Annotated in this window: 52 protein-coding genes and 1 pseudogene (2 of these 53 running past the window's edge); 26 read left to right on the top strand and 27 right to left on the bottom strand. The window is 73.0% G+C overall.

Translation table 11 applies throughout. The features are described 5' to 3' along the window. A protein-coding gene (locus tag ABZ915_RS26910; protein WP_361808231.1) for a peptide deformylase crosses the window boundary here: on the top strand, window positions 1-346 show its 3' portion. The gene continues 299 nt to the left of window position 1, outside the view; 346 of the gene's 645 nt are visible here — the last part of the coding sequence; its start codon lies off the left edge, out of view; the stop codon is at window positions 344-346. Between the two features lie 984 nt (window positions 347-1330). Here ABZ915_RS26910 and ABZ915_RS26905 read toward each other — a convergent pair. After that, window positions 1331-2761, bottom strand: coding sequence for an NAD(P)/FAD-dependent oxidoreductase (locus tag ABZ915_RS26905; RefSeq protein WP_361808228.1), 1431 nt, complete (start codon window positions 2759-2761; stop codon window positions 1331-1333). Between the two features lie 119 nt (window positions 2762-2880). Here ABZ915_RS26905 and trxA point away from each other — a divergent pair, with 119 nt between their 5' ends. Further along, window positions 2881-3261, top strand: a complete 381-nt coding sequence (trxA, locus tag ABZ915_RS26900; RefSeq protein ID WP_361808225.1) for a thioredoxin — start codon at window positions 2881-2883, stop codon at window positions 3259-3261. Window positions 3262-3283: 22 nt separating this feature from the next. On the opposite strand, the gene ABZ915_RS26895 is transcribed toward trxA, so the two are convergent. Together ABZ915_RS26895 and ABZ915_RS26890 are read right to left on the bottom strand one after the other, a co-directional pair. Beyond that, a complete protein-coding gene (locus ABZ915_RS26895) occupies window positions 3284-4729 on the bottom strand; it encodes a benzaldehyde dehydrogenase (protein WP_361808222.1) in 1446 nt (481 codons plus the stop codon). Window positions 4730-4811: 82 nt separating this feature from the next. Beyond that, the gene (locus ABZ915_RS26890) at window positions 4812-5858 is read right to left on the bottom strand and encodes a LacI family DNA-binding transcriptional regulator (RefSeq protein WP_361808334.1); all 1047 of its coding nucleotides are present in this window, start codon (window positions 5856-5858) and stop codon (window positions 4812-4814) included. Window positions 5859-6004: 146 nt separating this feature from the next. Between ABZ915_RS26890 and ABZ915_RS26885 the strand changes: the two genes are divergently transcribed. Together ABZ915_RS26885 and ABZ915_RS26880 are read left to right on the top strand one after the other, a co-directional pair. Beyond that, the gene (locus tag ABZ915_RS26885; protein WP_361808219.1) at window positions 6005-6688 is read left to right on the top strand and encodes a TetR/AcrR family transcriptional regulator; all 684 of its coding nucleotides are present in this window, start codon (window positions 6005-6007) and stop codon (window positions 6686-6688) included. Between the two features lie 19 nt (window positions 6689-6707). Next, the gene (locus ABZ915_RS26880) at window positions 6708-7847 is read left to right on the top strand and encodes an NAD(P)/FAD-dependent oxidoreductase (protein WP_361808216.1); all 1140 of its coding nucleotides are present in this window, start codon (window positions 6708-6710) and stop codon (window positions 7845-7847) included. Window positions 7848-7853: 6 nt separating this feature from the next. Here ABZ915_RS26880 and ABZ915_RS26875 read toward each other — a convergent pair whose 3' ends face one another. Then, window positions 7854-8534: a TetR/AcrR family transcriptional regulator gene (locus ABZ915_RS26875; RefSeq protein WP_361808213.1), complete on the bottom strand. Its 681-nt coding sequence runs from the start codon at window positions 8532-8534 to the stop codon at window positions 7854-7856. Window positions 8535-8636: 102 nt separating this feature from the next. Between ABZ915_RS26875 and ABZ915_RS26870 the strand changes: the two genes are divergently transcribed. Then, on the top strand, window positions 8637-9194 hold the full coding sequence (locus ABZ915_RS26870; protein WP_361808210.1) for an NAD(P)H-dependent oxidoreductase: 558 nt from the start codon (window positions 8637-8639) through the stop codon (window positions 9192-9194). A 79-nt stretch (window positions 9195-9273) separates the two neighbouring features. Here the strand turns inward: ABZ915_RS26870 and ABZ915_RS26865 are convergent, their stop codons facing one another. After that, window positions 9274-10155 (bottom strand): LLM class F420-dependent oxidoreductase, encoded by an 882-nt coding sequence (locus ABZ915_RS26865; protein ID WP_361808207.1) that lies wholly within the window; start codon window positions 10153-10155, stop codon window positions 9274-9276. 210 nt (window positions 10156-10365) lie between these two features. Here ABZ915_RS26865 and ABZ915_RS26860 point away from each other — a divergent pair, with 210 nt between their 5' ends. Continuing rightward, window positions 10366-11349 (top strand): alpha/beta hydrolase, encoded by a 984-nt coding sequence (locus ABZ915_RS26860; protein WP_361808204.1) that lies wholly within the window; start codon window positions 10366-10368, stop codon window positions 11347-11349. A gap of 32 nt (window positions 11350-11381) precedes the next feature. After that, a complete protein-coding gene (locus ABZ915_RS26855; protein ID WP_361808201.1) occupies window positions 11382-12386 on the top strand; it encodes a helix-turn-helix domain-containing protein in 1005 nt (334 codons plus the stop codon). Here the strand turns inward: ABZ915_RS26855 and ABZ915_RS26850 are convergent. The 3 genes from ABZ915_RS26850 to ABZ915_RS26840 form a co-directional block, all read right to left on the bottom strand. Further along, window positions 12380-16414 (bottom strand): bifunctional nitrate reductase/sulfite reductase flavoprotein subunit alpha, encoded by a 4035-nt coding sequence (locus tag ABZ915_RS26850; protein WP_361808331.1) that lies wholly within the window; start codon window positions 16412-16414, stop codon window positions 12380-12382. The genes ABZ915_RS26855 and ABZ915_RS26850 overlap by 7 nt on opposite strands. Before the next feature lie 423 nt (window positions 16415-16837). Further along, window positions 16838-17557 (bottom strand): alpha/beta hydrolase, encoded by a 720-nt coding sequence (locus ABZ915_RS26845; protein WP_361808198.1) that lies wholly within the window; start codon window positions 17555-17557, stop codon window positions 16838-16840. Between the two features lie 20 nt (window positions 17558-17577). Continuing rightward, the gene (locus tag ABZ915_RS26840) at window positions 17578-18549 is read right to left on the bottom strand and encodes an alpha/beta hydrolase (RefSeq protein ID WP_361808195.1); all 972 of its coding nucleotides are present in this window, start codon (window positions 18547-18549) and stop codon (window positions 17578-17580) included. 238 nt (window positions 18550-18787) lie between these two features. On the opposite strand from ABZ915_RS26840, the pseudogene ABZ915_RS26835 reads away from it, so the two are divergent. Next, window positions 18788-19999: pseudogene (locus ABZ915_RS26835) on the top strand (amidohydrolase); the annotation flags it as partial. Between the two features lie 25 nt (window positions 20000-20024). On the opposite strand, the gene glpK reads toward ABZ915_RS26835, so the two are convergent. Together glpK and ABZ915_RS26825 are read right to left on the bottom strand one after the other, a co-directional pair. Continuing rightward, window positions 20025-21539 (bottom strand): glycerol kinase GlpK, encoded by a 1515-nt coding sequence (gene glpK / locus ABZ915_RS26830; RefSeq protein ID WP_361808192.1) that lies wholly within the window; start codon window positions 21537-21539, stop codon window positions 20025-20027. A 47-nt stretch (window positions 21540-21586) separates the two neighbouring features. Further along, window positions 21587-22354 carry an IclR family transcriptional regulator gene (locus tag ABZ915_RS26825; RefSeq protein WP_361808189.1) on the bottom strand — a complete coding sequence of 256 codons (768 nt, stop codon included), beginning with the start codon at window positions 22352-22354 and terminating at the stop codon, window positions 21587-21589. Window positions 22355-22546: 192 nt separating this feature from the next. Here ABZ915_RS26825 and ABZ915_RS26820 point away from each other — a divergent pair, with 192 nt between their 5' ends. Then, entirely contained in the window at window positions 22547-23002 is a 456-nt protein-coding gene (locus ABZ915_RS26820; RefSeq protein ID WP_361808186.1) for an ATP-binding protein, read from the top strand. Here the strand turns inward: ABZ915_RS26820 and ABZ915_RS26815 are convergent. From ABZ915_RS26815 to ABZ915_RS26790, 6 genes are all read right to left on the bottom strand, one after another. Next, window positions 22993-24048: a PP2C family protein-serine/threonine phosphatase gene (locus ABZ915_RS26815; RefSeq protein WP_361808328.1), complete on the bottom strand. Its 1056-nt coding sequence runs from the start codon at window positions 24046-24048 to the stop codon at window positions 22993-22995. The genes ABZ915_RS26820 and ABZ915_RS26815 overlap by 10 nt on opposite strands. Window positions 24049-24312: 264 nt before the next feature. Continuing rightward, window positions 24313-25071: an IclR family transcriptional regulator gene (locus ABZ915_RS26810; protein WP_361808183.1), complete on the bottom strand. Its 759-nt coding sequence runs from the start codon at window positions 25069-25071 to the stop codon at window positions 24313-24315. Between the two features lie 38 nt (window positions 25072-25109). Further along, window positions 25110-25604, bottom strand: coding sequence for a GNAT family N-acetyltransferase (locus ABZ915_RS26805; RefSeq protein WP_361808180.1), 495 nt, complete (start codon window positions 25602-25604; stop codon window positions 25110-25112). Window positions 25605-25897: 293 nt separating this feature from the next. Beyond that, window positions 25898-27352 carry an FAD-dependent oxidoreductase gene (locus ABZ915_RS26800; RefSeq protein ID WP_361808177.1) on the bottom strand — a complete coding sequence of 485 codons (1455 nt, stop codon included), beginning with the start codon at window positions 27350-27352 and terminating at the stop codon, window positions 25898-25900. Between the two features lie 7 nt (window positions 27353-27359). Next, window positions 27360-28592, bottom strand: coding sequence for a polysaccharide pyruvyl transferase family protein (locus ABZ915_RS26795; protein WP_361808174.1), 1233 nt, complete (start codon window positions 28590-28592; stop codon window positions 27360-27362). A gap of 203 nt (window positions 28593-28795) precedes the next feature. Continuing rightward, the gene (locus ABZ915_RS26790; protein ID WP_361808171.1) at window positions 28796-29398 is read right to left on the bottom strand and encodes an HAD-IIIA family hydrolase; all 603 of its coding nucleotides are present in this window, start codon (window positions 29396-29398) and stop codon (window positions 28796-28798) included. A 322-nt stretch (window positions 29399-29720) separates the two neighbouring features. On the opposite strand from ABZ915_RS26790, the gene ABZ915_RS26785 reads away from it, so the two are divergent. Further along, window positions 29721-30284 (top strand): hemerythrin domain-containing protein, encoded by a 564-nt coding sequence (locus tag ABZ915_RS26785; RefSeq protein WP_361808168.1) that lies wholly within the window; start codon window positions 29721-29723, stop codon window positions 30282-30284. A 65-nt stretch (window positions 30285-30349) separates the two neighbouring features. On the opposite strand, the gene ABZ915_RS26780 is transcribed toward ABZ915_RS26785, so the two are convergent. From ABZ915_RS26780 to ABZ915_RS26765, 4 genes are all read right to left on the bottom strand, one after another. Next, window positions 30350-30877: a hypothetical protein gene (locus ABZ915_RS26780; protein WP_361808165.1), complete on the bottom strand. Its 528-nt coding sequence runs from the start codon at window positions 30875-30877 to the stop codon at window positions 30350-30352. 105 nt (window positions 30878-30982) lie between these two features. After that, the gene (locus ABZ915_RS26775) at window positions 30983-31753 is read right to left on the bottom strand and encodes a metallophosphoesterase (RefSeq protein ID WP_361808162.1); all 771 of its coding nucleotides are present in this window, start codon (window positions 31751-31753) and stop codon (window positions 30983-30985) included. Continuing rightward, window positions 31750-32037: a BON domain-containing protein gene (locus ABZ915_RS26770; RefSeq protein WP_361808159.1), complete on the bottom strand. Its 288-nt coding sequence runs from the start codon at window positions 32035-32037 to the stop codon at window positions 31750-31752. The genes ABZ915_RS26775 and ABZ915_RS26770 overlap by 4 nt, the downstream gene beginning before the upstream one ends. Next, window positions 32034-32753, bottom strand: coding sequence for a hypothetical protein (locus tag ABZ915_RS26765; RefSeq protein WP_361808156.1), 720 nt, complete (start codon window positions 32751-32753; stop codon window positions 32034-32036). The genes ABZ915_RS26770 and ABZ915_RS26765 overlap by 4 nt, the downstream gene beginning before the upstream one ends. A gap of 219 nt (window positions 32754-32972) precedes the next feature. On the opposite strand from ABZ915_RS26765, the gene ABZ915_RS26760 reads away from it, so the two are divergent. Next, window positions 32973-34424 (top strand): cytosine permease, encoded by a 1452-nt coding sequence (locus ABZ915_RS26760; protein WP_361808154.1) that lies wholly within the window; start codon window positions 32973-32975, stop codon window positions 34422-34424. Between the two features lie 10 nt (window positions 34425-34434). On the opposite strand, the gene ABZ915_RS26755 is transcribed toward ABZ915_RS26760, so the two are convergent. Both ABZ915_RS26755 and ABZ915_RS26750 read right to left on the bottom strand, forming a co-directional pair. Continuing rightward, window positions 34435-35436, bottom strand: a complete 1002-nt coding sequence (locus ABZ915_RS26755; RefSeq protein WP_361808151.1) for a YihY/virulence factor BrkB family protein — start codon at window positions 35434-35436, stop codon at window positions 34435-34437. Between the two features lie 38 nt (window positions 35437-35474). Further along, entirely contained in the window at window positions 35475-35909 is a 435-nt protein-coding gene (locus ABZ915_RS26750) for a hypothetical protein (protein ID WP_361808148.1), read from the bottom strand. A gap of 67 nt (window positions 35910-35976) precedes the next feature. On the opposite strand from ABZ915_RS26750, the gene ABZ915_RS26745 reads away from it, so the two are divergent. Then, window positions 35977-36384, top strand: a complete 408-nt coding sequence (locus tag ABZ915_RS26745) for a hypothetical protein (RefSeq protein WP_361808145.1) — start codon at window positions 35977-35979, stop codon at window positions 36382-36384. A gap of 26 nt (window positions 36385-36410) precedes the next feature. Here ABZ915_RS26745 and ABZ915_RS26740 read toward each other — a convergent pair whose 3' ends face one another. Next, complete coding sequence (locus tag ABZ915_RS26740) at window positions 36411-37805, bottom strand: glycoside hydrolase family 43 protein (protein ID WP_361808142.1); 1395 nt, start codon at window positions 37803-37805, stop codon at window positions 36411-36413. Window positions 37806-38003: 198 nt separating this feature from the next. Here ABZ915_RS26740 and ABZ915_RS26735 point away from each other — a divergent pair, with 198 nt between their 5' ends. The 3 genes from ABZ915_RS26735 to ABZ915_RS26725 all read left to right on the top strand — a co-directional run bounded on the left by ABZ915_RS26735 (window position 38004) and on the right by ABZ915_RS26725 (window position 41297). Beyond that, the gene (locus tag ABZ915_RS26735; protein ID WP_361808139.1) at window positions 38004-39428 is read left to right on the top strand and encodes an amidase; all 1425 of its coding nucleotides are present in this window, start codon (window positions 38004-38006) and stop codon (window positions 39426-39428) included. A 26-nt stretch (window positions 39429-39454) separates the two neighbouring features. Then, complete coding sequence (locus ABZ915_RS26730; RefSeq protein ID WP_361808136.1) at window positions 39455-39673, top strand: hypothetical protein; 219 nt, start codon at window positions 39455-39457, stop codon at window positions 39671-39673. Window positions 39674-39806: 133 nt separating this feature from the next. After that, window positions 39807-41297: an SPFH domain-containing protein gene (locus ABZ915_RS26725; protein ID WP_361808133.1), complete on the top strand. Its 1491-nt coding sequence runs from the start codon at window positions 39807-39809 to the stop codon at window positions 41295-41297. A gap of 33 nt (window positions 41298-41330) precedes the next feature. On the opposite strand, the gene ABZ915_RS26720 is transcribed toward ABZ915_RS26725, so the two are convergent. Next, window positions 41331-41753 (bottom strand): MarR family winged helix-turn-helix transcriptional regulator, encoded by a 423-nt coding sequence (locus ABZ915_RS26720; protein WP_361808130.1) that lies wholly within the window; start codon window positions 41751-41753, stop codon window positions 41331-41333. Between the two features lie 61 nt (window positions 41754-41814). On the opposite strand from ABZ915_RS26720, the gene ABZ915_RS26715 reads away from it, so the two are divergent. Together ABZ915_RS26715 and ABZ915_RS26710 are read left to right on the top strand one after the other, a co-directional pair. Next, on the top strand, window positions 41815-42618 hold the full coding sequence (locus ABZ915_RS26715) for an alpha/beta hydrolase (RefSeq protein WP_361808127.1): 804 nt from the start codon (window positions 41815-41817) through the stop codon (window positions 42616-42618). 10 nt (window positions 42619-42628) lie between these two features. Continuing rightward, window positions 42629-43126 (top strand): type II toxin-antitoxin system PemK/MazF family toxin, encoded by a 498-nt coding sequence (locus tag ABZ915_RS26710; protein ID WP_361808124.1) that lies wholly within the window; start codon window positions 42629-42631, stop codon window positions 43124-43126. Here the strand turns inward: ABZ915_RS26710 and ABZ915_RS26705 are convergent. Beyond that, window positions 43111-43935, bottom strand: a complete 825-nt coding sequence (locus tag ABZ915_RS26705) for a TIGR02452 family protein (protein ID WP_361808122.1) — start codon at window positions 43933-43935, stop codon at window positions 43111-43113. The genes ABZ915_RS26710 and ABZ915_RS26705 overlap by 16 nt on opposite strands. 253 nt (window positions 43936-44188) lie before the next feature. On the opposite strand from ABZ915_RS26705, the gene egtA reads away from it, so the two are divergent. Genes egtA through egtD form a run of 4 tightly spaced genes read left to right on the top strand, consistent with a single transcriptional unit; the run spans window position 44189 to window position 48559 of the window. Further along, window positions 44189-45496: an ergothioneine biosynthesis glutamate--cysteine ligase EgtA gene (egtA, locus tag ABZ915_RS26700; RefSeq protein ID WP_361808119.1), complete on the top strand. Its 1308-nt coding sequence runs from the start codon at window positions 44189-44191 to the stop codon at window positions 45494-45496. Continuing rightward, window positions 45493-46821 (top strand): ergothioneine biosynthesis protein EgtB, encoded by a 1329-nt coding sequence (gene egtB, locus ABZ915_RS26695; RefSeq protein ID WP_361808116.1) that lies wholly within the window; start codon window positions 45493-45495, stop codon window positions 46819-46821. The genes egtA and egtB overlap by 4 nt, the downstream gene beginning before the upstream one ends. After that, window positions 46821-47600: an ergothioneine biosynthesis protein EgtC gene (egtC, locus tag ABZ915_RS26690; protein WP_361808113.1), complete on the top strand. Its 780-nt coding sequence runs from the start codon at window positions 46821-46823 to the stop codon at window positions 47598-47600. Before egtB ends, egtC begins: the two co-directional genes overlap by 1 nt. Further along, window positions 47597-48559, top strand: coding sequence for an L-histidine N(alpha)-methyltransferase (gene egtD / locus ABZ915_RS26685; protein ID WP_361808110.1), 963 nt, complete (start codon window positions 47597-47599; stop codon window positions 48557-48559). The genes egtC and egtD overlap by 4 nt, the downstream gene beginning before the upstream one ends. Window positions 48560-48587: 28 nt before the next feature. Here egtD and ABZ915_RS26680 read toward each other — a convergent pair whose 3' ends face one another. Further along, window positions 48588-49844: an extracellular solute-binding protein gene (locus ABZ915_RS26680; protein ID WP_361808108.1), complete on the bottom strand. Its 1257-nt coding sequence runs from the start codon at window positions 49842-49844 to the stop codon at window positions 48588-48590. Between the two features lie 217 nt (window positions 49845-50061). Here ABZ915_RS26680 and ABZ915_RS26675 point away from each other — a divergent pair, with 217 nt between their 5' ends. Beyond that, on the top strand, window positions 50062-50277 hold the full coding sequence (locus ABZ915_RS26675; RefSeq protein WP_361808105.1) for a dodecin: 216 nt from the start codon (window positions 50062-50064) through the stop codon (window positions 50275-50277). Window positions 50278-50292: 15 nt separating this feature from the next. On the opposite strand, the gene ABZ915_RS26670 is transcribed toward ABZ915_RS26675, so the two are convergent. Beyond that, window positions 50293-50781, bottom strand: coding sequence for a hypothetical protein (locus ABZ915_RS26670; RefSeq protein ID WP_361808103.1), 489 nt, complete (start codon window positions 50779-50781; stop codon window positions 50293-50295). A 165-nt stretch (window positions 50782-50946) separates the two neighbouring features. Here ABZ915_RS26670 and ABZ915_RS26665 point away from each other — a divergent pair, with 165 nt between their 5' ends. The 4 genes from ABZ915_RS26665 to ABZ915_RS26650 form a co-directional block, all read left to right on the top strand. Continuing rightward, complete coding sequence (locus tag ABZ915_RS26665) at window positions 50947-52476, top strand: hypothetical protein (protein WP_361808100.1); 1530 nt, start codon at window positions 50947-50949, stop codon at window positions 52474-52476. After that, window positions 52463-53008, top strand: a complete 546-nt coding sequence (locus ABZ915_RS26660; protein ID WP_361808098.1) for a hemerythrin domain-containing protein — start codon at window positions 52463-52465, stop codon at window positions 53006-53008. Before ABZ915_RS26665 ends, ABZ915_RS26660 begins: the two co-directional genes overlap by 14 nt. Continuing rightward, window positions 53005-54093: a hydrogenase expression protein HypE gene (locus ABZ915_RS26655; RefSeq protein WP_361808095.1), complete on the top strand. Its 1089-nt coding sequence runs from the start codon at window positions 53005-53007 to the stop codon at window positions 54091-54093. The genes ABZ915_RS26660 and ABZ915_RS26655 overlap by 4 nt, the downstream gene beginning before the upstream one ends. A 72-nt stretch (window positions 54094-54165) precedes the next feature. Continuing rightward, window positions 54166-54199 carry the 5' portion of a nickel-dependent hydrogenase large subunit gene (locus tag ABZ915_RS26650; protein ID WP_361808092.1) on the top strand. The gene runs 1763 nt beyond the window's last position, so 34 of the gene's 1797 nt are visible here — the first part of the coding sequence; the start codon lies at window positions 54166-54168; its stop codon lies off the right edge, out of view.

Below are 54199 nucleotides of genomic sequence, written 5' to 3'. Positions count from 1 at the left end.
GCCGCAGCCGTTCCGGGTGCTGGTCAATCCGTCGTACGAGCCCGTGGGCGACGGCCGGGCGGCGTTCTTCGAGGGCTGTCTGAGCGTGCCCGGCTGGCAGGCGGTGGTGGCCCGGCACGCCGAGGTACGGCTGCGGGCCGAGGACGAGCACGGGCGTGCGGTCGACGAGCACTTCACCGGCTGGCCCGCCCGCATCGTCCAGCACGAGACGGACCACCTCGACGGCACCCTCTACCTCGACCGGGCCGAGCTGCGCTCCCTGTCCTCCAACGAGGCGATGGCGCTGCGCTGGCCTCAGCCGACGCCCGAGCGGGCCGCGCGGGACCTGGGGTTCGACCTGCCCTGAACCCACGGCGGGTCCGCCCCCGCGCGGTGCGGCTGGGAGGCGCGGCCTCCCGCTCAACGGGTCCGGCGTACGAGGCCGAGGCGGCCCACCGGCGCTGGGGGCTCCGCCCCCAGACCCCCGGCCCATGCCCACCCACCACCCGTGCGGCCCGAGCGAAAGTCTCGGCCCCCGCGCTCAGCCCGTCCGGCGTTCGAGGACGAAGCCGTTCAGGCGCGGGGCCGGGGCGGACCCCGTGGGGGGGGTGTGGGCGGCGGAGCGCCATGGTGGGGTGCGGGGGCGGGAGCCCCGGCGGGGTGCGGGGGCGGGAGCCCCGGCGGGGTGCGGGGGTGGGAGCCCCAGCGGAGTGCAGGGCGCAGCCCCGTGGCGGGGTACAGGGGCGGAAGCCCCTGCGGGGTGCAGGGGCGGAAGCCACAGCGGAGTGCAGGGGCGGAAGCCCCTGCGGGGTGCAGGGGCGGAAGCCCCAGCGGAGTGCAGGGGCGGAAGCCCCAGCGGGGTGCAGGGGCGGAAGCCACAGCGGAGTGCAGGGGCGGAAGCCACAGCGGAGTGCAGGGGCGGAAGCCACAGCGGAGTGCAGGGGCGGAAGCCCCATGGCGGGGTGCGAGGGTGGGAGCCCCTGCGGGGTACAGGAGCGGAGCCCCGCCGGGGTACAGGGCACAGCCCCGTGACGGGGTACAGGGGCGGAAGCCCCGGCGGGGTACAGGGGCGGAGCCCCGCCGGGGTACAGGAGCGGAGCCCCGCCGGGGTACAGGGCACAGCCCCGTGACGGGGTGCAGGGGCGGAAGCCCCGGCGGGGTGCAGGGCACAGCCCCGTGACGGGGTGCAGGGGCGGAAGCCCCGGCGGGGTGCAGGGGCGCAGCCCCGTGGCGGGGTGCAGGGGCGGAGCCCCGCCGGGGTCGAAGGGGCGGAGCCCCTGGGATGGGAATGGGTAGGGGCGGCGGGGGCGAGACACCTGTGGCCCGCACCCACCGCCCCGCGCGGAAGCACTCAGCCCCGATAAGCCTCCAGCAGCCGCAGCCACACCTCGCTCAGGGTCGGGTACGACGGGACGGCGTGCCAGAGCCGGCTGATGGGGACCTGGCCGGCGACGGCGATGGTGGCCGAGTGGATGAGTTCGCCGACACCGGGGCCGACGAAGGTGACGCCGCGCAGGATCTCCGACTCCAGGTCGACGACCATGCGGGCGCGGCCCCGGTAGCCGTCGCCGTACAGGCCCGCCCCGGCGACGGAGGAGAACTCGACGTCGACGGCACGGACCCGGTGGCCGGCCTGTTCCGCCTCGGCGAGGGAGAGGCCGACCGCGGCGGCCTCGGGGTCGGTGAAGACGACCTGCGGTACGGCGTGGTGGTCGGCGGTGGCGGCGTGGGCGCCCCAGGCTTCGGAGTCCGGGACGGTCCCGCCGGAGGCGCGCGCGGCGATGGCGGCGCCCGCGATGCGGGCCTGGTACTTGCCCTGGTGGGTGAGCAGAGCGCGGTGGTTGACGTCGCCGACGGCGTACAGCCAGTCGGTGCCCGTGACGCGCAGGCTGTCGTCGACGTCCAGCCAGGAGCCGGGTTCCAGACCGACGGTGTCGAGGCCGATGTCGTCGGTGTGCGGGTCGCGGCCGGTGGCGAACAGGATCTCGTCGGCCTCGATGCGGTCGCCCGAGCCGGTGACGGCCACGACGGTGCCGTTCTCCCGGGTCACCGACTCCACGGACGTGCCGGTGCGGACGTCGGCGCCGGCCTCCGTGAGCCCCTCGGCGACCAGTTCGCCGGCGAACGGCTCCATGCGGGACAGCAGGCCCTTGCCCCGGACCAGCACGGTGACCTGCGAGCCGAGGGCCTGCCAGGCGGTGGCCATCTCGGTGGCGACGACACCGCCGCCGACCACGATCAGCCGGCCCGGCGCGGACTTCCCGCTGGTGGCCTCCCGGCTGGTCCACGGCCGCACCTCGGCGAGCCCGGGCAGGTTCGGCAGCCCGGCGCGGGTTCCGGTGCACACGGCGACGGCGTGCCGGGCGGTGAGGGTGGTGATGCGGCCGTCGGGGCCGGTCACGGTGACCGTGCGCGGCCCGGCGAGCCTGCCGTGGCCCCGGTGGAGGTCGGCACCGATGCCGTCCAGCCAGCCGACCTGGCCGTCGTCCTTCCAGTGGGAGGTGTACTCGTCCCGCCGGGCGAGCACCGCGGACGCGTCGAGGGGCCCCTGGACGGCCTGGCTCAGGCCGGGCAGGCGGCGGGCGTCGGCGCGGGCGATGACCGGGCGCAGCAGCGCCTTGCTGGGCATGCACGCCCAGTAGGAGCACTCGCCGCCGACCAGCTCGCTCTCGACGACCGCGGTGGTCAGCCCCGCCGCACGGGTGCGGTCGGCGACGTTCTCCCCCACCGGGCCGGCCCCGAGCACGACGACGTCGTAAACGATGGATTCCGTTTCCGTCATGGGGCCAGTCTGGTGGGTGGTGTGCCCCGTGGCCACACGGGTAGGGGGCCGGAATATGTACTCAGCGGGCCGTGTTTTCCCCACGGTTCGCGCCCCCATGTCCAGGAAGAGGTAGACGCATGAGCAGCACCGTGGAGCTCACCAAGGAGAACTTCGACCAGACGGTCACGGACAACGAGTTCGTCCTGATCGACTTCTGGGCCTCCTGGTGCGGGCCGTGCCGTCAGTTCGCACCCGTGTACGAGCAGGCGGCCGAGGAGAACCCGGACCTGGTGTTCGGCAAGGTGGACACCGAGGCCCAGCCGGAGCTGGCCTCGGCCTTCGGTATCCAGTCGATCCCGACCCTGATGATCGTCCGTGACCAGGTCGCCGTGTTCGCCCAGCCCGGTGCGCTGCCCGAGTCCGCCCTCGCGGACGTCATCGGACAGGCCCGGAAGCTGGACATGGACGAGGTCCGCAAGAGCATCGCCGCGCAGCAGGGCGACGGGCAGGCGGAGTGACGCCCGGAACGGTTGCCCAGAACTAGAACGGATACGTCGCCACGTCCCCGCGCACCGTCGTCCAGCGCACCTCGGTGAAGGCCTCCAGGTTGGCCTCGCCGCCGAACCTGGCGCCGGTGCCGGACGCGGCGATCCCGCCGAAGGGGGCCACCGCCTCGTCGTTCACCGTCTGATCGTTGATGTGGACGATGCCGGTGGGAATGCGCTCGGCCAGGTCCAGGCCGCGTGCCGCGTCCCTGGTGACGATGCCCAGGGAGAGCCCGTACGGGCCGTCCGCCGCGAGGGCGGCCGCCTCGTCGGCGGTACGGAACGACCGCACGGGCGCGACGGGCCCGAACACCTCCTCGGCGTACGCGGGACTGTCGTCGTCGACGCCCGCGAGGACCGTCGGCCGGTAGAAGAGCCGGTCGTGCGTGCCGCCCGCGGCGAGCTTCGCGCCGCGCGCGGTGCTCGCCCCGACCAGGCCGTGGATCTTGGCGAGCTGGCCCTCGTCGATGACCGGGCCGAGGTGCACCTGGTCGCGGTGCGGGTCGCCGACCGCCAGGGAGTCGGCCTTGGCGGCGAGCCGTTCGACGTACTCCTCGTAGAGGGAGGCGTGCACCAGGTGGCGGCCGGTCGTCATGCAGATCTGACCCTGGTGGAAGAACGAGCCCCAGGCGGCGGTGGAGATCACCGCGTCGAGATCGGCGTCCTCCAGCACGAGGAGCGCGGAGTTGCCGCCGAGTTCGAGGTGCGCGCGCTTGAGGTGGCGGCCGGCCGCCTCGCCGACGGCGCGGCCCGCCGCGGTGGACCCGGTGAAGGAGATGACCGGCACCCGCGGGTCCTCGACCAGGGCGGCGCCGACGTCGGCCCCGCCGGGCAGCACATGCAGCAGGTCCTCCGGCAGCCCCGCCTCCGCGAGGACGGCGGCGAGGGCGAGCCCGCCGCAGACCGCGGTGCGCGGATCCGGCTTCAGCACGACCGCGTTGCCGAGGGCGAGGGCCGGGGCGACGGAGCGTATGGAGAGGATCAGCGGGGCGTTGAAGGGCGAGATCACGCCGACGACGCCGGCCGGGACCCGGCGGGTGTACGACAGCCGGGGGGCCTCGCTGGGCAGGACCTGTCCGGCGGGGCGGGAGGCGAGGGCGGCGGCCTCGTAGCACTCCTGGGCGGCGACGTGCAGTTCGAAGTCCGCCTTGCCGGGGATGGAGCCGGACTCGCGGACGATCCACTCGCGCAGTTCTTCGGCGTGGGCGGTGAACAAGTCACCGGCCCTGCGCAGCACTTGGGCGCGGACGAAGTGGGGGGCGCGGGCCCACTCCCGCTGCGCGGTACGGGCCGCCCGCGCGGCCGCCTCGACGTCCTCGGGGGCGGCGAGGGCAACCGTGCCGAGCGGATCGCCGGTCGCGGGCTCGGTGACGGTGTACTGGACTCCCCGCAGAGCACGGGAGTTGACGGACTGCCAGGTCTTGGGCTCGAGCAAGGGCATGGCGGCTCTCCGATCGCCGGGGGGCATTTGGTTGAGCGCGCAACATCGTAGTCGGCGATCAGCCGCGCGCTGAGCGGCACGATCAGCTGGAGTCCCGGTGCACCACCGACGCCCCCAGCACCTTGTGGGTCTCGGGCGCGGTGCCGGGTTCGCGCACCGCGCGGTCGACGAGTTCGGCCAGGTCACGGCCGGAGGGCAGCTCGATGTGGATCGTGCTGAGCCGGGGCCGCAGCAGACGGCCGAGCATCAGGTCGTCGGACCCGATCACCGCCGTCTCCTCGGGGATGCGCACGCCCTCGTCCTGGAGGGCGCGCATCAGCAGCATCGCGTACTCGTCGTTGTACGCGAACACCGCGTCGAGGTCCAACTCCCGCCACCGCGCGGCCAGTCGGGCGGCGGCTTGCTCGTCGTGGGCGAGCGGGAGCGCGGTGACCGTGGCGCCCGTGTCGCGTAAGGCCTCCCGCACGCCCTCCAGGCGGGGCCGGGAGAAGACCTCGAGTCCGGGCTCCTCGGGGACGATCACGCCGATACGGCGCCGGCCGCGGGCGTGGAGGTGGGCGCCGGCACAGTGGCCGACGCCGGCGTGGTCCATCAGCAGCGCGTGCGCGCCCTCGATGCGTTCGGGGCCGAGGGTGACGACGGCGCGGGCGCCGGCCCGCTTGAGTACGGCGACACCCGCGGGGCCGAGCCCGCCGCCGGGCACCAGGACGGCGACCGGCCGCAGTTCGGCCCAGGCCCGCGCGGCCTCGTCGCCGTGCAGGCCGACGGTGCCGAACTGCACGACGGTGTAGTCCAGTCGGCCGAGGGCCCACTGGAGTTCGCTGATGAACCGGCCGTAGAGCGGGCCGGCGGGGACGGTCGGGGCGGGCATCAGCACCATGCGGCTGTGTCCGGCGCGCAGACTGCGGGCCGCCGCGTGGGGCACGTACCCGAGCTCCTTCGCGGCCTGGTGGACGCGGCGGCGCGTGGGCTCGCTGATCCGTACCGCGCTGGTGTTGTTCAGGACGTAGGAGACGGTCGCGCGCGAGACGCCGGCCAGGCGGGCCACATCGGCGCTCGTGGGAACGGAGCGCGGTGCGGGCGACCCGGGCGAGGGCGAGTTCGGTATCTGCACCATGACGTACCGCATCTTGGCAGAAGGCCGGAGGCCGGGGACGCGCGGGGGAAGGTGGTTCACGGTTGCACGAACCGGGGCGGTCACGGCGTCCGCCGCGTAAGGACGAACATGTTCGTTACGAACTTGCTCGGAGCGAACATGTTCGTTAGCCTGAGGGCATGACAGAGCGCCCCGACTCCCCCCGCAGCCGCCGCGAACGTCCGGCCAAGCCCGCCCTGAGCCGGGAGGGCATCGTGGCCGCCGCCGTCGAGCTGCTGCGCGCCGAAGGCCTGCGCAAGGTGACCATGCGCCGCCTCGCACAGGAACTCGACACCGGCCCGGCGTCGCTGTACGTCTACGTCCGCAACACCGACGAACTCCACGCCGCCGTCCTGGACGAACTGCTCGGCACGGTCGGCCCGGCCCCTCGGGAGGGGTCCTGGCGCGACCGTCTGGAGCAGGTGCTCACGGCGTACACGATGATGCTCTTCGAGCACCCGACCCTCGCCAGGGCGGCGCTGACGGCCCGTCCGAGCGGCCCCAACTACCTGAACCTGATCGAGACGTTGCTCGCGCTGCTCGACGAGGGAGGCGTGCCGCCCGCACAGGCGGCGTGGGGCGTGGACATGCTGCTCCAGCTCGCCACCGCGCAGGCCGCCGAGCACTCCGAGCAGGATGCCTCGCCCACCCACCAGGACGACTGGGACGCCCTGGTCGGGGCCCTGCGCAACGCGTCCCCCCGTACCCATCCGCACATCGCGGCGACCGTCGGCGTGCTGTTGTCGGGGCCGCCCCGGGCCCGGATGTCGTGGGCCTTCCAGACGCTGATCAACGGCATCGAGCGGACCGCCGTACCCGAATGAACGAGCCCAGGAGGCCATCATGTCCGTCCCGCACCACCCCATAGCCGTCGTCGGCGCCGGTCTCGGCGGTCTGGCCCTCGCCCGGGTCCTGCACGTGCACGGCATCGAGGCCGCCGCCTTCGATCTCGATCCCTCCCCCGAGGCCCGCGTGCAGGGCGGCATGCTCGACATCCATGACGACTCCGGGCAGGAGGCGCTGCGCGCCGCCGGTCTGCACGAGGAGTTCCTGACCCTCGTCCACCAGGGCGGGGAGGCGATGCGGATCCTCGACCAGAACGCCGAGGTCCACCGGGAGGAGGCCGGCGACGGCGGCCGGGGGCGCCCCGAGGTCGACCGGGGCGCACTGCGCGATCTGCTGCTCGGTTCCCTCCCGCCCGGCACGGTCCGCTGGGGAGCCAAGGTCACCGGCGCACGGCCGCTGGGCGGTGGCCGGCACGAGGTGACGCTCGCGGACGGTGCCGTCTTCACCACGGACCTGCTGGTCGGCGCCGACGGCGCCTGGTCCCGTATCCGCCCGCTGCTCTCCGCCGCCCGACCGGCCTACACGGGCGTGTCGTTCGTCGAGGCGGACCTGCTCGAGGCCGATGTGCGCCACCCGGTGAGCGCGGCGGTGGTCGGCGGCGGCATGCTGTTCGCGCTCGGCGCGGGCCGGGGCTTCCTCGCCCACCGCGAGAGCGACGGCAGCCTCCATGTGTACACGGCCCTTCAGGCGCCCGAGGACTGGCTGGACGGCATCGACTTCGCGGACACCGCGGCGGCCAAAGCGGCCGTCCTCGAGCACTTCGCGGACTGGGACAAGAGCCTGCGGGCGCTGGTCGCGGACGCGGACGGCGTGCTGGTGCCGCGGCGGATCCACGCCCTGCCGGCCGGCCACCGCTGGGACCGCGTCCCCGGCGTCACCCTGCTCGGCGACGCCGCCCACCTGATGTCACCGTTCGCGGGCGAGGGCGCCAACCTGGCGCTGCTCGACGGCGCCGAACTGGGCCTGGCGATCGCCGCGCACCAGGGCGACACCGAGGCGGCCCTGGCCTCGTACGAGGAGAAGCTGTTCCCGCGCAGCGAGAAGTCCGCGGCCATGTCCGCGGAGGGCGGCGCGCTGCTGTTCCGCGCCGACGCCCCCCAGGGGCTGGTCGACATGTTCGCCGCCCACGACGGCTGACGGGTCTCAGGCGGGCCCCGCCGCACCCGTCACGCGGTCGACGAGGTCGGTCCAGCCGGCCTCCAGCCGCTCCATCGGCATCCCGCACTGCCTGGTCAGATGGCTGATGAGGGCGGGGTCGAGATAGGCCATCAGGGTCAGGGAGAGGAGTTCGCAGTCGGCGTCCGGCAGGATCTGCCGCAGCAGCACCATGACGTGCATGCGCAGCGCCCGGAACGCCGGGTGGGAGAACCGGCGCGTCGGCTCCGACTGCGCCGCCAGCAGCAGATCCAGTCGCTCGTCCGAGCGGTACAGCACCGCCACGCCGAACGCCCGCAGCCGCTCCAGGGGCGGCGCCCCGGGACCCAGCGGCGGCGGCCCGCCGAGGAAGTCGGCCTGCAACTCCTTGTCCGAGTGGTCGAGCAGCGCCATCAGCAGCCCGGTGCGGTCGCCGAACCGGCGGAAGACGGTCCCCTTGCCCACCTCGGCCGCCGCGGCCACCGCCTCCATCGTGACCCCGGCCACCCCGTGCTCCGCGATCAGCCGGGCCGCGGCCTGAAGCAGCTTGGCGCGGTTGCGGGCGGCGTCGGCGCGCAGGCACGGCTCCTCCGCGGCGGGGCCGACGTCCAGCAACTCGGGCGTGTCGAGGAGCTCCTCGGACTTCGGGAAGGGCGGCAGCGCGCTGGACATGAAGACAGCGTAAAGCATCGGGAACAAAACTGGACCGCGGTCCGCTTAGAGTGCTAGAAAAATAACCGGACCCCGGTCCGGATCGTAACAACGATGTTTCAGCCCCCTTGGAGAACCCCCATGTCTGTTCGCATCCTTGCGCTCGTCGGCAGCCTCCGCGCCGGTTCGCACAACCGTCAGCTCGCCGAGGCGGCCGTCAAGCTCGCTCCGGAGGGCGCCGAGGTCGACCTGTTCGAGGGCCTGGCCGACATCCCCTTCTACAACGAGGACATCGACGTCGCGGGCAACGTCCCGGCCGCCGCCGCCAAGCTGCGCGAGGCCGCCCAGGCCGCCGACGCGTTCCTGCTCTTCTCCCCCGAGTACAACGGCACCATCCCGGCCGTCCTGAAGAACGCCATCGACTGGCTGTCCCGCCCGTACGGCGCCGGCGCCTTCGCCGGCAAGCCCGTCGCCGTGGTCGGCACCGCCTTCGGCCAGTACGGCGGCGTGTGGGCCCAGGACGAGGCCCGCAAGGCCGTGGGCATCGCCGGCGGCAAGGTGATCGAGGACATCAAGCTCTCTATCCCGGGTTCCGTGACCCGCTTCGCCGAGACCCACCCGGCCGACGACGTCGAGGTCGCCGCCCAGCTGACCGAGGTCGTCGCGCGCCTGCACGGCAACGTGGGCGTGGCCGCCTGATCCCGGCCACCACACCCCGAAGGGGCCGGAGCCGCACGGGCTCCGGCCCCTTCGCCGTGCCGGAACCGCCCTCGCCGTGTCAGTCGAGCCCGGCCAGCCGCTCCACGGCAGGTGCGGCGAACCGCTCGATCCACCCGGCCGTCTCGCCGAGGCGCGGGGCCAGGATCACCGTGTCGACGCCCAGCTTCGTGTAGCCCTCGATGTCCCGGGTGAAGGCGTCGAGGTCGCCGGTGGCGGCCGGCTCACCGGTGTAGACGATGGTCCTGCGGATGGCGTCGTAGTCGCGGCCGGCGGTGTCGCAGTGCCCGCGCAGGACGTCGAGCTTGTGCCGGAGCTCCTCCGGTGACGCGGGGATCAGGTTGCAGGCGTCCGCGTAGCGCGCGACCAGGCGCAGCGTCTTCTTCTCTCCCCCGCCGCCGATCATGATCTCCGGGTGCGGGGAACTCACCGGCGCCGGCGCGCACAGCGTCTCGGCGAGCCGGTAGTACCGCCCCTCGAAGGGGCCGTCGACGGCCGGGTCCCACATCTGGAGACAGATCCGCAGGGTCTCCTCCAGCCGCTCGAACCGCTCCGCGACCGGCGGGTAGGGCACGCCGAGCCCGTGGTGCTCGCGGTCGTACCAGGCCGCGCCGATCCCCAGCGTGGCGCGGCCCCCGGAGAGCACGTCGAGCGTGGTGGCGATCTTGGCGAGGAGGCCGGGGTGCCGGTACGTCACTCCGGTGACCAGCGCGCCGAGCCGCACGGTCGAGGTGTGCCCGGCGAGGTAGCCGAGGGTCGTGTAGGCCTCCAGCATCGGGTCCTCGGCGCCGCCGTTGAACTCCATCTGGAAGTAGTGGTCCATCACCGACAGCCAGCTGACGCCCGCCGCCTCGGCCGCGGCTCCCACGGCGGCCAGTTCGGCGCCGAGCGCGGGCCCGCCCCCCGGGTGGTCGAACCGGTTGATGTGTACGCCCACCCGCATGTCCGTCTCCGTTCCGCCCGGGTCTGAGGTCTACGGACGCGACGCTAGGACTTCGAGCGCTCTTCAAGTCAAGCGTGACGGGCGGGGCGGGACGCCGATCGGGCCACCCGCCGTACGGCGGGCAGGTTCCGCCGTACGGCGGCCTCCTGGCGGGCGGAGGCCCGCCGATGATGACCGTACGAGCCGCAGCACCCCGTGTGAGGAGAAACCGTGCCTTCGACCCCGCCCCCGCCCCCGTTCGACCCGGAACTCGCCGCCGCGCTGGAGACGATCAAGGACGCGATCTCGCCGGGGCTCACCCCGGAGGAGATCGACACCGCCCGGCAGGGGCCGGGGATCGACCTGCTCGCGGATCTCGACCTCACCCTGGGCGGGGCGTTCGACGTGGCGGACCGCACGGTCCCGGGCCCCGAGGACGCACCCGACGTCTCCCTCCTCGTCTGCCGCCCCACCTCTTCGGCGGGCACCGGCCCGCTGCCGGTGATCTACCACGTCCACGGGGGCGGCATGATCCTCGGCAACAACCGGGTCGGTGTGGACGGCCCGCTCGAGTGGGCGCGGGAACTGGGCGCGGTCGTGGTCTCCGTCGAATACCGGCTCGCCCCGGAACACCCTCACCCGGCGCCCGTCGACGACGTCCTCGCGGGCCTGCTGTGGACGGCGGAGCACGCCGAGGAGATCGGCGGCGACCCCGAGCGGATCGTGCTCGCCGGGGCCAGCGCGGGCGGCGGCCTCACCGCGGCGCTCGCCCTGCTGCTCCGCGACCGCCGGGGCCCGAGGCCCCTCGGGCAGATGCTGCTCTGCCCGATGCTCGACGACCGCAACGACACCGTGTCCAGCCACCAGATGGCGGGCCTCGGCATATGGGACCGCACCGCCAACGAAACCGGCTGGGGTGCCCTCCTCGGCCCGAGCCGGGGCGGCCCCGACGTGTCCCCGTACGCCGCCCCCGCCCGCGCCACCGACCTCTCCGGCCTCCCCCCGGCCTTCCTCGACGTCGGCTCCGCGGAGACCTTCCGCGACGAGGTCGTCGCCTACGCCTCCCGGATCTGGCAGTGCGGCGGCACCGCCGAACTCCACGTCTGGCCCGGCGGCTTCCACGGCTTCGACGGCTTCGCCCCCCAGGCGCCCCTGTCCCAGGCGGCCCGGGCGGCACAGCTTCAGTGGCTGGGCAGACTCCTCGCCGGGGGCTGACCGACGCCGGTGGGATGGCGCACCATGTGGGGATGAAAGAACTGGCCGGGCGTCTGGCCGCGGTGGATCCGGATGCCGGGGCCGCCGTCCGGGTCATCGCCTATTTCGACCGGCTGGCCGAGAGCCGGGCCGGGCTGGAGGCGCTGGTGCGGGGGGTCGCCGTGCTGGCCGGGTGTGCCGCGCGGCTGGTGGACGAGGAGCGGCGCGTCGGGCTGCGGGTGGAGCCCGACGGGCGGCGCGCGGAGGTGCCGGGGGCGCCGGAGCCGGACTGGCCGTGCGTGCCGCTGGTGCCGGGCGGGCCGCCCGCGCTGTGGCTGGAGCGGGTGGCGGCCGAGCCGAGCGTCGTGGACGCGGTGGTGCTGGAACGGGCCGCGGCGGCCGTGCGGGCGGTGCTGGACCGTACCCGGGGGCGTGCCCCCGCCGCGCGGGTCGACGATCCCGCGCTGGTGGAGACGGTCCTGGACGCCGGCGCCACCGAGCAGGTACGGCTGCACGCGGCCCGCCGCCTGGGCCTGGCCGCGAGCGCCCGCGTCGTCGCACCGGCCGACGGGCAGCCGCGGATCGTGCCCGAGGAGGCGGTCGTCGAGCCGCCCGCCGGGCGGGTGGGCGTCGGTCCCGCCGTGCCCGTGCTGGAGCTCCCGCGTTCCTGGGCCGCCGCCCGTACCGCGCTGCGGTTCACGAGCGCGCGGGAGCCGGGGCGGCGTGTGGTGTGGGCCGAGGAGCTGGGCGATGTCGCGCTGCTCGCCGAGCTGGTCGGGCCGGGTGCCGAGCCGCCGCCCGATGTGCGGGCGGTCGAGGCCGCCGCGGCGGACGCGCCCTGGATGCTGCGCACGCTGCATGCCGTGGCCTCGACGGCGAGCCTGCGGGCGGCCGCCGCCGAGGCCGGCGTGCACCACTCCACGCTCCAGGACCGGCTCACCCACGCCGAGCACCTGCTGGGCTGGCCGGTGCGCACCCCACAGGGCCGGTTCCGGCTGCAACTCGCCCTCACCATGCGGCACTTGGCGCGGGACAGGGCCCACGGCGCAGGTCAGTAGACGTCGCGCGCGTACCGTTTGTCGGCGGTGAGCTGTTTGACGTACGCCGCCGCGTCGTCCTCGGTCAGCCCGCCGTGGACCACGGCGATGTCCTTCAGGGCGCGGTCGACGTCCTTGGCCATGCGGGAGGCGTCGCCGCAGACGTAGAAGTGGGCGCCGTCCTGGAGCCAGGACCACAGCAGGGGGCCGTGTGCGCGCATCCGGTCCTGGACGTAGACCTTGGCGCGCTGGTCGCGGGAGAAGGCGGTGTCCAGGCGGGTGAGGGTGCCCTCGGCGAGGAGGGCGGTGAGTTCCTCCTCGTAGTAGAAGTCGGTGGCCCGGTGCTGTTCGCCGAAGAACAGCCAGTTGGGGGCCTGGTGACCACGCGCCCTGCGCTCCTGGAGGAAGCCGAGGAAGGGGGCCACGCCGGTGCCCGGACCGACCATCACCATGGGGGTGGCGGGGTCGGCGGGCGGCCGGAAGTGCGGCGAGCGCTGGACGTGGACGGGCACCGGGGTGCCGGGTACGGCGTCGGCGAGGAAGGGCGAGCAGACGCCCTGCCGGGCCCGGCCGCGCAGGTTCTCGTACCGGACGACGGACACCGTCAGCGACACCAGGTGGGGGTCGGTCAGCGGGCTGGAGCAGATCGAGTACAGGCGGGGTTGCAGACGGCCCAGCGCGTCGGCCCAGGCCTGCGCGTCCGCGCGGACACCGTGCTCGGCGACCACGTCGACCGCCTGCCGGCCCCAGGACCACTTCGCCAGCTCGCCCTTGTTGTCCGGGCGCAGCAGTTTGCGCAGCTCGCGCGGGTCGCGGGCCCGGTCGGCGACGAAGCGCAGCAGGCCGGGGCCGAGGCGGGTGATGTCCAGGTGGCGCAGGAAGGCGTCGCCGAGGGACACCTCGCCCACGCCGTCGACCCGTACCGCCGCACAAGCGTCCAGGCCGGTGACGGCCAGCCATTCCGTCACCAGCTCCGGGGAGTTCAGGGGGCGTACGCCCAGCGCGTCGCCCGCCTCGTAGACGAGGGGCTGCTCGCTGTCGCGGGTGTCGAGGGTGAAGCGGCGGACCTCCTTGCCCGCGCCGGGCAGGCTGAGCAGCCGGTTGCCGGTCAGGCGGGCGGTGACCGGGGCGGGCTTCCCGGCGCGGCCGGCGGCCGGAGCGGGGGCCGGGGCCGGCTGGGCGTCCTGGAGGGCGGTGAGCACCTGGTCGAGCCAGGCGTGGGCGGCGGACGTGTAGTCGGGTTCGCAGTCGGTGCGCGGGGCCAGGCGGACCGCGCCCAGTTCGTCCAGGCGCCGGTCCAGGCGGCGGCCGTGCCCGCAGAAGTCCGCGTACGAGGAGTCGCCGAAGGCCAGTACGGCGTAGCGCCGGCCCTCCAGCCGGCCGGCGTCGGGCGCGGCCAGGGTGTCCCAGAAGCCGGACCCGTTGTCGGGGGCGTCGCCGTCGCCGAAGGTGCTGGTGATCAGCAGCAGGTCGGCGTCGGACGGCAGGGCGGTGAGGTCGGCCTCGTCCATGGCGACGAGGGAGGCGGCGTGCCCGCCGGAGGTCAGCCGGTCGGCGGTGGCGGCGGCGAACTCCTCGGCGTTGCCGGTCTGCGAGGCCCACAGGATCACGACCTGGCGGCCGGCGGCGGACACGACCCGCGGGACGCCGGCCGCCCTGGAGTACATCCCGGCCAGGGTGCCGTTGACCCACAGGGCGTGCTCGGGGCTGAACGGGGCGTCCGGCGGCAGCACCGGGACACCGGGGGCGCCGGCGGGGACGCCTGCCAGGAAGCCGACCAGGTACTGCCGTTCGCGCCCGGTGAGGACGGGCGGCGGGGCGGGGTCGAGCCCGAAGACGGCGGCGGCGGAGGGCCCGCCCGCGGATGGCACCACGACCGCCGGTGCCTCCTCGCGCGGGGGCCGCACGGTCACCGGCGCCGGCACCTTGGCCAGGGACACCGCGCACACCTTGAACTCGGGCTGGAAGGACAGCGGGTCCACGGCGTCGTTCGTGACGGCGTTGACGCTGAGGTACTCGCCGAACAGGTCGTTCCAGTGGAAGGGCGCGAAGCAGCAGCCCGGCCGTACCCGGTCGGTGACGACGGCGGGCAGCACGGCGCGCCCGCGCCGGGAGGCGACCTCCACCGAGTCGCCGTCGGCTATGCCCAGGGCGGCGGCGTCGCCGGGGTGCACCTCGACGAAGGGGCCGGGGTCGAGCTTGTTCAGCTTGGGCACCTTCGCCGTCTTGGTGAGGGTGTGCCACTGGTGCTGGAGCCGGCCGGTGTTGAGGACGTACGGATAGTCGTCGTCCGGCATCTCGGCGGGCGGCAGCTGCGGGCGGGCGTGGAAGGCGGCACGGCCGGAGGGGGTGGGGAAGGTGAGGGTGCCGTCCTCGTCGACGTAGCGGACGGGGTTGCGGTCGGGGCCGTCGGGGGTCGGCGCGGGCCACTGGACGGGGGTGTCGCGCAGCCGCTCGTACGTCACCCCGCGCAGGTCGTAGCCGGTCTGCGGGTTGTGGGCCCGCTTGATCTCCTCGAAGACCTGCTCGGCGCTGTCGTAGGAGAAGCCCTGTGCGTAGCCCATGGCGCGGGCGACGGCGGCGATGATCCGCCAGTCGGCGGTGGCCTCGCCGGGCGGGTCGGCGGCGGGCCTGGCGAGGGTGAGGTTGCGTTCGCTGTTGACGAGGACGCCCTCGGACTCGGTCCACAGGGCGCCGGGCAGGACCACGTCGGCGTACGCGCCCGTCTCCGTGTCGGTGAAGACGTCCTGGGTGACGACGAACTCGGCGGCCTCCAGGCCCTCGATGACCGTGCGGCGGTTGGCGACGGACGCGACCGGGTTGGTGCAGATGATCCAGCACGCCTTGATGTCCCCGTCGGCCATCTTCCGGAACATCTCCACGGTGCCCCGGCCGACGCCGTCCGCGCGGAGGGTGCCCGGGGGCAGCTCCCACAGCTCCTCCGTGAAGGCGCGGTCGGCGTCGACGAGGACGGACCGCTGACCGGGCAGGCCGGGGCCCATGTAGCCCATCTCCCGGCCGCCCATGGCGTTGGGCTGGCCGGTGAGGGAGAAGGGGCCGCTGCCGGGGCGGCAGATCTTCCCGGTGGCGAGGTGCAGGTTGACCAGGGCGTTGGTGTTCCAGGTGCCGTGCGTGGACTGGTTGAGGCCCATGGTCCAGCAGCTGGTCCACTCCCCCGCCTCCCCGATCAGCCGGGCCGCCTCGCGGATGTCGTCCTCGGCGAGGCCGGTGAGCTCGGCGACGGCGGCGGGCGGGTACTCGGCGAGGAGGGCGGGCATGGCCTCCCAGCCCTCGGTGTGGGCGGCGATGAAGTCGGGGTCGGTGTGCCCGTTCTCGTGCAGCAGGTGCAGCAGTCCGTTGAGCAGCGCGAGGTCGGTGCCCGGCCTGATCTGGAGGAACAGGCCGGCCTTCGCGGCGGTGGCGGTGCGGCGCGGGTCGACGACGATCAGCTTGGCGCCGGCCGACTTCACCCGGTCCATCATGCGCAGGAAGAGCACGGGGTGGCAGTCGGCCATGTTCGAGCCGATGACCAGGAACACGTCCGCCCGGTCGAGGTCCTGGTAGGAGCCGGGCGGGCCGTCCGCGCCGAGCGACAGCTTGTAGCCGGTGCCGGCACTGGCCATGCACAGCCGGGAGTTGGACTCGATCTGGTTGGTCCGGATGAATCCCTTGGCGAGCTTGTTGGCGAGGTACTGCGCCTCGAGGCTCATCTGTCCCGACACGTACAGGGCGACCGCGTCCGGCCCGTGCTCGTCGACGATCGCCCGCAGCCGCCCCGCCGTCTGAGCGACCGCCGCGTCCAGCGGGGCGGGCACCGGCTCGTCGCCGCGCTCCGGCCGGATCAGGGCCGTGGTCAGCCGTCCCGGGGCGGAGAGCATCTCGGCGGTGGTGGCGCCCTTGGTGCACAGCCGGCCGAAGTTCGCCGGGTGCTCCTTGTCGCCGGACGCCTTCAGCACCGTACGGCGTCCGTCCGGTCCCCGGCCGACGTCGAGGACCATGCCGCAGCCCACACCGCAGTACGAGCAGACCGTCCGCACCTTCTCCGGCATGCCGTCGGTCCCCGAGTCCGGCGCGGCCACGGGCGCCCCCCCTTGTCGTGTGCTGGGTCGTCCTGTCGTACGCGGTGACGGTACGAACGGCTCATTACACGAAGGTCGCTGCGCGGATCATCGGGGGTTAAGACCGCCGCACACAGCGGGCCGAGGCCATGTGAGTCCCCCCACCGCACAAGGCACCGCGCGGACGCTCCCCCGCGGAGGACCCGCCCGCGGGGCCGCCCCGGCACGGCTGGGCCCGGGCGCGGCCCCGGAAACCGCCCGCGCGAAGGCGCCCCCCGAGGACGACGCGCCCAGGCCCGCCTCCTCAGCCCACCGCCCCGGCACGGCTGGGCCCGGGCGCGGCCCCGGAAACCACGCCGCGCGGACGCTCCCCCGGGGGAGGGACGCGTCCGCGCGGCGGAACCCGTGCGCCGGTCAGCCCGTCGTGCGGACCGCCTCGCGGATGAGGTCGGCTACCTCCTTGGGCTGGGAGACCGCGACCGCGTGGGAGGCGCCGTCGAGTTCCACGACGGTGGCGCCGGCACGCTTGGCGCCGAAGCGCTCCACCTCGGGGTTGATCGCCTCGTCCGCCCCGGCGATCAGCGCCCAGGAGGGCTTGGTCCTCCAGGCCGCGGCGGTGGCGGTCTCCTCGAAGGCGGCGGCCGCGAGCGGACGCTGGGCCGCGGCGAGGATCTTGGTGACGCCCGCGGGCACGTCGGCGGCGAAGACCGACGGGAAGGCGTCCTCGGCGATGGTGACCTCGACGGCCCGCTCGCCGCCCGCCACCGGGTACGTCCACTCCTTGAGGTTGCTCACCAGCGGGGAGAGCGGGAAGCGGCCCTGGAGCTCGCCGAGGCTCTCGCCCTCCTGAGGGACGTAGGCGGCCACGTAGACCAGGCCGACGACGTTCTCGGTGGTGCCGGCCACGGTGATGAGGGCACCGCCGTAGGAGTGGCCGACCAGGATGACGGGGCCGTCGATCTGGGCGGCCACGGAGGCCACGTAGGCGGCGTCGGAGGCGAGGCCGCGCAGCGGGTTGGGCGGGGCGATCACGGGGATGCCGTGGCCCTGGAGTTCGGCGATGACCCCGGACCAGCTGCCGGCGTCGGCGAAGGCACCGTGGATCAGGACGACGGTGGGGGTGGAGGTGGTCATGTCGGTGTGTCTCCCGGGATTCAGGCGGTGTGCAGGGCGGCGCGCAGGGTGTCCGCGGCCAGCGTGATGGCGAACTGGGCCGCGTGGGTCTCGCGCAGGGCGTTGAGCATCACGAAGTCGTGGATGATCCCCTGGACACGGACGGCGGTGACCGGGACCCCGGCCTGGCGCAGCTTGTTCGCGTAGGCCTCGCCCTCGTCGCGCAGGACGTCGGCCTCGGCGGTGACGACCAGGGCCGGGGGCAGGCCGGTGAGCTGCTCGGTGGTGGCGCGCAGCGGGGAGGCGGTGATCTCAGCGCGCTGGTCCTCGTCGGTCGTGTACTGGTTCCAGAACCACTGCATGCCGTCGCGGCGCAGGAAGTAACCCTCGGCGAACTGGTGGTAGGAGCCGGTGTCGAAGGCCGCGTCGGTGACCGGGTAGAAGAGGACCTGCTGGACCAGCGGCAGGCCGCCGCGCTCCTTGGCCATCAGGGTCAGGGCAGCGGTCATGTTGCCGCCGACGGAGTCCCCGGCCACGGCGAGGCGCGAGCCGTCCAGGCCCTTGGTGCCGCCCTGCTCCACGACCCACCGGGCGACGGCGTAGTTCTGCTCGATGGCGACCGGGTAGCGGGCCTCGGGCGAGAGGTCGTACTCGGGGAAGACCACCGCCGCGCCTGCGCCGACGGCGAGTTCGCGGACCAGGCGGTCGTGGGTGTGGGCGTTGCCGAAGACCCAGCCCGCGCCGTGGATGTAAAGGATCACGGGGAGCTGTCCCGTCGCTCCCGCCGGGCGGACGACGCGGGCGCGGACCTCGCCGGTCGGGCCGCCGGAGACGGTGATCCACTCCTCGTCGACGGCCGGCTTGCCGATCTCGCCGGACTGCACCTCGTCGACCGCCTTGCGCCCTTCCGCGGGCGGCAGGTCGAAGAGGTAGGGCGGGTTGGCGGTCGCCTCCGCGAAGGCGGCCGCCGCGGGCTCCAGTACCGGCGTGACCGGACGGGGGGCGTCGGACATGGGTTTCTCCTGGTGTTCAAAGGGGTGCGGTGATGGGTCGAGACGCCGGTAACGGTAAATCCGCCCCAGGGCCGGTAATGGTCCGTGAGTGCACTCCCTGTGTTCTCACAGCGCACCGAATACCGGTGCACTGTGGGAACGGATTCGGTGCACGGACGGAACATCCGGGCCCGGCGGTCCGGCTTAGCGTGACACCGCAGCGATTCGATTTCGGGAGGGGTTTCCCACGGTGTCATCCATGCCGGTCGGCGGGCTGGTCCCGCGAGCCACCGACAATGCCGCGGAACTCGTCGTCCGCAATGCGCGGATCCATACGCAGGACCCGCGCCGCCCGCACGCGACGGCGCTCGCCGTGCGCGCCGGGGTCATCACGGCCGTCGGCGACGACGCCGACGTGGCGGGCCGCATCGGTCCGGACACGCGGGTCGTGGACGCGCTCGGACGGCGGGTGGTGCCGGGCCTCGACGACGCCCATCTGCACGTGATCCGCGGCGGGCTCAACTACGTACTGGAACTGCGCTGGGACGGCGTGCCGACCCTGCGCCAGGGCCTGGCGATGCTGCGCGAGCAGGCCGCGCGCACCCCGAAGGGGCAGTGGGTGCGGGTGGTCGGCGGCTGGTCGGCGGAGCAGTTCGCCGAGCGGCGGCTGCCGACGGTCGCGGAGCTGAACGCCGCGGCGCCGGACACCCCGGTGTTCGTGCTGCACCTGTACCAGGCGGCCGTGCTCAACCGGGCGGCGCTCAGGGCGGCCGGATTCGGCAGGGACACGCCCGACCCCAGGGGCGGGCAGATCGTCCGCGGCCGGGACGGGGAGCCGACGGGCCTGCTGCCGGCCGCCCCGAGCGTCCTGATCCTGTACTCCACGCCGGCCAAGGCGCCGGCGCTGGAAGGCGAGGACAAAAAGACCTCGACCCTGCATTTCCTGCGCGAACTCAACCGGTTCGGGCTGACGTCGGCGATCGACGCGGCCGGCGGTTTCCAGAATTTCCCCGACAATTACCGGACGGTCGTGGAACTGGCCGCGGAAGGCCGGCTGTCGCTGCGGATCGCCTATCACCTCTTTCCGCAGACACCGGGGCAGGAGATATCCGACCTCACCCGCTGGATGGAAATGACCCGCCCCGGCGACGGGGACGCCTGGCTGCGCCTCAACGGCGCGGGTGAGAACCTCACCTGGGCGGCGGCGGATTTCGAGAATTTCAGCCAGCCGCGTCCGGAACTCGCCGCCGATTACGATGCGGAGTTCGAGAAGGCGGTCCGGCTGCTCATGGAGCACGGCTGGGGCTTCCGGCTGCACGCCACCTACGACGAGACCATCCGCCGCGACCTCGCGGTGTTCGAGTCACTCGCCGCGGACGGGCTCTTCCCGGCCGGGAACCGCTGGCTGTTCGACCGCGCGGAGACCGTCTCCCCGGAGAGCCTCGACCGCGTCGCCGCGCTCGGCGGGGCGAGGGCGCAGACCTGACCGGTGCCCCTCACGCGTCCTTCGGCGGTCTGATCCAGCCCAGTGAACGCTCCACGGCCCGCTGCCAGTTGTCGTACTCCTGCTCCCGCCGCTCCGGGTCCATGTCCGGCAGCCACTGGGCGGCCCGGTGCCAGTTGCGGCGCAGGACCTCCAGGTCCGGCCAGTAGCCGGCGGCGAGGCCCGCGGCGTAGGCGGCGCCCAGGGAGACCGTCTCGGCGACCATCGGCCGCACCACGGGCACGTCGAGCACGTCGGCCACGAACTGCATGAGCAGGTTGTCGGCCGTCATGCCGCCGTCCACCTTCAGCTCCCTCAGGGCGAGCGAGGAGTCGGCGTTCATGGCGTCGACGACCTCGCGCGTCTGCCAGCCGGTGGCCTCCAGGACGGCGCGGGCCAGGTGGCCCTTGGTGATGTACGAGGTGAGGCCGACGATGACACCGCGGGCGTCACTGCGCCAGCGGGGTGCGAACAGCCCGGAGAAGGCGGGGACGATGTAGCAGCCGCCGTTGTCCTCGACCGTTCGCGCGAGGGTCTCGATCTCCGGCGCGCTGCTGATCAGTCCCAGACGGTCGCGGAACCACTGGACCAGGGAGCCGGTGACGGCTATCGAGCCCTCCAGGGCGTAGACCGGCGGCTGAGCGCCGATCTTGTAGGCGACGGTCGTGAGCAGTCCGTGCCGGGACCGTACGAGGTCGGCGCCGGTGTTGAGGAGCAGGAAGCTGCCCGTTCCGTAGGTGCACTTCGCCTCGCCCGGGGAGAAGCAGGTCTGCCCGAAGAGGGCGGCCTGCTGGTCCCCGAGGGCGGCCGTGACGCGGATGCCCGGCAGGACCGAGCGGGCTTCGCCGTAGGTCTCGGCGGAGGACCGGATCTCCGGCAGCATCGGCCGGGGCACGCCGAAGAACGCCAGCAGCTCCTCGTCCCAGGTGAGCGTGCGGATGTTCATCAGCATGGTGCGGCTGGCGTTGGTGGGGTCGGTGATGTGCAGGCCGCCGTCCACGCCCCCGGTGAGGTTCCAGATCAGCCAGCTCTCCATGGTGCCGAACAGCACCTCGCCGTCCCTGGCGCGCTGTTCCAGCCCGTCGACCTGGTCGAACAACCAGCGGATGCGCAGCGCGGAGAAGTAGGTCGAGGGGGGCAGGCCGCAGCGTTCGAGGAAGAACTCCTCGCCGGGTTCGCGCTTGAGGTCCTCGACGAGCGGTGCCGTGCGGGTGTCCTGCCAGACGATGGCCCTGCCCAGCGGGTCGCCCGTCCGCCGGTCCCAGAGCACTGTCGTCTCCCGCTGGTTGGTGATACCGATGGCGGCGACCTCCCGGACGTCGACATCGGCGCCGGACAGGGCCTCGGGCACGATCCGCAGCAGATTGCGCCAGATCTCGACGGCGTCGTGCTCGACCCATCCGGGCTTGGGGAAGTGCTGCCGGTGCTCACGCTGGGCCACGGACACCAGCCGGCCGTGGTGGTCGAACAGAATGCATCGGGTGGAGTTGGTGCCCTGATCAACGGACATCACATACCGTTCAACCATGATCGGGTCTGCCCTTCCGATGTGTCGCGGCGGGGGCTGGCGGCGCGTCACCAGCGGGCCGCTCCCAGGTCTCTGGAGATCGCCCGTGCGGCCTCGCGGAGCAGCGTGATCAGGTTCGGCCGGGGGCGGCCCTGACTGTCACAGATCCGCTCGACCGGGCCGGACAGTCCGATGGCACCCACGACGAGGCCGCCGTGCCCCCGGATCGGCGCGGCGACACCGGCTTCACCCATGCTCATCTCCTGGACCTCGGCGGCCCATCCGACCTCCCTGACCTCGGCGAGGGCCCGGTTGAGCTGCTCCGGGACGGCGAGGGTGTGGCGGGTGTACGCCTCCAGCCCGGGTTCCAGGGCGTCCTCCAGGGGCGCGGTCCCGAAGGCGAGGAGGACCTTGCCGAGCGAGGACGCGTGCAGCGGCAGCAGCGAGCCCACGTCCAGGGTCTGGAGGCTGTCGTCCGGCCGGAAGACGTGGTGGACGACGAGGACCTGGCCCTCCAGCGGGGTGCCCAGGCGGACCGCCTCACCGCTGCGGGCGGCCAGGGCGTCGGCCCAGTTGATGGAGCGCGACCGCAGCTCGTTGACGTCGAGGTAACTGGTGCCGAGGTGCAGCAGGGCGGCTCCGAGCTGGTATTTTCCGGTCGCCGCGTCCTGCTCCACGAAGTCCACGTGCTGGAGTGTGCGCAGGATGCCGTGGGTGGTGCCCTTCGCCAGCCCGAGCGAGGCCGCCACCTCGCCGAGTCCGAGTCGGCGAGGTCCACCGGCGAGCAGACGCAGGATCGCCGCCGCCCGTTCGATCGACTGGACCGGGCCGGTCATGGATCGAGCCTATTACCGCTCTGGCCTGTCCGCTTTTCGTGCAGGTCGAAGGCCCTGGCGCGGACTGCCTGCAAGCGTTCGGCAATGCCGACCGACGTTCATTGACCGGGTTCGTCCGGCTTCTTACTTTGCTACGAGGCCCGGCAAAGCGCCTGAGGCCAGGCGCACCGCCGGCTCGCGGGAGGAGATCTGATGTCGGTACAGCTGGAGCTCGATCCCATGCCTCGCGACACAGTGGAGCACGTCTTTGCGCTGCCGCCCGTCAGCGGTGCCGTTTCCGCCGTACGCCGACGGGCCGGGGCGGTCCTCACCGACTGGAACGTGTCCCCGGAGATCGTCGAGGATTCCCTGCTCGTGGTGTCGGAGTTGCTCACCAACGCGCTCGTGCACGCCCTGCCCCCCGCGGAGCTGCGGCTGTCCTGGGTCCGGGGCGAGGGGACCGGCACCCTGCGTGTCGAGGTCACCGACGCGGGACCGGCGCGCACGGCGGGACACTCGCCGACCGGTGCCGACCCGGACGAGCACGGCCGGGGCGAGCACATCGTCCACGCGCTGGCCGCCCGGCACGGCATCCGCATCCACTCCGGCGGCATCACCCGGTGGGCCGACCTCGTCACGGCGGCCCGCGGCCGGACGGCTCAGACCTGAGCGAATCCGGCGACGGCCGACTCGGCGACCGGCCCTTCCGTGGCGGCCGGCACGCGCAGCAGGAGCAGCGCGGCATCGTCGTGCAGACGGCCGCCCACATGGTTCAGCAGTTCGTCATGGAGCGCGGCGAGGGTGCGTGCCGGTTCGCCGGACACATGGCGGGCCAGTCCCTCGGCGAGCGGGTAGAACGTACGGCCGTGGTCGCGGGCCTCGGTGACCCCGTCCGTGTACAGCAGCATTTGATCCCCGTCGGCGAACGGCAGCACCTGGAGGCTGGGGACCTCGCCGGAGAGGGCGCGCAGCCCGAGGGGCGGGGCCGGGTGGGTCGGCTCCACCGCCTCGACACCTCCGGACTCGCGCACCAGCAGAGGCGGCGCGTGTCCGCAGTTGACCACTTCGAGACGCCCGGCCGACGGGTATCCCGCGACCACGGCGGTGACGAAGTCGTCGTCCCCGAGGTTGCGCGCCAGGCTCCGCTCGATCCTGCCGACCACGGCGAGGAGATCGGGCTCGTCGTAAGCGGCCTCCCGGAAGACACCGAGGACCAGTGCGGCGGTCCCCACGGCGGGCAGTCCCTTGCCGCGCACGTCACCGACGATCAGCCGCACCCCGTAGGGGGTGGGCACCAGGGCGTAGAGATCCCCGCCGATACGGGCCTCCGCGGCCGCGGCGCTGTAGCGGACGGCCACCTGGAACGGTCCCACCGTCGTGGGTACGGGCTTGAGCAGGGCGTGCTGGGCGGCCTCCGCGACCGACCGGACGGCCGCCAGCACCCTTTCCCGGCGGCCGCGCCGCGCGCTGGTCAGGCAGCTGGCCAGGGTGACCGCCAGCAGGGCGGACAGCACGGCCGCCAGTTCGCCGTGCGGAACCCCGTCGCGGGCGCCCAGCGTCGCGCTGAGCGCGGCGGCGAGCAGCCCGACGCACAGCACTCCGCGCGGCCCGTTGGTGGTGGCGGACAGCGCGGGTCCGGCCGCGAGCAGGGGCAGCCAGATCATCCCCGCTCCGCCGAGGAGGTCGACGACCACGACGAGGCAGACGAGCAGCACGGGGAGTACGGGGGTGCCGGCGGCCAGCTGCGCGGCGGCCCGCCTGCGGGCCGCCGCTCGCGGACGGGCCGCCCGGGGGCCGGCCGCTCGGGGACCGCCCGCTCGGCTCCTGAGCAGTCGTATCGGCCAATGGTCGCCGCCATGGTCTCGGGCCTGACTCATGTGTCTTCCGCAGTCCTCACCTGTACGCCGGGGGGAGACTCCCGAAAAGTCCGTTTCATCCAGGAAACGGGTTTGTTCCCCTGTGAGACAAGCCACGGAATTTCAGATAGTGAGTGACAGGCTCCTGGTCACGCGGCCCGCGGTCGGGAGCAGCCGGGCCCTGATCTCCTCGATCCGGGAGATCCGGTCCGCGGGCAGCGAGACGCCGAGCGAGCCGAGTGTGTTCCCGCTGTAGACGGGCACCGCGACGCACACCGTGCCGAGAGAGTACTCCTCCAGGTCCGTCACCGCCGGGGCCACGGGCGAGGTGTCGAGCCGCCGGAGCAGTTCGACGGCGCTGGTGATGGTGCGCGGGGTGAGGTCGGAGAGGTGGTGGCGGGAGAGGTAGTCCTGGCGGGAGTCGTCGTCCAGCTCGCGCAGCACGGACTTGCCCAGCGCGGTGGCGTGCCCCGCGTCCTCGAATCCCACCCACAGGTCGACCCGGGGCGCCCGGGGACCGTCGACGATCTCCGCGACCCGGATCTCGCCCTCCTCGTAGAAGGTCAGGTAGGTGGCGGTGCCGAACTCGTCCCGCAGCGCGGCGAGCGTGGGCCGGATCCGGCTGAGCAGGGTCTGCCAGCTGCCCCTGGTGTGCAGCGTCTGAAGCCTGTCGCCCAGCACGAAGACGCCGTCGTCGAGCTTGCGCACGTATCCGTCGTACACCAGCGTGCGCAGCAGGTGGTAGGCGGTGGCCAGGGGCAGGCCCGTCTCCCGCGCCAGTTGTTTCGCCGGCGCGCCGTTGGCGTGCGCGCTCACCGCCTCCAGCAGGCGGAACGCCCGTTGCACGGAGCCGATGAGCGTGGGGCCGTCGTGACCAGGCATACCACCAGCGTGCGCCGAGCACCGGAGCCAGGCAAGGTCTACGCCAGGTCCCGGGTGAAGGTCACGCGGTCGAGGCCGGGGCCGTCGTAGTCGGGCCGGACGGGGGAGACGGTGAAACCGAGGCGGGTGTGGAAGGCCTGGGAGGCAGTGTTCTGCGGGCTGGTGACGCAGTGCACGTGGCGGCGGCCGTGGGACCGGGCCAGTCGGAAGAAGGACCGGTAGAGGGCGCGGCCGACGCCCCGGCCGTGCAGTGCCGGGTCGACGCCGACGAAGTGCACGTAGGCGGCTTCGGGGTCGGTCTGCGACAGGAATCCGACGAGGAAGGCCGCGAGTTCGCCGTTTCCCTGCTCGACCAGGTAGCTGGTGGTGGTGAAGTGCTGGAAGTACAGGCGGGGCAGCAGCAGGGCGCGCTCCCGGGCGCCGGCCGCGCCCTTGAGGCCGCCCCACCACGCCTCGAGCACGGCCAGCACCTTCGGATGGTCCTCGGCGACGGGGTGCCGTGCCCTGAGTCCCTCGGGGAGATCGTCGATCACGGGGGCAGTCTCCCAGCGGCGCGGGCGTGACGCGCGGGATACGGGGAACACACAGCATTTCCCACGAAGAAGGAGGCAGACATGGTCCAGCCGGTCCAGCCACCCATCCCCGTCCCGCCGGAGCCGACACCGCCGGTGCCGGGCCCGGGCCGCCCCGATCCGGCTCCCGGTCCCCCGCTGCCGGACCCGGTCCCGGAACCGCCGCCCGGCCCGTCGCCCACCCCGCCCCCCGACCCGCGTCCTCCCGAGCCCGGTCCGGTACCGGAACCGTCCCCGGTGTAGGCCGCACCCGGTCACTGGGACGCCGGCGCGAGGTCGGCGGCCTCGCAGCGCAGGCGGGCGCCCTGGCGCAGGAGTTCCTGCTGGACGACCCGGTGGGGCACCTCGCGGGGGCGCCGGCCCAGGCGCACGGCGAGTGCCGCGCAGACGCCCGCGGCCTGGCCGGTGGCCATGGCGATGGGCATCACGCGGTACGAGGAGTGCGCCACGTGGGTGCCGGAGATGCAGCGGCCGGCGACCAGCAGCCGTTCGATGCCGCGGGGCAGCAGCGCGCGCAGCGGGATGTCGTAGAAACGCCCCCGGGGCACGCGCTTGAGGACGGTTCCGGTGCCCTGCGGGTTGTGGATGTCGATCGGGTACGCGCCGTGCGCGACGACGTCCGGGAAGGCGCGGGCCTGGAGGATGTCGTGCCCGGTCAGCTGGTGGTCGCCGAGGATGCGGCGGGTCTCCCGTACGCCGATCTGGGTGCCGCTCTGCACCGCGTAGGCGTTCTCGAAGCCGGGGACGCGGCTGCGCAGGAACCGGTCGATCTGGGCCATCTGGTGGCGGGCGAGGTACTCGGCCCGGGTCAGGTCCCAGACGTCGATGCCCAGCGCCCCGGTGACCCGGGTGCTGTTGACGGCGACCTCGCCCGGGTGGGGGGTGCCGAAGAACAGGATGTCCTCGCGCGGCAGGTGCAGCTCGCCCGCCGCGGTGGCCTCCTCGACCAGGTCCCACAGCCCGTGCACACCGCGCCACTGGTCGGGGTGGGAGCGCACGTATTCGGCGAATCGCGGCCGCGCGAAGTCGGCGACCCGGAACATCAGCGTCATCGGCTGCACAAGGCCGTCCTCGGGGCGCCCGATCTCGCAGGGCGCTCCGCAGGCGGTGGCCACGTCGCCGTCGCCGGTCGCGTCGACCACGACCCCGGCGTCGATCACCACCGGTCCGGACTTGGTCTCGAACGCCACCCGCCAGCCGTCGTCCAGGGGCAGCGCGGTGGAGGCGAAGGCGTGCAGCAGCAGGTGCACGCCCGCGCCGTCGAGCAGGTCCAGCAGGACGAGCTTGAAGATCTCCGGGTCGAACGGCACGGTGTAGCCGGTCTCCAGCGAGGGCGGGATGCAGCCGCCGCGTTCGGCGAGCCGGTCCAGCAGCCGCCACAGGAACCCGGCGACCACCGCCTCGCCCTCACCGTGGTCGCCGGGCAGCAGCCGGTCGCCCTGCTCCCCGGGGTCGGCGAACACGGCCTGCCTGTGCTCGTTGTGGAAGGACATCAGCGGCATCACGAGGGCCACCGTGGCGTTGCCGCCGAGGAACCCGTAGCGCTCCACGAGCACGACGTCGGCGCCGGCGTCGGCGGCCGCGTACGCCGCGGCGGTTCCGGCCGGGCCGCCGCCGACCACCAGGACGTCCGCCCGCCCGCCGTGCCGGGCCGGGCGCGGCGGGAGGGTGACGGTCCTGGGGTGGCGCGGTTCTTCCAGCAGGGGCATCGCTGCGCTACCTTCCGTCGGCCCGGACCGCCGCCGCGCCCGTGGTGAACAGGCACAGGCCCGGCTCCCAGTGCCGTGCGATGTCCCGCGGGCCGCCGTCGAGGGAGTCGAGGAGGTCACCGCAGCGGACGCAGGTCTCCCCGGCCAGCGCCCGCAGCCCGGCCACCCGGGTGCCCAGGTCCGCGCGGCGCTGCGGGAACTCGTCCCAGAGCCGGTCCACCTCGGCGAGCAGCAGCCCGGCCTGTTCCCGGGCCACGCCGACCAGTGCCGGCGCGCCGGTGCGGCGGGCGAAGTCGAAGACCTTGCCGGCGTACGGCAGCGGAAGGTAGGGCAGGCCGGTGACCGCCGCGAAGATCACCAGGTGCAGGCGCATACCGACGACGAGGTCGAGGTGGCGCATGAAGCCCAGCACCTGGCCGGGGCTGTACTGGTTGTGGAGGATGCGCCCGAGGTCCGGTGCGCTCATCCGGGACAGTACGCCGTGCGCGTGGTGGACGTCCTGGCGTTCCATCGGCACGAAGACCACGTGCGCGTCCAGGCGCCGGGTCAGGAAGTCGGCCACGTCGGCGAGGAGCGCGTGGTAGCTGGCCTCGTCGAGGTTCTCCGCCGCCCGGCCCGGTTCCCGTACGGACATACCGATGAGCCGGCCGCCGACGGGGAGGCCCTCCTCGCGCATCATCTTCTCGGTGAACGGCTCCGGCGGCAGCAGCAGCGCGGGGTCGGCGGTGACGGTGAGCTCGCAGTCGACGCCGACCTCCTCCAGCACCAGCCGGGACTCCTCGTCGCGGACCACGACGTCGTCCATCGCGGGCAGCACGGCGCGTACCGCCTCCCGGTCCTCCGGCTCGCGCAGCGGTCCCGCGCCGACGGCGTAGGCGAAGCTGCGTACTCCCCGGTCCTGGGCCGCGCGGACCAGCCGCAGATAGCGGCGCGCCTCCCCGTCGTACAGGATTCCGCCGCCGCCGAGCACCAGCAGGTCCAGGCTCGCCAAGGCGTCGAGCACGGGTTTCTGCGGGACTCCCTCCCAGGCGACCACCTCGTCGGCCTGCGGCTGGTGGAGCCGGGTGTGGTCGGGGTGCCGGCTGAAGACGACCAGGCGGGCGTCGGGGCGGTGCGCGCGCAGGCAGCTGAGCACGCACTGGAGGATCGCCTCGTCGCCGATGTTGCACCCGCCGTACGAGCCGAGCAGGCCGATCCGCAGATCCGACGGGGAGGGAGACGGACGCTGGGTCTGGGTCATCCGGAACTCCTTGTCGAAGGAGGTGAGGGGACCGGACAGCGGTCCGGGGCGGCCGCACGACGGCGGGGTCATCTCCGGGAAAGGGCTCCGTACGCAGATCCGTACGTAGCAACAGTATGGGCGGTCGGCTCGTCCCCCGCCTGCCGCACGCCGCCTCAGGACCGGCCTCCCGGCGAACGGCTCCCGGCGGACGGCCGAGGCCTTCAGGAAGGGGCGCCCCGCTCCGCGGTGAGGATCCGTCGTACGGCCGCGAGCAGGTCGGTGGCGGGGTCGGACACCAGCACGGCGCGGGCGCCCGCGGCTCGCGCGGCCAGGACGTCGGCCTCGATGCCGCCGATCACCACGCAGTGCCGGGGGTCCACGCCGAGGCGCCGGGCGGCCTCGAGGATCAGGCCCGGACGGGGTTTGCGGCAGGGGCAACCGGCCTCGGGCAGGTGCGGGCAGTACACGAAGGTGCCGAGCCCGCCGAGCAGGGCGTCCACCCGGTCGTCGACACGGCACACGTCGGCGTCGGTGAGCAGCCCGCGTCCGATGCCGGGCTGGTCGCTGACCACCCCGGTCGGGATGCCCGCCGTCCGCAGCAGTGCCACGGCCTCCCTGGCGCCGGGCAGCAGCCGCACCCGGTCGGGGTCGCCGTTGTGGGGGACGTCCTCGACGAGCGTGCCGTCACGGTCGAAGAGGACGGCGGCCACCGTGGTGCGGTTGGGCATCCGCGGGTGCACCGGGTCCTCCACGGCGGCGGGCTCCACGGACCAGGCGTCCGGGGTGTGTTCCTCGGCGAAGTGGTGTGCGGCCGGGGTGTTCACGGCGTACTCCCGAGCGGTGCGGCCCCGCCGGCGAACCCGGCGGTGCCCAGGGCCCACGGGCCACCCGCCGTGCGAGCGTCCGTCATACGAACACCTTCTTCCGCCGGATCACGAAGGGCGCGAGCAGGGTCCACGGGCGTCTCGGCCCGTGGTCCCGACGGCACTGACACGAGGTTCCCGTCCCGGTGGGTTTTCACACGTCAACGCCTGATCCGCGGAAGCCCGGCGGTACGCCCTGTTCGTGTGAGCCCGCCGTCGCCGGGCACTCGGGGTCCGTGGCGGATCCGACCGGAGCCGTCGTGCTCAGGCTGGAGGTAAGGACATGGGACACGGTGGGAACGTCATCGACGAACTGGTGACCGATCACCGGGAGGTCGAAAACCTCTTCGGCAAGATCGAGGCGCTGCCGTCCGGTGACAGGAAGCGCAAGATATACGCCGACCAGGCCACGATGGAGCTGGTGCGGCACTCGGTGGCCGAGGAGGCCTATCTGTACCCGGCCGTGCGGGAGCACGTGGAAGGCGGCGGCCCCCTGGCCGACAAGGAGCTCGAGGACCACGCCAAGGCCGAGCAGATCATGAAGGACCTGGAGAGCTGCGAGGCCGACGACCCCGAGTTCGACCGGCTGATGACCTCGCTGATGGGCGAGATCCGCATGCACATCCGCGACGAGGAACAGAACCTCTTCCCGCGGCTGCGCGCCGCGTGCCCCGCGGACGCGCTGAACGAGCTCGGCGACAAGGTCCGGCAGGCGAAGAAGATCGCTCCGACCCGGCCCCATCCGTCCGCCCCGGACAAGCCGCCCGCCAACAAGATGCTGGCGCCGGGCGCCGGGCTGGTCGACCGGGTACGGGACGCGGTGTCCGGGCGCGGCAAGATGGGCTGATCCCCGGCCGGACTTCCGGCAGTTGTGCGTGTGCGGGCGGGCCCGTCGCGGTGGCGGCGGGCCCGTCAGGCTGCCAGCGCCCGGCCCGGACCCAGACGGTCCAGGAGCTGGGCACGGTGGAGTTCCGCGACCGGGGCGAGGAGGTCGGGGTGGCGCAGCAGGGCCGCCGCACGGCGGTCGGCCTCGTCGGGGCCGGTCAGGCGCCGGAACTCGACCGGTGTGTCGACGGTGTGCTCGCCCTCCGCGAGCGCGGCCACCGCCAGCGCGGCCAGCTCCGGGTCGGTGAGCAGCCCGGCCGCCCAGCTGGCGACGACCTCGTCGACCCAGGTGCGCCATGCCCACGTCTCCGGCTCGTCGTCCTCGGACACGGTCACTCCGGTGATCCAGTCCAGCGCGCCGGAGCCACCGGGTCCGGCCATGCCGACCAGGGCGGCGTCCATGGCGGTGGGGTACCGCAGCCAGGCGGCGACCGTGACGGCCTGCCGCGCCTGCACCTCGCACAGGGCGGAGGCGAGCGCCCCGCCGCTGGGCGGGTAGGCGCGGGTCAGCCATTGGGCGGTCGCCGCGATGAGCGGGGAGAGGTCTGCGAGCACTCAGGGGCCGTCCGAGCTGCCGGGGGAGGGGGACGAAAGGGAACTACGTAAAACGGTAGCCCCGCCGGACCCCCGCCGTGGACGTGTCGTCGGCCACACCCCGCGTCAGCCGGACGCGGCCCCGTCCCCCGCCGGCGCCGCCACGGGCTCCCGTTCCCGCAGGTGGTAGACGTGGAAGGCGCGTCCGATCACCGGCTGGGCCACATTGCGCACCTTGACGCCCCCGCCGGTCATCCCGTGTTCGGTGCCGGCGTGCGCGTGCCCGTGCACCGCGAGATCGGCACCGCCGGTGTCGATCGCCTCGGCCAGCAGATAGCTGCCGAGGAAGGGGTAGATCTCCAGGGGCTCCCCGGCGAGGGTGTCCGGCACGGGCGAGAAGTGGGTCAGCGCGATCCGCGCGTCGCACCCCCGCTCGTCCAGCTCCCGCAGGGACGCGCACAGCGCGTCCGCGCACCGCCGTGAGTACCGGACGAACTCCTTCATGATCGGCTCGCCGAACTCCCCGGCGCAGCGCCCGACGAACCCGCCGCCGAACCCCTTGGTGCCGGCCACGCCGATCCGCGGCCCGTCGTCACCGGTCAGGACGACGGACTGTCCTTCGAGGACGTGCGCGCCCGCGTCCCGCAGGATGGCGGTGACCTCCTCGGGCCGGTCGTCGTGGTGGTCGTGGTTGCCCAGCACCGCGACGACCGGAACCCCGAGGTCCTTGATCTCCCGGGCGACCACCTGGGCCTCGTCGGACGTGCCGTGCCGGGTGAGGTCCCCAGCCAGCAGCAGCACGTCGGCGCAGTCGGGCAGCGTCTCGAACGAGGGCCGGAGCACTCCCTGGCTCTCGGGTCCCATGTGGATGTCCCCCACGGCCGCGACGCGGATCATGCCAGCTCCTCCGCCTCGCCGGGCGAGGAGGTCCCCGCGACGCAGATGTCCGAGTGGACCGGGTGCCCCGCCAGCGCCTCACGGGCCAGGCGGAGGATGTCGTCGCGGCACTGCGCGGACGGCACCGTGCCGGTCAGCAGGACGGCCTCGCCCCGGATCTCGGCACGGACCCCCAGCTCGCCGAGAGGTCCCGCGGCCAGCCGGTCGGCGAGGTGGGCGACGCGGTAGTCCAGGTGCTCAACCATCTCGGGGCCGGGCGCGTGGACGGCGCCCTGGTCGGTCATGGCTGCTCCTTACGCGGTTCGATGACGTGCAGGCGTTCGAGGAGGAAGAGGAAGGCCGCGGGCATCGGCTCGTCCCCGCAGCTCTTGCGCAGGTCCTCCCAGTCGACCTTCTCGCGCAGGGCACGGGCGACCGGCAGTACCGACCCGAAGTCGCAGTGGTGCTCGGAGAAGGCGGTGATGAGGCTGAGCATGAGGTCGGTCGGCGCCAGTACCGGCATGTGCACGGAGTCGACCGGCAGGTACTGCGCCCGCTCGAGCAGGTGGGGGCTGACCGGCTGCTGCGCCAGCTCGAAGATGATGTCGACGTCCTGCTCGAAGCAGGTCGCCTTCAGCAGCCAGTCCTCGGGCGGCACCCGGACGCCGAGCCCGGCCTCGCGCAGAGTCGCGGCGACCGCCTCGGCGTCCTCGGGAAGGATGCAGAAGTCGGCGTCGTGCTGGAGATGCCGGCTGCCGCCGTGCGCGTACACGGCCACACTGCCGGCCAGCGCGAAGGTGTGCCCCTTCCGCTTGAGGACCGCGCCCACCCGTTTGGCCGCCTCGAGGATCGCCTGGCTGCGGTCCTGGGGCAGTTCGCGTGCCTGCGGGTGCGGTACGGGCTCCGTGGGCGCGGGTGGGACGGGCTCCGTGGGCACCGGGGTCCGTGCGGAGCCCTCCGCCGCCAGGCGGAGTTCCGCCCGGCGCCGGGCGAGTGTCACGTCCTCCCCGTTCCGCGTCATGGCCACTCCCATCTCCGCGCCCCGCCGTGCCCCGCGCGGCCCCCTTCGGCCCCGGCCTCGGGCCGGGTTCTCCTAGTACCCGGCGCCTCCGGGTCGACACGCGGAACGCGCCCGGCTCCCGGCCGGTGCCCCCGGCGAAAGGCCCCGGCGCAGGACTGGTACTTCCGCACCCGGGGGAAGACCATGGCCACAGTGACGATCGAGCACTCGGGAGGCACCATGACCACCCCATCGGCTCCCCGGGTGACGGGTCTGGAGGTCCGCTCGATCGACTACGTCCCGCTGGACGAGCGGCACGGCAAGCTGTGGCATCTGGGACCCCTGTGGTTCATGTCCAACGCGCAGATCGCGACGCTCGCGGTGGGGCTGATCAGCATCACCTCGGGCGGCAACCTCATCTGGTCGCTCATCGCGATCGTCGCCGGAACCGTCATCGGCACCTTCTTCATGGCCTTCCACTCGGCCCAGGGCCCCCAGCTCGGACTCCCGCAGATGATCCAGTCGCGGCCCCAGTTCGGCTATGTCGGGGCCCTGCTGGTGTGGATCTTCGCCTATGTGCAGTACGCGGGGTTCAACGTCTTCAACACCATCCTCGCCGGAGAGGCGCTGCACAGCACGCTGCACGGGGGCGTCAAGCTGTGGGTGGTCGTGGTGACCGCGGTCGGGTTCGTCGTGGCGCTGGTGGGCTACGACGTCATCCACAAGGCCGAGCGCGTCCTGACGTACACCTTCCTGGTGGTCTTCGGCGTCTTCACGGTGGGCGTGCTGACCACCCTGCACTACCCGCCGGGCTCCTTCGACCTCGCCGGTTTCGCGTGGACGCCGTTCCTCGCCCAGTTCGGCGTGGTCGCCGGCTACCAGATCAGCTGGGCCATCTACGTCTCGGACTACTCCCGCTACCTCCCGCCGGACGTCACCGTGCGCAAGACCTTCTACTGGACCTATTTCGGTTCGGCGCTCGGCGGTATCTGGCTGATGGTCCTCGGGACGCTGCTGGCCGCCTGGGCGGGCAAGGGCTTCGACACCATCTCGTCGATCAACGCGGCGGGCGACAAGGTGTTCGACGGGTTCGGCGCGATCGTGCTGCTCTTCTCGACGCTCGGCCTGGTGTCCGTCACCGCGCTGAACATGTACGGCGGCTCGCTCACCCTCATCAGCGCCATCGACTCCTTCCGGCGGGTGACGCCGACGCTGACCGTGCGGCTGGTGACCATCGGGCTGACCGCGGTCCTCTCCCTGCTCGGCGCACTGGCCGCGACCGCGAACTTCCTGGCGAACTTCAACAACTTCCTGCTGCTGGTCCTCTACCTCTTCATCCCGTGGACCGCGGTGAACCTGATGGACTACTACGTCGTGCGCCGCGGGCACTACGCGATCGCCGAGATCTTCCACCCGCACGGCATCTACGGCCGCTGGGGCTGGCACGGGATCATCGCCTACCTGGTGGGGTTCGCCGTCATGGTGCCGTTCTTCTCGGTGGGCACCCTGTACGTCGGCCCGATCGCCAGGGCACTCGACGGTGCCGACATCTCCCTCTTCGTCGGCCTGCCGGTGTCCGCGGTCCTGTACTGGCTGCTGACCCGCGACATCGACGTGGCGGCGGAGACACGGCTGGCCGAGGCCGAGGCACAGGCGCTGGAGAGCGCGGCGCACGAACACCGCGAACCGTGACCGGACGCGGTCACTCGGTGTGGTGCCGGGCCTCCTCCTCCACCTCCTCCATGTGGCGCTCCTCCTCCTCGCTCCAGGCACGGGTGTCGCGGGGCTCCAGATACGGTTCCGCGTCCTCGGGCAGACCCTCGGCCACGGCGCGCCGGCGGGCCAGTTCGGCGTCGAACTCGAGGCCGAACAGGATCGCGATGTTGCTGATCCACAGCCACACCAGGAAGACGATCACACCGGCGAGCGTGCCGTAGGTCTTGTTGTACGAGGCGAAGTTCGACACGTAGAAGGCGAAACCGGCCGAGGCGATCATCCAGACGGCCAGGGCCAGCGCGCTGCCCGGCGTGATCCACCGGAAGCCGGGGCCCTTCACGTTGGGGGCCGCCCAGTACAGCAGCGCGATCATGATCATGACCAGGACGACCAGCGTCGGCCACTTGACGATCGACCACACCGTCAGGGCCGAGTCGCCGATGCCCAGCGCCCCGCCGGCCTGGCTTGCGATACCGCCGGTGAACACCACGATCAGCGCGCTGATCACCGCGAGCACCAGCAGCGCGACCGTGACGCCCACCCGTACGGGCAGGATCTTCCACATCGGCCGGCCCTCGGGCATGTCGTAGACGGCGTTGGCCGAGCGGATGAAGGCCGCGATGTAGCCGGAGGCCGACCAGACGGCCAGCAGGATGCCGACGACGGCCATGACCGACCCGATGCCGCCCCGGCCCTGCAACTGCTGCACCGCGTCGCCGACGAGGTCCCGGGCCGACCCCGGGGCCAGCTTCTTGATGTTGTCCAGGACCTGCTGGGTCGCCGACCTGCCGGCGATGCCCAGCAGGGAGACCAGCACCAGCATCGCGGGGAACATCGACAGCACCCCGTAGTAGGTCAGGGCCGCGGCCCGGTCGGCGAGTTCGTCGTCCTGGAACTCCTTGACCGTGCCCTTGAGCACCGCCGGCCAGGACGGTTCGGGCGGTTGTGCGGACTCGTCCTGCTGTGTGGATCGTGATGTCGGTGCCATACCACCGGAGTAACCCGGCCTGTCCAGGACATGCCCGGTCAGGTGATCGCCGCCAGCGCGGTGACGCCCAGCGCCGGCAGGACCACCACCTTGGCCGCCTCGAAGGCCACGTACACCAGGTGGGCGCGGGAACGCCCGGCCTCCTCCCCCGCCAGGATCCGGTCGGAGCGGCGGTTGAGCACCGGGCGCACCCCGGCGATCTGCGCCGCCAGCAGGCCCGCCGCCAGCCCGGTCAGGACCGCCACGGGAGCGGGCGGACCGCCGACGGCGACGGCCGTGACCACGGCGGCGGCCAGAACCGCCTCGACGAGGTTGAGGGCCCGGAAGACGAGCCGGCCGATGCCGAGCCCGATGCGCACGGTCACCTCCGGGGCCCGGAACTTGAGCGGCGCCTCCAGGAAGGAGATGGCGAGCACCATCCCCAGCCAGACGAACGTGACCCCTGCGGTCACGGCGGCCGACCCGGTCGTCATGCCATCGCTCCTCTCATCGCGCATCCGCGCACGCTGAAATATGCATGCTAGATGCTAATTTATGAGGGTGACACATGAGGAAGGCGGCCACCCCCGTCCCGCCGCACCCGCACCGGCCCCGCTCCCCCGGATCCTGTGCGACACCGAGTCGCTCGCCGCGCCCGACGACACCTCGTCCGGCGCGCTGTGGCGGCTGGCCGAACCCGGGCGGCAGCTCGACGCCAACGTCGTCCGCCTGCCGCCCGCGCGGCGCGTCGACCCCCACACCGAACCGGATCTCGACGTCCTGCTGCTGGTCGTCGCCGGTGAGGGCACTCTGGTCTCCGCGGAGGGCACACAGGCCCTGGGCACCGGAAGCCTGGTCTGGCTGCCGCACGGCAGCTCCCGGGGCCTGGTCGCGGGCGCGGCCGGCATGTCGTACCTGACCGTCCACCGGCGCCGCCCCGGCATGCAGATCCGGCCGTCCCGCTCCTAGCCGCGTCCCTGGCCCTGGCCCTGGCCCTAGCTCCAGGCCGTCACCGGCACGAAGGAACTGTCCTGCCGGAACAAATCCGTGCCGTCGGACACGTCGACGCGCAGCTGGTAGTCGTAGTGGCGCAGGTAGTGGCCGGGGTAGTTGTACGACTCGAGGCGCACCGACCCGGTGGCCGAGCCCACCCGGGCGATGAAGGTGGCGTCCTTCGCGAACGTCGTCGTCCCGTCGTCGGGGTCGAAGCGGCCCCGGAAGCCGTAGTGCCTCAGATAGTTGCCCGACGCGTCGCGGAACGAGTAGCCGTTCGCGTCCGCCAGGCCGGCGACCACGGTGAACGTGGCGGCCTGCTTGTCGGCGCCGGCACTGGAGGCGGTCACCACCGGCAGGTCGAGCAGGGCGGACTGCTCCTCCCAGTACCTGGTCGCGTAGTTGGCGGACCGCAAGGAGCGGGTGGCGTTCCTGGTGAGGCTCGCGCCGCCGGACACCGTCTCCTTGACCACCGTGAAGTGGCGGGCGGTGCCCGAGATGCCGGGCAGCGCCTTGGGCGTGCTCCACGTGGCGAAGGTGTCGTGGCTGTCGCTGTAGTAGTAGCTGCCGTCGCCGTAGCCGTCGAAGAAGATCCGCCAGGCGCCGTTGTCGAGCTGGATCACGGAGGGACCCTCGCGGTAGCTGCCCCAGCCGGCCCAGTCGCCGGTCCTGGAGATCGTGTAGGGGCCGGTGAGACTGGTGGCGGTGGCGTACTCGATGTACTTCGTCGTCTCGTTCTTGGTGAAGGCGTGGTACGTCGAGCCGGCCTTCACGATGTACGTGTCGATGTGGTTCGAGCCGATGCCCGAGAGGGCCACCGGTGAACTCCAGGCCGTCAGTGCCGCGTTGGCGGCCTTCAGCAGGTACGGCGTGAAGATCCACTCGTCGTCGGCGGTCGAGCACGACACGATGACGTTGACGCTGCCGTCCGTGTCCACGAACCACTCGGGGGCCCACGCGCGGGACAGGTTCGCCAGCGGGACCGTGTAGTCGTACAGGAACGTCCAGGTCACCCGGTCGGAGCTGCGGGCGAAGCCGATGGTGGTGCTGACGTCCTGCCAGGTGTGGGTGGTGTAGGTGAGGTAGTAGGAGCCGTCCGTGTGCTTGAAGACACTGGCGTCCCGGATGCGGTTCGCCGGCGGGGTGTACGCGGAGGCCTTCACGAGGCGGAAGTCGGTGGCGTCGTCCGACTGGTAGACGTCGACGGTGCCGTCGTCGCTGTTGAGGAACGGCACGATCGTGTAGCGGGTGGCGGAGCCGCTCGCGGGCGCGGCGGCCGCGGCCGTGCCGAGCAGGCCGGGGAACGCGCCCAGCACGACCGCCGAGGCGGGCAGGGCGGCCAGTGCGCGCAGGAGGCTGCGGCGGGACGGGGCGGGGGCGGAGGGGCGGGTGGTCACGGGCGGCTCTCCCTGAGGAAACTCGAAGAATCGTTCGACTTTTCGAACGAAGTTCGAAAAGTCGGCAAGAAGCTAGAGGTGCGGCAGGTGCACGTCAATGCTTTCGACGTGGCTGGATGCCACCTGTGGAAAAGCTGTCCGTCGCGCCTCTCGGACGTTACCGTTCGGTAGACGACGTGCTCCCGGAGGTGTCCCGCAATGACGCTCGACCGTGCCGCAGGCCTGGCGGAGTCCGCTCGCGCGCTGGCCGAGGGGGAGGTGACCTCCCGTGCCCTGGTCGAGGCGGCCCTGGCACGGATCGAGGCCACCCAGGGTTCGCTCAACGCCTTCCGGATCGTCCGGACCCGGGCCGCGCTCGCCGAGGCGGACGCCGCCGACCGGGAACTGGCCACCGGAGTCCGGCGGCCGCTGCTGGGGGTGCCCGTCGCGGTGAAGGACGACATGGACGTGGCGGGCGAGCCGACCGCGTTCGGCTGCCGGGGCACGTTCCCGCCGGTACCCGAGGACGGCGAGGCGGTACGCAGGCTGCGCGCGGCCGGGGCCGTGATCATCGGCAAGACGAACACCTGCGAGTTCGGGCAGTGGCCGTTCACGGAAGGGCCCGCGTTCGGCGAGACCCGCAATCCATGGCGCCCGGAGCACACGCCGGGCGGCTCCTCCGGGGGTTCGGCCGCCGCCGTCGCGGCCGGTCTGGTCCCGGCCGCGCTCGGCTCCGACGGCGCCGGGTCGGTGCGCATCCCGGCCTCCTGGACCCATCTGATCGGCGTCAAGCCGCAGCGCGGCCGCGTCTCCACCTGGCCGCGCGGCGAGTCCTTCCAGGGCATCACGGTCAACGGCACGCTGGCCCGTACGGTGGCCGACGCGGCCCTGCTGCTGGACGCGGCGAGCGGCAACCACGCGCTCGACCCGCACCGCCCGCCGGCCGTCGACGCCGTCGCCGCGGCCGGACGCGACCCCGGCCGGCTGCGCATCGCGCTCTCCCTCAGGCCGCCGTTCACCGCCGTGCCCGCCCGGCTCCTGCCGGAGGTACGGACCCGGGTCGTCGAACTCGCCGGGAAACTGGCCGCGTTGGGGCACGACGTCGAGGAGGCCGACCCGCCGTACGGGCAGATCGGGCTGACCTTCGTGCCGCGCGCCACGGCCGGCATCGCCGAACGGGTCCGCGAGGCGCCCGAGCCCGCACTGCTCGACCGGCGCACCCACGGCGCCGCCCGGATGGGCCGACTGCTCGGCGGGGCCCCGCTGCGCGCGGCCCGGCGCGCCGAGGCGGCTCTGCACCGCAGGATCGGCGGGTTCTTCCAGTCGTACGATGTCGTCCTCGCCCCGACGACGGCCGCTCCCCCGCCGCTGATCGGCGCCTTCCACGACCTCGGCGGTCTGGCCACCGACCGCGCCATGATCGCCGCCTGCCCCTACGCCTGGCCGTGGAACGTGCTGGGCTGGCCCGGTGTCAACGTCCCGGCCGGCTTCGTCGACGGCGGCCTGCCGGTGGGCGCCCAGCTGCTCGGCCCGGCGAACAGCGAGCCGCTGCTGCTCTCCCTCGCCGCCCAACTGGAGGCGGAGCTGCGGTGGTACGAGCAGTGGCCGCCGGAGCACGAGCTCATGGACGCCCCGGCCGCCTGACGCGGTTCGGCCCGTACGCTGTGACCATGGACGATGCGTCGATGGTCGGACTCATGGGGCGGGTCACCGGGACGATCGGGCCCGGACTGGTCGGCGAGGTGATCGTCCGGGTGCGGGGCGGCGCCGAGCACTTCCTGGCGTACGCGGCCGAGAGCGGCGGCCGGATCGAGCCGGGCACGGTGGTGATGGTGGTCGAGTACCTGCCGCCGAGAACGGTGTACGTGGCCCCGGCGTACGACAGTTGAGCATGCCGCGCCGCAGGTGAGGGGCGTGTGCGTCAAGATTGCAACAAGGATTCGTCAGCGCCTTCTCCTCGGTCTCGCCCAGGAGCACACTCCCTTCGTTCGGTGCCGAAAGGGCACCATGCAAAGGGGGCGTATGCCGATGGTTGTCGGCGTCGTTGCGGGGGCGGCGGTCGTCGCCGTTCTCGTACTGATCGGTCTCTTCAAGATGATGTGGCGGGTCGCCGAGCCGAACGAGGCGCTCATCATCTCCGGTTCCAAGCACCGTACCGAGGGCCTCGAGGAGGGCATGGGGTTCCGCATCGTCACGGGGCGCGGCACGCTGGTGGTGCCCGGTGTGCAGGCGGTGCGCAAGCTCTCCCTCGATCTGAACGAGACCGAACTGCACGTGGACTGCGCGACCCACCAGGGCATCCCGCTGAAGGTGCGGGGCGTGGTCATCTTCAAGGTGGGCGACGACTATGTGTCGATCGCCAATGCCGCCCGTCGTTTCCTGGACCAGCAGAAGCTGATGTCGGAGCGGGTGCACAACGTCTTCGCCGGCCATCTCCGTTCGATCGTGGGCGGGTTGACGGTGGAGGACATGATCCGCGACCGGGAGAAGCTGACCGGGCAGACCCGGGCGGCCTGCGGTACGGAGATGGAGAAGCTCGGCCTGATCGTCGACTCGCTCCAGATCCACGAGATCGAGGACCCGACCGGGTACATCCAGAACCTGGCGATGCCGCACGCGGCGGCCGTCCAGCGGGACGCGCGCATCGCGCAGGCGGAGGCGAATCGTCTCGCCACCGAGGCGGAGCAGCAGTCGTTCGCCCGGATGGCGGAGGCCACCCGGGACAGCGAGATCCTCCAGGCGGGCTACCAGGCCGAGCGGGACAAGGCGGCGGCGAAGGCCAGGCAGGCCGGTCCGCTCGCCGACGCGGGCGCCCGGCAGGAGGTCGTCGTCCAGGAGACGCGGGTCGCCGAGCTGGAGGCGCACCGGCGCGAGCAGCAGCTCCAGGCCGACGTCCGCAAGCCCGCCGACGCCAAGGCCTACGAGAAGCGCACGCTGGCCGAGGCCGAGCGTGACGCCCGTATCTCGGCGGCGCAGGCCAAGGCGAAGGAGACGGAGCTGGCGGCGGCGGCCGAGGCGACCCGGGTGAAGACGGCCGCGGGTGCCGAGGCCGAGGCGACGAAGACCCAGGGTGCGGCCACCGCGGCGGCGACCCGGGCCACCGGTGAGGCCGAGGCGGCCGCCGCGCAGGCCAGGGGTCTGGCTCAGGCCGAGGCGACCAAGGCCCAGGGTCTCGCCGAGGCGGAGGCGATCAAGGCCCGCGCCGCCGCCCTCGCCGAGAACCAGGAGGCGGTCGTCGCCCAGCAACTCGCCGAGAACTGGCCGGAGATCGTCCGGGCCGGCGCCTCGGCCTTCGGCAACGTCGACAACATGGTGCTGCTCAACGGCGCCGACGGCATGGCCGAGCTGTTCGCGAAGGCGCTCACCATGGGCGGCACGGGCCTGGGGCTGGCCCGCCAGCTGCTCGCCTCGATGAACCACAACGGGCAGGGCCCGGCGGGGGCTTCGCCGCTGAACGGGGTCGTGGCGCCGCCTCCGGTGCAGAAGGTGCCGGTGGAGGACGACGGGAGGTAGACCCCGGGTCGGATCGCGGGGCGGCGTACGCGGTCAGCGTGCGCCGCCCTCTTCGTTCAGGCGTCGCAGCAGGGCCAGCAGGGTGGCGCGGTCCGCGTCCGGCAGGGCGGAGAAGCACTCGGCGAGCACCTCGTCGGCCACCGGGTGGCCGGCCGCCAGGACCCGTTCGCCCTCGGGTGCGAGGTGGTGCTCGATGCGCCGGCCGTGGCCCGGGCGGCGCTCGACCAGGCCCTGGGCGGCCAGCCGGCCCACGAGCGCCCCGAAGGCCTGTTCGGTCTGGAAGGTGGCCGCGGCCAGTTCGCGCGCGGACGCGCCGGGCGAGCGGTCGATCGCGCGCAGCGCGTCCCACTGGGCGAGGGTGGTGCCGACGGCGGTGAGGGCGCTGTCGAGGGCCCGGTGCTGCCGATACTGGGCCTGTTTCACCGCCCTGCCGAGAAGTTGCAGGTCATCACGCATGGGCCGAGTCTAACCGACGACTAAACTAGCTTATATAAAGATCTTTAGTTAGACTCCTCGCATGCTGACCGACCAGACCACTCACGTGTACCCCGACCTGCCCCTCACCCTCTCCGCGGCCGGATCCGGCCGACCGGTGCTCGTCCTGCACGGCGGCGGCGGCCGGGCCACGGTCGCCGGGCTCGCCGACCGGCTGTCCGCGACCGCGCGCGTCCTCACGCCCGTACACCCCGGCTGGGACGGCACCCGCCGCCCCGACTGGCTGACCGGCGTCGACGACCTCGCCCTGGCCTATCTGCACCTGCTCCAGGACTGGAGTCTGGACGACGTCCTGGTCATCGGATCCTCGCTGGGCGGCTGGATCGCCGCCGAGATGGCCGTGCGCGACACGTCGGGCCTGATCAGCGGGCTCGCCCTCATCAACGCGGTGGGCGTGCACATCCCTTCGGAGCCGGTCACGGACTTCTTCGCGCTCGACGCCCGCGCCGCCGCGGAGCACTCCTGGCACGACCCGGACCGCTTCTACGTCGACCCCGCCGGCATCCCCGCCGAGGAACTCGCCCGCCGCCAGGGCAACATGGCCACCATGCGGCTCCTCGCCTCGGATCCGTACATGCACGACCCCAAGCTCCTGCGCCGCCTCGCCCGCGTCCAGCAGCCCGCCCTGCTGCTGTGGGGCGAGAGCGACCGCATCGCCACCCCCGCCTACGGAGCCGCCTACGCGGCCGCCTTCGCCCGGGGACGGTTCGAACTCGTCCCCGAAGCCGGTCATCTGCCGCAGCTGGAACGGCCGGACGCCACCTTCGAGCTGGTGGAAGACCAGCTCCGCAGGACCGGTGGACACGCCGCGCACGACGCCCCGTAGGGTGCCACCCGTGACCGCCTTCACCGATGAGACCGACGAGAACGTCCCCGGCCGCCACGGCCCCCGCGCCACCACCGAGGCCGACCCCCGCGAGGTGGGCCGGGTGCGCACCGAGTACTCCCCCGCGCACGACGGCGACCCGGACCCCGGGGAGATCGTGTGGACCTGGGTGCCCTTCGAGGAGAACGACGGGCGGGGCAAGGACCGCCCGGTGCTCGTGGTGGCCCGGGAGGCAGCGGGCACGTTCCTCGCCGTGCAGCTGTCCAGCAAGCGCCACGACGGCGCGACAGGGGGTGCGGCGAAGCCGCTCCGGTGGAGCCGGGACTTGTCCCGGTGGGTGGCGATCGGCAGCGGGCCCTGGGACCGCTCGGGGCGCGACTCCTGGGTCGACGTGGACCGCGTCCTGCGCCTCCACGAGGAGGGCATGCGCCGGGAGGCGTGCGCCCTGGACCGCGGCCGGTTCAACCTGGTGAGGCACCGGCTGCACGAGCGCTACGGCTGGAGCTGACGCTCCGGAAAGGCCCGTACGAAGGCCTCGCGCACCACGGATCCCGGTGTCCGGTCCAGGATCCCGAACACGATGTGCTCGAAGGTCCCCGCGAACCGCCCGCCGGGGCCGAGCAGGCCGCGGAAGGCGCCCGCGACCTGCGCGGGGTCGTTCTGGAAGACCCCGCAGCCCCAGGCGCCCAGCACCAGCCGCCGGTACCGGTGCGCCGCGGCGGTCTCCAGCACCCGCTCGGCGCGCGCCGACAGGGCGGACGGCAGCTCGGTCGCACGCTCCGGGGCCGTACGCCGGACGACTCCGGCATTGGGCGCCGGCGAGGTCAGGAACCCCGCCGCGTACGGCTCGTCCAGCAGACGGCCGCGGTCGTCGCGGAAGACGGGCACGGCGGGTGAGTGGATGACACGGTCCGTGTAGAACGGGTCGCGGTGGGCGCGATGGTGGTCGTAGTACTCCGGGGCCCGGAGCAGGCACGTGTACAGGGCGGAGGCGCGGCACAGGGCCTCCTCCTGGGCCTGGGCGCCGTTGAGATAGCCGCCGCCGGGATTGCGGGCGGAGGCGAAGTTCAGGACGGCGACCGGTTCCGCGAGACGGCGGGCGGCCTCCAGGCTGCTCTCGCCGGTGACTTCGAAGACGGTCGCGGCCGCGGGGGCCTCCGGCACCGGCACCGGTTCGGGGCCGTGCAGCCGTGTACCGGCCCGGGCGGCCTCGATCGCCGGCATGAGCGCGACCTCGCGGCCGCCGGGCGTGCGGTACGTGCCCGCCGCCACGATCTCCTCGGTCTCGCGCGCGATGCCGCGCAGGCGCGCGCTCATGGCACCACCCCCGTCGGCGCCATGACCGCGGCCCGCGCGGCCTCCCCCGTCGTGCTCATGAACGCATCGTGAGCGATGCTGGTCCTGCGGTGCAACAGAGTTTCCCGGCCGTGGAAAGAGAGATTCCAGCACCCGCTCGCCCCGATTTGCACCCTTGTGCGAATCGGCGAGAAGGTCTTGGGTGGGACGGATGATGCCGTCCCGGCCCACCCGGCCGGGCGGTGGCATGGTGGAATCTCAGGAGGATCCCGACATGTCCGATTCGGTAAGTGACGCTGGCGACTGTACGGAGGACCGCACCGTCGTCACAGAACCCGAGGTGGAGGCCCTGGTCCGGGGCATCTGCTTCAAGACCGGGCCGCCCCGCACGCTCGGGGTCGAAGTGGAATGGCTTGTTCACGAGCTGCGGCAGCCGCGGCTCCCCGTGACACCCGAACGACTCGAAGCGGCCTACGCCGCACTGCGCACCGTTTCCCTGGGCTCGGCGCTCACCGTCGAACCCGGCGGCCAGCTGGAACTGAGCTCGCCGCCCGCCGCCTCCCTCATGGAGTGCATAGGCACCGTCTCCGCCGACCTGGACGCCGTCCGCGCGGTCCTGGCCGAGGACGGCCTCGGCCTCGTCGGCGTCGGCCACGACCCCTGGCACGAGCCCCGCAGATTCCTGCGCGAGCCCCGCTACGACGCCCTGGAGACCTGCCTGGACCGCACGGGCGAGGCAGGCCGCCACATGATGTGCACCTCCGCCTCCGTCCAGGTGTGCCTGGACGCCGGCTACGAGGAACCGGGCCCGCTGGGCCATGGGCGGCGCTGGTGGCTGGCGCACCAGCTGGGCGCGGTCCTGGTGGCCGCGTTCGCCAACTCCCCGCTGGTCGGTGGGGAGCCGACGGGCTGGCTGTCCACCCGGCAGCTGCTGTGGATGGAGATCGGCGCGGGCCGTGCGGGCGCGCCCCCGGCCGGCGAACCGCGTACCGCCTGGGCGCGGCACGTGCTCGACGCGCCGGTGATGTGCGTACGGCTCGACGGCGCACCCTGGGAGGTGCCCGAGGGACTCACCTTCCGGGACTGGATCCGCAAGGCGGAGCCCCGGCCGCCGACCCGCGAGGACCTCGACTACCACCTCACGACGCTCTTCCCACCGGTCAGACCGCGCGGTCACCTGGAGCTGCGCATGATCGACGCGCAGCCCGGCGACGACGGGTGGATCGTGCCGCTCGCGGTGACGACCGCGCTCTTCGACGACCCTCAGGCCGCCGAGACCGCGTACCGCACCGTGAAACCCCTGGCCGAACGGACGCTCGGGCTGCCCGCGCCGCACAACCCGCTGTGGACGGACGCGGCCCGGTACGCGCTGGCCGACGCCGAGCTGCGGGAGGCAGCCGTCGCCTGTTTCGCGGCGGCGCTGGAGGCGCTCCCCCGGCTCGGCGCCACGACCGAGGTCACGGACGCCGTCGCGGCGTACTCCGACCGCTACGTCGCCCGGGGCCGCTGCCCCGCCGACGACATGCTGGACCGCCTGCGCGGCACGGCTCCTCGCACCCACGGGAAGGACATCCGCCCATGACCGCCCCCGAGACCGAGCACGAGACCGATCACGAAGGCCTCCGGGAGCGCGCGCTGGCCTCCCTGACCACCGCGCGCGCCCGGACCACCCTGCTGACCAGCTGCGTCGACGAGCCGGACCTCACCGCCCAGCACTCGCCGCTGATGTCCCCGCTGGTGTGGGACCTCGCCCACATCGGCAACCAGGAAGAGCTGTGGCTGCTGCGGGCGGTCGGCGGCCGGGAGCCGATGCGGCCCGAGATCGACGGCCTGTACGACGCCTTCGAGCATTCGCGCGCCGAGCGGCCCTCGCTGCCGCTGCTGCCGCCCGCCGAGGCCCGTGGCTACGCGGCCGAGGTACGCGGCCGTGCCCTGGACCTGCTGGAGAGCGCCGCGCTGCACGGCACCCGGCTGACCGAGGCGGGCTTCGCCTTCGGCATGATCGCCCAGCACGAACAGCAGCACGACGAGACGATGCTGATCACCCATCAGCTCCGCACGGGCCCGCAGGTCCTGACCGCACCCGACCCGGATCCGGCGCCGCTGTTCACCGGCCCGGCCGAAGTCCTCGTCCCCGGCGGCCCGTTCACCATGGGCACGTCCACCGAGCCATGGGCGCTGGACAACGAACGCCCCGCGCACCGCGTGGAGGTGGCCTCTTTCCACATCGACACCACGCCGGTGACGAACGCCGCGTACCTGGCGTTCATCGAGGACGGCGGCTACGACACCGAGCGCTGGTGGACACCCGAGGGCTGGGCGCACATACGCCGGCACGGCATCACCGCACCGCAGTTCTGGCGCCGTGACGGCGGCCAGTGGCTGCGGCGCCGCTTCGGCGTCACCGAGGTCGTCCCGCCCGACGAGCCGGTGCTGCACGTGTGCTGGTACGAGGCCGACGCCTACGCCCGCTGGGCCGGGCGCCGGCTGCCCACCGAGGCCGAGTGGGAGAAGGCCGCCCGGCACGACCCCGCCACCGGGCGCTCCAGGCGCTACCCGTGGGGCGACGCCGACCCGGCGCCCGAGCACGCCAACCTGGGCCAGCGGCACCTGCGCCCCGCCCCGGCGGGCAGCTACCCGGCGGGCGCGTCGCCGCTCGGCGTACGCCAGTTGATCGGCGACGTGTGGGAGTGGACGGCGAGCGACCTCCTGCCGTACCCGGGGTTCACCGCGTTTCCGTACAAGGAGTACTCGGAGGTGTTCTTCGGGCCCGAGTACAAGGTGCTGCGCGGCGGCTCGTTCGCCGTGGACCCGGTGGCCTGCCGGGGCACGTTCCGCAACTGGGACTACCCGATCCGGCGGCAGATCTTCTCCGGCTTCCGCACCGCCCGCTCGGAGGACGTCTGATGTGCCGCCATCTGGCGTACGTGGGGCCTCCGGAGCCGCTGGGCGAGGTGATCACGGAGCCCCCGCACGGTCTGTACCGCCAGTCGTGGGCGCCGCGGCGGCAGCGGTACGGCACGGTCAACGCCGACGGTTTCGGGGTCGGCTGGTACGCCCCGGAGGACCCGGTGCCGGCCCGCTACCGGCGGGCCGGGCCGATCTGGGCCGACCAGTCCTTCGCCGACCTGGCCCGGGTGGTCCGGACGGGCGCGCTGCTCGCCGCGGTGCGCGACGCCACCCTGTCGGGCGCCGACGCGGAGGCCGCGGCGGCGCCGTTCGCGGCGGGCCGGTGGCTGTTCAGCCACAACGGCGCGATCAGGGGCTGGCCGCGGTCCGTGGCCCCGCTGGCCCCCACGCTGCCCCCGGTCGACCTGCTGTCGCTGGAGGCGCGCACCGACTCGGCGTTCGTCTGGGCGCTGGTGCTGCACCGGCTGCACTCCGGCGAGGAGGCCGGCCGCGCCCTCGCCGAAACGGTTCTCCAGGTCGCCGAGGCGGCCCCCGCCTCCCGGCTCAACCTCCTGCTCACCGACGGCGAGACCATCACCGCCACCGCCTGGGGCGACACCCTCTGGTTCCTCACGCCGCCCGGCCGCGCCGTCGTGGCCTCCGAGCCGTACGACGACGACCCGCGCTGGCAGGAGGTCCCCGACCGCACGCTGCTCACGGCCGACCGGGCCGGCGCCCGGCTGACGCCACTGCCGCAAGCCCTGGCCCACGTACCACCGAAGGAGCCCTGCACGTGAGTCCCCTGCACGTCACCCGCACCCTTCCCGAGGACGCGACGGACGCCGCACTGCGCGCCGACGTCCGGCTCGGCCTCACCGCCACCCCCAAGACCCTGCCGCCGAAGTGGTTCTACGACGCCCGGGGCAGCGAACTGTTCGAGCAGATCACCGAACTGCCCGAGTACTACCCGACCCGCGCCGAACGGGAGATCCTCACCACCCGCTCCGGCGAGATCGCGTCCGCGACCGGCGCCCGCACCCTGGTCGAACTGGGCTCCGGCTCCTCCGAGAAGACGCGGTACCTGATCGACGCGCTCACCGGCCTGCGCGTCTACGTCCCCGTCGACGTCAGCGAGAGCGCCCTGACCCAGGCCGGACAGGCCCTCGTCGGAGAGCGGCCGGAGCTCGAAGTGCACGCCCTGATCGCCGACTTCACGGCCGCGCTGGCCCTTCCGGACACGCCCGGCCCCCGGGTGGTGGCCTTCCTGGGCGGCACCCTCGGCAATCTCCTGCCCGCCGAACGCGCCCGGTTCCTCGCCTCCGTCCGGGCGCTGCTGTCGCCGGGCGACGCCCTGCTGCTCGGCACGGACCTGGTCAAGGAGGAGGACGTCCTGGTCCGGGCGTACGACGACGCGGCCGGGGTGACGGCGGAGTTCAACAAGAACGTCCTGGCCGTCGTCAACCGCGAACTGGGCGCCGACTTCGATCCCGGTGCCTTCGAGCACGTGGCCCTGTGGGACGCGGAGAACGAGTGGATCGAGATGCGGCTGCGCTCCCGCGCGGCCCAGACCGTGAAGATCCCGGCGCTCGACCTCGCGGTCGACTTCGCGGCGGGCGAGGAACTGCGCACCGAGGTGTCGGCGAAGTTCCGGCGGGACGGGATCACCACCGAACTGGCCCTCGCCGGGCTGGATCTGACCCATTGGTGGACCGACTCGCAGGGGCGTTTCGCGCTGTCGCTGAGCATGGCCCGGTGACCGGCGGGGCCCGTCCGCGTCGTCCGTCTCATTCCAGGTCGGGCGCGAGTTCGTCGGTGATCCGGCGGGAGGCGCGGCGGGCCTCGGTCGCCGGGTCGGCGCCGCCGAGCACCCGGCTCATGTACTCCTTGATCGGGTTGTCGGTCTCGACCGCGGTCCACTGAGGGGTGCTGGGGGTCGCCCGCCCGTGTGCGGCGCCCGCCGCCATGGCGGCGACCCCCTCCTCGCCCGCGACCGCGCGCGCCAGGGTCGTCCTGTTGGGCACGTAGTTCATGGTGCGGGCCAGATCGGTGTCCCACTTGGCGCCGGTGAGGGCCGCCACGACCTCGACGGCGCGGTCCGGCTGGTCGGTGTCGCGGGGTACGACGAGGTCGGAGCCGCCCGTGAACACGGTGCCGGGCCGGCTCGCGGTCTTCCCGGGCACCGGGAAGTAGCCCAACTCGTCCTCGAGTCCGGGATTCTGCTGCACGATCGACTGCGCGAGCCCCGGCACGGCCACGATCTGCGCCACCTTGCCGCCCGCGAACACGCCGGCCTGGGGCGGGTGTTCCTCGTCGGCGTCGACCGGCCCCCTGCCGAGCGCCTGGAGCCGCCGGTAGAAGTCCATGCCGCGCAGCGCCGCCGGGCTGTCCAGGGTGCCCTTCCAGCGGAAGCCCTGCTCCTCGGCCAGGTCGCCGCCCTCGTCCCAGATGAAGCCGGCGAGCGTGTACCAGTCCTGCCCGGCGAGGTAGATGCCCTGGTTCCCGCCGGAGTCGAGCCGCTCGGTGTCGGCGAGCCACTCCTCGCGGGTCTTCGGCGGGTGGGTGATGCCGGCCCGCTCGAAGAGGTCCTTGCGGTAGACGACGACGCGGTTGGCGGCGTACCAGGGGATGCCGTACTGCTGGGTGCCCTGGTGCCCGGGTTCGGTCAGACCGGGCAGCCAGTGCGCCTTGTCCCAGTCGCGCACCGACTCCAGCGTGAGGTCGGTGAGGCGGTTGCCCTCGACGTAGCGCGGGACCTGGGTGTTGCCGACCTCGATGACGTCGGGGCCGTCGTCCGAGTCGGTCCTGAGCGCCCTCTGCACCTTGTCGACGATGCCGGTCCACTCCTGGATGCGGATGTCGAGGCGGATGTCGCCGTGGGTGTGCTCGAAGTCCTCGGTGAAGCGGCGCAGGAAGTCCTTCGACGCGCTGTCCTTCATGAGCCACACGGTGACGGTGTGCCGCTCGTCGCCGCCCGGCAGGACACCGCAGCCGGCGGCGAGGGCGGCGGACACACAGACGAGGGCGAGGAGTCGACGTCGCACGAGGGGTCCTGTTCTGTCTGGTGGACAGGGAAGGGGGCCCGACGTGGGGGGACGAGCACGGACGCTCGTACGGGCGTGCTGGATTTTGGTATGGACCAATGCGAAGGTCAAGGGGCGCGCCGCGGTTGACCGCTCCGACGCCTCGCACTCCGTCTCCGGATGCGGCACGGTGGAGTGACGCGTGGCACCCCTGTCACACAGGAGAGGAGCACCCGTCATGTCGAACCACACCTACCGGGTCACCGAGATCGTCGGCACCTCCCCCGAAGGCGTCGACCAGGCCATCCGCAACGGCATCTCGCGCGCCGGCCAGACCCTGCGCAACCTCGACTGGTTCGAGGTGACACAGGTCAGGGGGCAGATCGAGGACGGCGAGATCGGGCACTGGCAGGTCGGGCTGAAGGTGGGCTTCCGCCTCGAGGAAGAGGGCTGACCGGCCCGGCCCTCCTCAGGTCCGCCCCTCCCGTTCCTGGGCATCGGCCAGCGCGGCCGACGGCCGGCCCCAGCGCGCCCGTACGACGGTGAACCCGGCCCGTTCGGCATCGCCGCACACCAGTTCGTCGTCGTCCACCAGGACCCGGACCTCCCGGTCACGGGCCAGCCGGCGCAGGATCTCCAGCTTGGGGTGGCGGGCGGGCCGCCGGTCGGCGTTGCGCCGCATGAACACGCGCCCCTCGGGCAGACCGTGTGCGGCCAGCCAGTCGAGCGTGTCGCGCCGGCAGCGCTCGGGCCGCCCGGTGAGATAGACGACCTCGCACTCCTCGGCACTGCCACGCGCCAGCGCCACCCCCTCGGCGAGCGGCGGGTCCGCGGGGGCGGCGGCGAAGAACGCGTCCCAGTCCCGCGGCCTGCTCTCCAGGAACCGCTGCCGGTGCGCCGTGTCGGCAAGGGTGTTGTCGAGGTCGAAGACGGCGACCGGCCGCGGACTGTCTGTCATACGCCCACCCTAGACACCGCCGGCGGCCTGCGGCCTCGTCCCCGACGCGGCTGAACGCCCGCCCCCGCTCCCCCGAGTGGACCAATCCCGGTGGCCCACAGGAGGCCGACTGGTGTGAGCGGTGTGACGCTGGTGGAAGGGATGGCCGGCGTGACAGGAGACAGGATGGTGGACGGTACCGCTCGGAGCGGATGTGCTGCGCTCGCATCACGTGACGAGGCGCTCCAGCGGCTGCGCACGGTCGCCGACGCCGTGCTCTACGAGGGCTACCTTCTTTATCCGTACCGCCGGTCATCCCCCAAGAACCGGGTGCGCTGGCAGTTCGGCGTCCTCACCCCGCGCGAGTGGGCCGAGGCGGACGGGCCGGTGCCGCCGGGTGTGTCCGGCTCGGTGGACTCCTGGTACCAGCAGACCGAGTGCCTGCTGCGGGCGTCCGGCGACGCCCGGCTGCGGGTGACGGTGCGTTACCTCCAGCTCCAGCGCAAGCAGGTGGAACAGTCCACCGGTGACGGCCGCCACCGGCCGGTGGAGGCGCTTCGGACCGGGACGGACGTCCATCTGACCTTCGACGAGGCGGTGCCCCGCGAGGCGGAGATCGACGTCCCGCTGGCCCGGCTCCTCAAGGGCCCCCACCGCACGACGGTCGGGTCGCCCGGCGGTGCGGGGACGGAGCAACTGGGCGGCGGGGCGGGCCGGGTGGTGCGCCGCCGGGACCCGGTCCACGCCGTGACGACGGTCCGGGCCGAGCGGATCCGGGACGGGCGGATCCGGGACGACGACGACGGCACCGCGCTGTACCGGCTGCGGGTGCGCACCGAGAACACCGGGTCCCTGCCCGGCGGCGCCGGCGTGCCCCGCGCCGAGGCGCTGCGGCACGCCCTCATGGCCACCCACACCCTGATCTGCGGCACCGGCGTCGAGTTCGGGTCGCTGATCGAGCCGGCCGAGGCGGACGAGGAGCACGCCCGCGGCTGCCGGAACCTGTTCGCCTTCCCCGTCCTGGGCGGCGAACCGGGCCACGGCGACGCGGTCCTGTCCTCGCCGATCATCCTGCCGGACCACCCGCAGGTGGCCCCCGAGAGTCCGGGCGACCTGCACGACGCCGCCGAGATCGACGAGATCCTGAGCCTGCGCACGCTGCTGCTGACGGACGAGGAGAAGCGCGAGGCCCGGGCCACCGACCCGCGGGCCGCGGACATCCTCGACCGGGTCGAGAACATGCCGCCGGAGATGTTCGCCCGCCTGCACGGCGCGATCCGCTCCCTCCGGCCCGCGCCCCGCGACGCGGCGACCGCCCCGCCCCCGCCCGCCGAGGACCCGTTCGGCGCACCGCCGGTGGCCGCCGGAGCGCGCGGAATGGTCCCCTGGTGGCAGGAGGGCGGCGACGAGGGTCTGTCGCCCACGACCGACAGCGTGACGGTGGACGGTGTGCCGGTCGCGGCCGGCAGCGCCGTGCGGCTGCGGCCGGCCGGGCGGGGAGCGGACGCGCAGGACATGTTCCTGGCCGGCCGCACGGCCCGCGTGGCGGCCGTGTTCCACGACGTGGACGGCAGTGAGCACCTGGCCGTCACGCTCGACGACGACCCGGCCGCGGAGCTCAACGCCTGGTACGGGCGCTACTTCTACTTCCGCCCGCACGAACTTCAGCCGCTGGCCGCCGCCGTGGACGAGGGAGCGCCCGATGGACGCCCTTGAGCTGCTGGCCCACGACCACCGCAGGGTGGAGCAGTTGTTCCGCGACTACCGCTCGGCCGCCTCGGACCGGCAGCGGCGGGGCGTCGTCGAACTGCTCGTGCGGGAACTGTCCCGGCACGCCGCCCTGGAGGAGATGTACGTCTACCCCCTGGCGAAGCAGGTCTTCGTCGACGGCGGACGCGAGATCGGCGAGCACCTCGGCGAGCACCTGGCGGTCAAGGAGACGCTGCTCGCCCTGGACCGGCTCGACGAAGGGGACGAGCGGACGGACGAACTCGTCGCCCGGCTGCGCCGCGAGGTCGAGGAGCACGTGCGCGAGGAGGAGGAAGTGTTCATGCCCCGGCTGCGCGCCTCCGTCTCCCGGCGGGAGCTCGACGACCTCGGGCGGCTGCTGGCTCAGGCACGACAGGGCGTACCGACCCGCCCCCACCCCCACGCGCCGGACCATCCACCCGCGCTCACCCTCGCCGGGCCGGTGGCCGCGGCGTACGACCGACTCAGGGACCGATTGCAGCGGAGGCCGAGGACATGACCACCCATAGCGGCACCACCGAAGTCAGCCAGGACCCCAGCCGGTCCGAACGGATCGAGGGCTTCGACGAGATCACCATCCTGTGGATCTCCGAGGGCATGAGCTGCGACGGCGACACCGTCTCGCTCACGGCCGCCGACCAGCCCTCCATCGAGGACGTGGTACTCGGCCTGATCCCCGGCCTGCCGAAGGTGAACCTGGTCAACAAGGTGCTCTCACCGAGCCTGGGCGGCGAGGACTTCCTCGCTCCGTACCGGGCGGCGGCCCGCGGCGAACTGGCCCCGTTCATGCTCGTCATCGAGGGCTCGATCCCGAACCAGAACATCATCAAGGGCGACGGCTACTGGACGTCGTTCGGCAACGACCCGGACACCGGCCAGCCGCTGCCCCTGAACTGGTGGATCGACCAACTGGCGCCCAGGGCCTGGGCGGTGGTGGCCGCCGGCACCTGCGCCACCTACGGCGGCATCCACGCGATGGCGGGCAACCCCACCGGCTCGATGGGCCTCGCGGACTACCTCGGCTGGGACTTCGTGTCACAGGGCGGTCTGCCCATCGTCAACGTGCCCGGCTGCCCCATCCAGCCCGAGAACTTCATGGAGACCCTGGTCTGGGTGCTCCAGCACGCGGCCGGCTCGGCTCCCCCGCCGCCGCTGGACCACATGTTGCGTCCGCAGTGGCTGTTCGGCAAGACCGTGCACGAGGGCTGCGACCGGGGCTCGTACTACGAGCAGGCCAGCTTCGCCAAGGACTACAACTCCCCCAAGTGCCTGGTGAAGACCGGCTGCTGGGGCCCGGTCGTCAACTGCAACGTGCCCAAGCGCGGCTGGATGGCCGGCATCGGCGGCTGCCCGAACGTCGGCGGCATCTGCATCGGCTGCACGATGCCCGGCTTCCCCGACGCGTTCATGCCGTTCATGGACGAGCCTCCCGGTGCGACGCTCTCGTCGCTGGTCGTCAAGCCGTACGGGGCGGTCGTACGCCGACTGCGCGGCCTGACGAACGACATCGTGAACCACGAGCCCAAGTGGCGCCACAACAAGCGCAAGCTGACCAGCGGTTACGACCCGCACTGGCGCGCCTGACACGGAACACCGGGGGGAGGGGGGACCACCACTCAACCGTCGGAACCCGAACAGCAAGGGGCAGCAAGCCAGATGACGACAACCGAGGCCCGGCCCAAGGGGCGCA

Source organism: Streptomyces sp. NPDC046915 (genome assembly GCF_040644935.1).
In the GTDB taxonomy this organism is placed as follows: Bacteria; Actinomycetota; Actinomycetes; order Streptomycetales; family Streptomycetaceae; genus Streptomyces.
Note: the sequence above shows the minus strand (reverse complement) of the source record. Positions and strands in the feature narration are given on the sequence as shown.

What these genes read in the sequence shown, in the direction of transcription:
- ABZ915_RS26765 (WP_361808156.1), bottom strand. Translation starts at nt 32,753, where the DNA reads ATGACGCGGAACGGGGAGGACGTGACACTCGCCCGGCGCCGGGCGGAA.
- egtA (WP_361808119.1), top strand. Translation starts at nt 44,189, where the DNA reads ATGTCCGATTCGGTAAGTGACGCTGGCGACTGTACGGAGGACCGCACC.
- ABZ915_RS26800 (WP_361808177.1), bottom strand. Translation starts at nt 27,352, where the DNA reads ATGCCCCTGCTGGAAGAACCGCGCCACCCCAGGACCGTCACCCTCCCG.
- ABZ915_RS26875 (WP_361808213.1), bottom strand. Translation starts at nt 8,534, where the DNA reads ATGCTTTACGCTGTCTTCATGTCCAGCGCGCTGCCGCCCTTCCCGAAG.
- ABZ915_RS26845 (WP_361808198.1), bottom strand. Translation starts at nt 17,557, where the DNA reads ATGACCACCTCCACCCCCACCGTCGTCCTGATCCACGGTGCCTTCGCC.
- ABZ915_RS26760 (WP_361808154.1), top strand. Translation starts at nt 32,973, where the DNA reads ATGACCACCCCATCGGCTCCCCGGGTGACGGGTCTGGAGGTCCGCTCG.
- trxA (WP_361808225.1), top strand. Translation starts at nt 2,881, where the DNA reads ATGAGCAGCACCGTGGAGCTCACCAAGGAGAACTTCGACCAGACGGTC.
- ABZ915_RS26755 (WP_361808151.1), bottom strand. Translation starts at nt 35,436, where the DNA reads ATGGCACCGACATCACGATCCACACAGCAGGACGAGTCCGCACAACCG.
- ABZ915_RS26905 (WP_361808228.1), bottom strand. Translation starts at nt 2,761, where the DNA reads ATGACGGAAACGGAATCCATCGTTTACGACGTCGTCGTGCTCGGGGCC.
- ABZ915_RS26655 (WP_361808095.1), top strand. Translation starts at nt 53,005, where the DNA reads ATGACCACCCATAGCGGCACCACCGAAGTCAGCCAGGACCCCAGCCGG.
- ABZ915_RS26880 (WP_361808216.1), top strand. Translation starts at nt 6,708, where the DNA reads ATGTCCGTCCCGCACCACCCCATAGCCGTCGTCGGCGCCGGTCTCGGC.
- ABZ915_RS26895 (WP_361808222.1), bottom strand. Translation starts at nt 4,729, where the DNA reads ATGCCCTTGCTCGAGCCCAAGACCTGGCAGTCCGTCAACTCCCGTGCT.
- ABZ915_RS26705 (WP_361808122.1), bottom strand. Translation starts at nt 43,935, where the DNA reads ATGAGCGCGCGCCTGCGCGGCATCGCGCGCGAGACCGAGGAGATCGTG.
- egtB (WP_361808116.1), top strand. Translation starts at nt 45,493, where the DNA reads ATGACCGCCCCCGAGACCGAGCACGAGACCGATCACGAAGGCCTCCGG.
- ABZ915_RS26715 (WP_361808127.1), top strand. Translation starts at nt 41,815, where the DNA reads ATGCTGACCGACCAGACCACTCACGTGTACCCCGACCTGCCCCTCACC.
- glpK (WP_361808192.1), bottom strand. Translation starts at nt 21,539, where the DNA reads ATGGTTGAACGGTATGTGATGTCCGTTGATCAGGGCACCAACTCCACC.
- ABZ915_RS26670 (WP_361808103.1), bottom strand. Translation starts at nt 50,781, where the DNA reads ATGACAGACAGTCCGCGGCCGGTCGCCGTCTTCGACCTCGACAACACC.
- ABZ915_RS26750 (WP_361808148.1), bottom strand. Translation starts at nt 35,909, where the DNA reads ATGACGACCGGGTCGGCCGCCGTGACCGCAGGGGTCACGTTCGTCTGG.
- ABZ915_RS26660 (WP_361808098.1), top strand. Translation starts at nt 52,463, where the DNA reads ATGGACGCCCTTGAGCTGCTGGCCCACGACCACCGCAGGGTGGAGCAG.
- ABZ915_RS26770 (WP_361808159.1), bottom strand. Translation starts at nt 32,037, where the DNA reads ATGACCGACCAGGGCGCCGTCCACGCGCCCGGCCCCGAGATGGTTGAG.
- ABZ915_RS26855 (WP_361808201.1), top strand. Translation starts at nt 11,382, where the DNA reads ATGAAAGAACTGGCCGGGCGTCTGGCCGCGGTGGATCCGGATGCCGGG.
- egtC (WP_361808113.1), top strand. Translation starts at nt 46,821, where the DNA reads ATGTGCCGCCATCTGGCGTACGTGGGGCCTCCGGAGCCGCTGGGCGAG.
- ABZ915_RS26675 (WP_361808105.1), top strand. Translation starts at nt 50,062, where the DNA reads ATGTCGAACCACACCTACCGGGTCACCGAGATCGTCGGCACCTCCCCC.
- ABZ915_RS26665 (WP_361808100.1), top strand. Translation starts at nt 50,947, where the DNA reads ATGGTGGACGGTACCGCTCGGAGCGGATGTGCTGCGCTCGCATCACGT.
- ABZ915_RS26820 (WP_361808186.1), top strand. Translation starts at nt 22,547, where the DNA reads ATGTCGGTACAGCTGGAGCTCGATCCCATGCCTCGCGACACAGTGGAG.
- ABZ915_RS26735 (WP_361808139.1), top strand. Translation starts at nt 38,004, where the DNA reads ATGACGCTCGACCGTGCCGCAGGCCTGGCGGAGTCCGCTCGCGCGCTG.
- ABZ915_RS26890 (WP_361808334.1), bottom strand. Translation starts at nt 5,858, where the DNA reads ATGCGGTACGTCATGGTGCAGATACCGAACTCGCCCTCGCCCGGGTCG.
- ABZ915_RS26725 (WP_361808133.1), top strand. Translation starts at nt 39,807, where the DNA reads ATGCCGATGGTTGTCGGCGTCGTTGCGGGGGCGGCGGTCGTCGCCGTT.
- ABZ915_RS26870 (WP_361808210.1), top strand. Translation starts at nt 8,637, where the DNA reads ATGTCTGTTCGCATCCTTGCGCTCGTCGGCAGCCTCCGCGCCGGTTCG.
- ABZ915_RS26810 (WP_361808183.1), bottom strand. Translation starts at nt 25,071, where the DNA reads ATGCCTGGTCACGACGGCCCCACGCTCATCGGCTCCGTGCAACGGGCG.
- ABZ915_RS26785 (WP_361808168.1), top strand. Translation starts at nt 29,721, where the DNA reads ATGGGACACGGTGGGAACGTCATCGACGAACTGGTGACCGATCACCGG.
- ABZ915_RS26850 (WP_361808331.1), bottom strand. Translation starts at nt 16,414, where the DNA reads ATGCCGGAGAAGGTGCGGACGGTCTGCTCGTACTGCGGTGTGGGCTGC.
- ABZ915_RS26795 (WP_361808174.1), bottom strand. Translation starts at nt 28,592, where the DNA reads ATGACCCAGACCCAGCGTCCGTCTCCCTCCCCGTCGGATCTGCGGATC.
- ABZ915_RS26775 (WP_361808162.1), bottom strand. Translation starts at nt 31,753, where the DNA reads ATGATCCGCGTCGCGGCCGTGGGGGACATCCACATGGGACCCGAGAGC.
- ABZ915_RS26825 (WP_361808189.1), bottom strand. Translation starts at nt 22,354, where the DNA reads ATGACCGGCCCGGTCCAGTCGATCGAACGGGCGGCGGCGATCCTGCGT.
- ABZ915_RS26865 (WP_361808207.1), bottom strand. Translation starts at nt 10,155, where the DNA reads ATGCGGGTGGGCGTACACATCAACCGGTTCGACCACCCGGGGGGCGGG.
- ABZ915_RS26885 (WP_361808219.1), top strand. Translation starts at nt 6,005, where the DNA reads ATGACAGAGCGCCCCGACTCCCCCCGCAGCCGCCGCGAACGTCCGGCC.
- ABZ915_RS26720 (WP_361808130.1), bottom strand. Translation starts at nt 41,753, where the DNA reads ATGCGTGATGACCTGCAACTTCTCGGCAGGGCGGTGAAACAGGCCCAG.
- ABZ915_RS26730 (WP_361808136.1), top strand. Translation starts at nt 39,455, where the DNA reads ATGGACGATGCGTCGATGGTCGGACTCATGGGGCGGGTCACCGGGACG.
- ABZ915_RS26840 (WP_361808195.1), bottom strand. Translation starts at nt 18,549, where the DNA reads ATGTCCGACGCCCCCCGTCCGGTCACGCCGGTACTGGAGCCCGCGGCG.